This is a genomic window from Streptomyces sp. NPDC052236 (genome assembly GCF_044548015.1).
Taxonomy (GTDB): domain Bacteria; phylum Actinomycetota; class Actinomycetes; order Streptomycetales; family Streptomycetaceae; genus Streptomyces.
Genome location: NZ_JBIUBL010000012.1, coordinates 1 through 57,547, shown reverse-complemented (window position 1 = coordinate 57,547; position 57,547 = coordinate 1). Strand labels below are relative to the sequence as shown.

At 68.7% G+C, this 57,547-nt stretch carries 45 protein-coding genes and 7 pseudogenes; 37 read left to right on the top strand and 15 right to left on the bottom strand.

Going from position 1 to position 57,547, the window contains the following annotated elements; all coding sequences use genetic code 11:
- Positions 1 to 124: 124 nt before the first annotated feature.
- A complete protein-coding gene (locus tag ACIHCQ_RS20810; protein ID WP_399664077.1) occupies positions 125 to 613 on the bottom strand; it encodes a carboxymuconolactone decarboxylase family protein in 489 nt (162 codons plus the stop codon).
- Between the two features lie 124 nt (positions 614 to 737).
- Here ACIHCQ_RS20810 and ACIHCQ_RS20805 point away from each other — a divergent pair, with 124 nt between their 5' ends.
- The 4 genes from ACIHCQ_RS20805 to ACIHCQ_RS20790 all read left to right on the top strand — a co-directional run bounded on the left by ACIHCQ_RS20805 (position 738) and on the right by ACIHCQ_RS20790 (position 3,299).
- On the top strand, positions 738 to 1,718 hold the full coding sequence (locus tag ACIHCQ_RS20805) for a pirin family protein (RefSeq protein WP_399664076.1): 981 nt from the start codon (positions 738 to 740) through the stop codon (positions 1,716 to 1,718).
- A 10-nt stretch (positions 1,719 to 1,728) separates the two neighbouring features.
- The gene (locus ACIHCQ_RS20800; RefSeq protein ID WP_399664074.1) at positions 1,729 to 2,070 is read left to right on the top strand and encodes a GNAT family N-acetyltransferase; all 342 of its coding nucleotides are present in this window, start codon (positions 1,729 to 1,731) and stop codon (positions 2,068 to 2,070) included.
- 232 nt (positions 2,071 to 2,302) lie between these two features.
- Complete coding sequence (locus ACIHCQ_RS20795) at positions 2,303 to 2,491, top strand: hypothetical protein (protein ID WP_399664072.1); 189 nt, start codon at positions 2,303 to 2,305, stop codon at positions 2,489 to 2,491.
- Between the two features lie 43 nt (positions 2,492 to 2,534).
- Positions 2,535 to 3,299 carry a pirin family protein gene (locus ACIHCQ_RS20790; RefSeq protein WP_399664070.1) on the top strand — a complete coding sequence of 255 codons (765 nt, stop codon included), beginning with the start codon at positions 2,535 to 2,537 and terminating at the stop codon, positions 3,297 to 3,299.
- A 375-nt stretch (positions 3,300 to 3,674) separates the two neighbouring features.
- On the opposite strand, the gene ACIHCQ_RS20785 is transcribed toward ACIHCQ_RS20790, so the two are convergent.
- From ACIHCQ_RS20785 to ACIHCQ_RS20765, 5 genes and pseudogenes are all read right to left on the bottom strand, one after another.
- Positions 3,675 to 4,259, bottom strand: coding sequence for a hypothetical protein (locus ACIHCQ_RS20785; protein ID WP_399664068.1), 585 nt, complete (start codon positions 4,257 to 4,259; stop codon positions 3,675 to 3,677).
- Positions 4,260 to 4,579: 320 nt separating this feature from the next.
- Positions 4,580 to 4,714: pseudogene (locus ACIHCQ_RS20780) on the bottom strand (transposase); the annotation flags it as partial.
- A 237-nt stretch (positions 4,715 to 4,951) separates the two neighbouring features.
- Positions 4,952 to 5,905 (bottom strand): helix-turn-helix domain-containing protein, encoded by a 954-nt coding sequence (locus tag ACIHCQ_RS20775; protein ID WP_399664066.1) that lies wholly within the window; start codon positions 5,903 to 5,905, stop codon positions 4,952 to 4,954.
- 103 nt (positions 5,906 to 6,008) lie between these two features.
- On the bottom strand, positions 6,009 to 6,848 hold the full coding sequence (locus tag ACIHCQ_RS20770; protein WP_399664064.1) for an alpha/beta fold hydrolase: 840 nt from the start codon (positions 6,846 to 6,848) through the stop codon (positions 6,009 to 6,011).
- A 210-nt stretch (positions 6,849 to 7,058) separates the two neighbouring features.
- The gene (locus ACIHCQ_RS20765) at positions 7,059 to 8,312 is read right to left on the bottom strand and encodes a PucR family transcriptional regulator (RefSeq protein ID WP_399664062.1); all 1,254 of its coding nucleotides are present in this window, start codon (positions 8,310 to 8,312) and stop codon (positions 7,059 to 7,061) included.
- 446 nt (positions 8,313 to 8,758) lie between these two features.
- Here ACIHCQ_RS20765 and ACIHCQ_RS20760 point away from each other — a divergent pair, with 446 nt between their 5' ends.
- Complete coding sequence (locus tag ACIHCQ_RS20760; protein WP_399664060.1) at positions 8,759 to 9,817, top strand: helix-turn-helix domain-containing protein; 1,059 nt, start codon at positions 8,759 to 8,761, stop codon at positions 9,815 to 9,817.
- 873 nt (positions 9,818 to 10,690) lie between these two features.
- Here ACIHCQ_RS20760 and ACIHCQ_RS20755 read toward each other — a convergent pair.
- From ACIHCQ_RS20755 to ACIHCQ_RS20735, 5 genes are all read right to left on the bottom strand, one after another.
- On the bottom strand, positions 10,691 to 11,797 hold the full coding sequence (locus tag ACIHCQ_RS20755) for a helix-turn-helix domain-containing protein (protein ID WP_399664058.1): 1,107 nt from the start codon (positions 11,795 to 11,797) through the stop codon (positions 10,691 to 10,693).
- 94 nt (positions 11,798 to 11,891) lie between these two features.
- Entirely contained in the window at positions 11,892 to 12,860 is a 969-nt protein-coding gene (locus ACIHCQ_RS20750; protein ID WP_399664056.1) for an alpha/beta hydrolase, read from the bottom strand.
- A gap of 173 nt (positions 12,861 to 13,033) precedes the next feature.
- Positions 13,034 to 14,044, bottom strand: a complete 1,011-nt coding sequence (locus ACIHCQ_RS20745) for an alpha/beta hydrolase (protein WP_399664054.1) — start codon at positions 14,042 to 14,044, stop codon at positions 13,034 to 13,036.
- Positions 14,045 to 14,159: 115 nt separating this feature from the next.
- Positions 14,160 to 16,898 (bottom strand): AAA family ATPase, encoded by a 2,739-nt coding sequence (locus ACIHCQ_RS20740; protein ID WP_399664052.1) that lies wholly within the window; start codon positions 16,896 to 16,898, stop codon positions 14,160 to 14,162.
- Between the two features lie 1,106 nt (positions 16,899 to 18,004).
- Positions 18,005 to 18,841, bottom strand: coding sequence for an alpha/beta fold hydrolase (locus tag ACIHCQ_RS20735; protein WP_399664050.1), 837 nt, complete (start codon positions 18,839 to 18,841; stop codon positions 18,005 to 18,007).
- A 483-nt stretch (positions 18,842 to 19,324) separates the two neighbouring features.
- Between ACIHCQ_RS20735 and ACIHCQ_RS20730 the strand changes: the two genes are divergently transcribed.
- From ACIHCQ_RS20730 to ACIHCQ_RS20715, 4 genes and pseudogenes are all read left to right on the top strand, one after another.
- Positions 19,325 to 19,483 (top strand): hypothetical protein, encoded by a 159-nt coding sequence (locus ACIHCQ_RS20730; protein WP_399664048.1) that lies wholly within the window; start codon positions 19,325 to 19,327, stop codon positions 19,481 to 19,483.
- A gap of 64 nt (positions 19,484 to 19,547) precedes the next feature.
- Positions 19,548 to 20,353 (top strand): annotated as a pseudogene (locus ACIHCQ_RS20725) (LLM class flavin-dependent oxidoreductase).
- 226 nt (positions 20,354 to 20,579) lie between these two features.
- On the top strand, positions 20,580 to 21,011 hold the full coding sequence (locus ACIHCQ_RS20720) for a tetratricopeptide repeat protein (RefSeq protein WP_399664047.1): 432 nt from the start codon (positions 20,580 to 20,582) through the stop codon (positions 21,009 to 21,011).
- A gap of 197 nt (positions 21,012 to 21,208) precedes the next feature.
- Positions 21,209 to 21,316: pseudogene (locus ACIHCQ_RS20715) on the top strand (hypothetical protein); the annotation flags it as partial.
- Positions 21,317 to 21,439: 123 nt separating this feature from the next.
- On the opposite strand, the pseudogene ACIHCQ_RS20710 reads toward ACIHCQ_RS20715, so the two are convergent.
- A pseudogene (locus tag ACIHCQ_RS20710) lies at positions 21,440 to 21,736 on the bottom strand (transposase); the annotation flags it as partial.
- Between the two features lie 274 nt (positions 21,737 to 22,010).
- Here ACIHCQ_RS20710 and ACIHCQ_RS20705 point away from each other — a divergent pair.
- Both ACIHCQ_RS20705 and ACIHCQ_RS20700 read left to right on the top strand, forming a co-directional pair.
- The gene (locus ACIHCQ_RS20705; RefSeq protein ID WP_399664045.1) at positions 22,011 to 22,742 is read left to right on the top strand and encodes an Ig-like domain-containing protein; all 732 of its coding nucleotides are present in this window, start codon (positions 22,011 to 22,013) and stop codon (positions 22,740 to 22,742) included.
- Between the two features lie 85 nt (positions 22,743 to 22,827).
- The gene (locus ACIHCQ_RS20700; RefSeq protein WP_399664043.1) at positions 22,828 to 23,064 is read left to right on the top strand and encodes a 6-pyruvoyl trahydropterin synthase family protein; all 237 of its coding nucleotides are present in this window, start codon (positions 22,828 to 22,830) and stop codon (positions 23,062 to 23,064) included.
- Between the two features lie 710 nt (positions 23,065 to 23,774).
- Here the strand turns inward: ACIHCQ_RS20700 and ACIHCQ_RS20695 are convergent.
- Entirely contained in the window at positions 23,775 to 24,071 is a 297-nt protein-coding gene (locus ACIHCQ_RS20695) for a hypothetical protein (protein WP_399664041.1), read from the bottom strand.
- An 88-nt stretch (positions 24,072 to 24,159) separates the two neighbouring features.
- Here ACIHCQ_RS20695 and ACIHCQ_RS20690 point away from each other — a divergent pair, with 88 nt between their 5' ends.
- From ACIHCQ_RS20690 to folP, 10 genes and pseudogenes are all read left to right on the top strand, one after another.
- Entirely contained in the window at positions 24,160 to 24,648 is a 489-nt protein-coding gene (locus tag ACIHCQ_RS20690; protein ID WP_399664039.1) for a hypothetical protein, read from the top strand.
- The gene (locus tag ACIHCQ_RS20685; protein WP_399664037.1) at positions 24,645 to 24,971 is read left to right on the top strand and encodes a hypothetical protein; all 327 of its coding nucleotides are present in this window, start codon (positions 24,645 to 24,647) and stop codon (positions 24,969 to 24,971) included. Before ACIHCQ_RS20690 ends, ACIHCQ_RS20685 begins: the two co-directional genes overlap by 4 nt.
- 38 nt (positions 24,972 to 25,009) lie before the next feature.
- Positions 25,010 to 25,879 (top strand): SGNH/GDSL hydrolase family protein, encoded by an 870-nt coding sequence (locus ACIHCQ_RS20680; protein WP_399664035.1) that lies wholly within the window; start codon positions 25,010 to 25,012, stop codon positions 25,877 to 25,879.
- A 731-nt stretch (positions 25,880 to 26,610) separates the two neighbouring features.
- Positions 26,611 to 28,248 carry a BCCT family transporter gene (locus ACIHCQ_RS20675; protein ID WP_399664034.1) on the top strand — a complete coding sequence of 546 codons (1,638 nt, stop codon included), beginning with the start codon at positions 26,611 to 26,613 and terminating at the stop codon, positions 28,246 to 28,248.
- A 296-nt stretch (positions 28,249 to 28,544) separates the two neighbouring features.
- Positions 28,545 to 29,630, top strand: a complete 1,086-nt coding sequence (locus tag ACIHCQ_RS20670; RefSeq protein WP_399664032.1) for an S-(hydroxymethyl)mycothiol dehydrogenase — start codon at positions 28,545 to 28,547, stop codon at positions 29,628 to 29,630.
- The gene (locus tag ACIHCQ_RS20665) at positions 29,630 to 30,265 is read left to right on the top strand and encodes an MBL fold metallo-hydrolase (RefSeq protein WP_399664030.1); all 636 of its coding nucleotides are present in this window, start codon (positions 29,630 to 29,632) and stop codon (positions 30,263 to 30,265) included. The genes ACIHCQ_RS20670 and ACIHCQ_RS20665 overlap by 1 nt, the downstream gene beginning before the upstream one ends.
- Before the next feature lie 152 nt (positions 30,266 to 30,417).
- A pseudogene (locus ACIHCQ_RS20660) lies at positions 30,418 to 31,385 on the top strand (chorismate-binding protein).
- Between the two features lie 276 nt (positions 31,386 to 31,661).
- Complete coding sequence (locus ACIHCQ_RS20655) at positions 31,662 to 32,027, top strand: bifunctional 3-phenylpropionate/cinnamic acid dioxygenase ferredoxin subunit (protein ID WP_399664028.1); 366 nt, start codon at positions 31,662 to 31,664, stop codon at positions 32,025 to 32,027.
- Positions 32,024 to 33,253, top strand: coding sequence for an NAD(P)/FAD-dependent oxidoreductase (locus ACIHCQ_RS20650; RefSeq protein WP_399664026.1), 1,230 nt, complete (start codon positions 32,024 to 32,026; stop codon positions 33,251 to 33,253). Before ACIHCQ_RS20655 ends, ACIHCQ_RS20650 begins: the two co-directional genes overlap by 4 nt.
- Positions 33,250 to 34,207, top strand: a pseudogene (gene folP / locus ACIHCQ_RS20645) (dihydropteroate synthase). The gene ACIHCQ_RS20650 and the pseudogene folP overlap by 4 nt, the downstream one beginning before the upstream one ends.
- Here folP and ACIHCQ_RS20640 read toward each other — a convergent pair.
- A complete protein-coding gene (locus ACIHCQ_RS20640; RefSeq protein WP_399664025.1) occupies positions 34,189 to 34,482 on the bottom strand; it encodes an L-serine ammonia-lyase, iron-sulfur-dependent, subunit alpha in 294 nt (97 codons plus the stop codon). The pseudogene folP and the gene ACIHCQ_RS20640 overlap by 19 nt on opposite strands.
- A gap of 516 nt (positions 34,483 to 34,998) precedes the next feature.
- Here ACIHCQ_RS20640 and ACIHCQ_RS20635 point away from each other — a divergent pair.
- From ACIHCQ_RS20635 to ACIHCQ_RS20625, 3 genes are all read left to right on the top strand, one after another.
- Positions 34,999 to 35,361, top strand: a complete 363-nt coding sequence (locus ACIHCQ_RS20635; RefSeq protein ID WP_399664023.1) for a bifunctional 3-phenylpropionate/cinnamic acid dioxygenase ferredoxin subunit — start codon at positions 34,999 to 35,001, stop codon at positions 35,359 to 35,361.
- Positions 35,358 to 36,521, top strand: a complete 1,164-nt coding sequence (locus ACIHCQ_RS20630; RefSeq protein WP_399664021.1) for an NAD(P)/FAD-dependent oxidoreductase — start codon at positions 35,358 to 35,360, stop codon at positions 36,519 to 36,521. The genes ACIHCQ_RS20635 and ACIHCQ_RS20630 overlap by 4 nt, the downstream gene beginning before the upstream one ends.
- A 129-nt stretch (positions 36,522 to 36,650) precedes the next feature.
- Positions 36,651 to 37,781: an aromatic ring-hydroxylating dioxygenase subunit alpha gene (locus tag ACIHCQ_RS20625; RefSeq protein WP_399664020.1), complete on the top strand. Its 1,131-nt coding sequence runs from the start codon at positions 36,651 to 36,653 to the stop codon at positions 37,779 to 37,781.
- 64 nt (positions 37,782 to 37,845) lie between these two features.
- On the opposite strand, the gene ACIHCQ_RS20620 is transcribed toward ACIHCQ_RS20625, so the two are convergent.
- Positions 37,846 to 38,592 (bottom strand): IclR family transcriptional regulator, encoded by a 747-nt coding sequence (locus ACIHCQ_RS20620; protein ID WP_399664018.1) that lies wholly within the window; start codon positions 38,590 to 38,592, stop codon positions 37,846 to 37,848.
- 208 nt (positions 38,593 to 38,800) lie between these two features.
- Here ACIHCQ_RS20620 and betA point away from each other — a divergent pair, with 208 nt between their 5' ends.
- The 13 genes and pseudogenes from betA to ACIHCQ_RS20555 all read left to right on the top strand — a co-directional run.
- Positions 38,801 to 40,471, top strand: a complete 1,671-nt coding sequence (betA, locus tag ACIHCQ_RS20615; RefSeq protein ID WP_399664016.1) for a choline dehydrogenase — start codon at positions 38,801 to 38,803, stop codon at positions 40,469 to 40,471.
- A 27-nt stretch (positions 40,472 to 40,498) separates the two neighbouring features.
- Positions 40,499 to 41,311, top strand: coding sequence for a 5,10-methylenetetrahydrofolate reductase (locus ACIHCQ_RS20610; protein WP_399664014.1), 813 nt, complete (start codon positions 40,499 to 40,501; stop codon positions 41,309 to 41,311).
- Positions 41,312 to 41,598: 287 nt separating this feature from the next.
- Positions 41,599 to 43,032: an aldehyde dehydrogenase family protein gene (locus ACIHCQ_RS20605; protein WP_399664012.1), complete on the top strand. Its 1,434-nt coding sequence runs from the start codon at positions 41,599 to 41,601 to the stop codon at positions 43,030 to 43,032.
- Between the two features lie 20 nt (positions 43,033 to 43,052).
- Positions 43,053 to 44,141, top strand: a complete 1,089-nt coding sequence (locus ACIHCQ_RS20600) for a glycine betaine/L-proline ABC transporter ATP-binding protein (protein ID WP_399664010.1) — start codon at positions 43,053 to 43,055, stop codon at positions 44,139 to 44,141.
- Positions 44,141 to 46,159, top strand: a complete 2,019-nt coding sequence (locus tag ACIHCQ_RS20595; protein WP_399664008.1) for an ABC transporter permease — start codon at positions 44,141 to 44,143, stop codon at positions 46,157 to 46,159. Before ACIHCQ_RS20600 ends, ACIHCQ_RS20595 begins: the two co-directional genes overlap by 1 nt.
- Positions 46,160 to 46,171: 12 nt before the next feature.
- Positions 46,172 to 47,143 (top strand): ABC transporter substrate-binding protein, encoded by a 972-nt coding sequence (locus ACIHCQ_RS20590; protein ID WP_399664006.1) that lies wholly within the window; start codon positions 46,172 to 46,174, stop codon positions 47,141 to 47,143.
- A 247-nt stretch (positions 47,144 to 47,390) separates the two neighbouring features.
- Positions 47,391 to 49,829, top strand: a complete 2,439-nt coding sequence (locus ACIHCQ_RS20585; RefSeq protein ID WP_399664004.1) for an FAD-dependent oxidoreductase — start codon at positions 47,391 to 47,393, stop codon at positions 49,827 to 49,829.
- A gap of 105 nt (positions 49,830 to 49,934) precedes the next feature.
- Positions 49,935 to 50,795, top strand: a complete 861-nt coding sequence (locus ACIHCQ_RS20580; RefSeq protein ID WP_399664002.1) for a bifunctional methylenetetrahydrofolate dehydrogenase/methenyltetrahydrofolate cyclohydrolase — start codon at positions 49,935 to 49,937, stop codon at positions 50,793 to 50,795.
- A complete protein-coding gene (locus ACIHCQ_RS20575) occupies positions 50,792 to 52,051 on the top strand; it encodes a serine hydroxymethyltransferase (RefSeq protein WP_399664000.1) in 1,260 nt (419 codons plus the stop codon). Before ACIHCQ_RS20580 ends, ACIHCQ_RS20575 begins: the two co-directional genes overlap by 4 nt.
- Positions 52,048 to 53,280 (top strand): sarcosine oxidase subunit beta family protein, encoded by a 1,233-nt coding sequence (locus tag ACIHCQ_RS20570; protein ID WP_399663998.1) that lies wholly within the window; start codon positions 52,048 to 52,050, stop codon positions 53,278 to 53,280. Before ACIHCQ_RS20575 ends, ACIHCQ_RS20570 begins: the two co-directional genes overlap by 4 nt.
- Before the next feature lie 12 nt (positions 53,281 to 53,292).
- Positions 53,293 to 56,559 (top strand): sarcosine oxidase subunit delta family protein, encoded by a 3,267-nt coding sequence (locus ACIHCQ_RS20565; RefSeq protein ID WP_399663996.1) that lies wholly within the window; start codon positions 53,293 to 53,295, stop codon positions 56,557 to 56,559.
- Positions 56,552 to 57,163 (top strand): sarcosine oxidase subunit gamma, encoded by a 612-nt coding sequence (locus ACIHCQ_RS20560; protein WP_399663994.1) that lies wholly within the window; start codon positions 56,552 to 56,554, stop codon positions 57,161 to 57,163. The genes ACIHCQ_RS20565 and ACIHCQ_RS20560 overlap by 8 nt, the downstream gene beginning before the upstream one ends.
- Positions 57,164 to 57,200: 37 nt before the next feature.
- A pseudogene (locus ACIHCQ_RS20555) lies at positions 57,201 to 57,367 on the top strand (site-specific integrase); the annotation flags it as partial.
- Positions 57,368 to 57,547: the final 180 nt, after the last annotated feature.

Here is a 57,547-nt window from a genome sequence, read left to right as displayed (position 1 = left end):
GGCTCGGGCTGAAGCACAGTCGCTCTTCCTCACCTGGTGCGATGGTTCGGGACCTCAGTTATCTCGATTGGAGATGAGCGCGCGCACGACTGGTGTCTCGGCACCCGGAAGGGGTGAAACCGGATCACTGCTGAGGGATCCCGCGCACGGGATGCTTGCTCATGACGGAGACCCGGTTGAACGCGTTGATGGTGATCGCTACCCAGATCACCGCGGAGATCTCATCGTTGGTGAGGACCTGGCGGGCTGCGTCGTAGGCGCTCTCCTGCACGACGGCGTTCGCGGGGGCGGTGGTCGCCTCGGCCAAGGCGAGTGCCGCGCGCTCCCGTGCCGTGAACAGTTCGGTGTCACGCCAGGCGGCCAGCACGCCCAGACGCTGGGTGGTCTCGCCCGCGCGCAGCGCGGCCCGGGTGTGCACGTTGAGGCAGTAGGCGCAGCCGTTGATCTGTGAGACGCGGAGGTTGATCAGTTCTACGAGCGTGCGGTCCAGGCCCGCGTCGGCGGCGACCGCGCGGACCGCTTCGGCTGTCTCGACCAACGCGTGGTACGCCTTCGGGCTCTGCTTGTCGACGAAGACCCGCTTGCTCACGGGGCCTGCTGCCGTGTCACTCAACCTGGACTCCCTCACGGGCCGCACCGGCCCTCGATCGCTCTGCCGTGCGCCTGACAGGGCACACCCGCCCATCCTCAGGCATAATCGTTGAACATAAAACCACCCCGGGTGAGAGAGGTGTGCGATGAGCAACGTCGAGAAAGATCCCACCGAACTGCGCTGCGCGGCCTCGGACCATGGCGAGCAGGTAGCGCAGGTCGACGTCCTCTCCGCGCGGGACGTCCCCCTGGGCGGTCCGAGGGCGATGACGGTGCGGCGCACGCTGCCGCAGCGGGCCCGGACGCTGATCGGGGCCTGGTGTTTCGTCGACCACTACGGACCCGACGACGTCGCCGGCACGGGCGGCATGGACGTCGCGCCCCATCCGCACACCGGTCTGCAGACCGTGAGCTGGCTGTTCAGCGGGGAGATCGAGCACCGGGACAGCATGGGCAGCCATGCCCTCGTGCGGCCCGGTGAGCTGAACCTCATGACGAGCGGGTACGGCATCAGCCACTCCGAAGTCTCCACCACACGCACCACCATCCTGCACGGCGTCCAGTTGTGGGTGGCGCTTCCCGAAGAGCACCGGCACACCGGCCGAGACTTCCGGCACTACGTCCCGCGCCCGATCCGGGTCGGCGGCGCCGAGGTCAGCGTGTTCCTGGGGTCACTGGCAGGTGACACCTCTCCGGTGCGGACCTTCACGCCCTTGCTCGGCGCCGAACTCGTCCTTGAGCCGCGCTCGACGACCACGCTCGAAACAGACCCCGGCTTCGAGCACGGCCTTCTCGTCGACCACGGGGATGTCCGCATGGCCGGAACACTCCTGCACCCGGCGGAGCTGGGCTACCTCGGCACGGGAAACACCACACTGACGCTGACGAACGAGACGGACACCGCTGCTCGGGCGGTCCTCCTCGGCGGGACACCGTTCGAGGAACAGATCGTCATGTGGTGGAATTTCATCGGCCGCAGCCACGAAGACATCGTCGAGGCCCGGGAGGCGTGGCAGAACGCATCCGACCGCTTGGGCAGGGTCGATGGTTACGACGGCGACCGTCTTCCCGCGCCCGCACTTCCCAACGCCACCATCACACCGCGCAAAAACCCGACGCGCCACTGAAAGGCATACGATGACACAGCCCGCCGCCGCTCCAACTGTCCAGCAAGTGGACTCCAAGCACCGGTACGAAATCCTGGGCGACGGTAAAACCGCAGGCTTCACCGCGTACCGCGACCGCGACGGTCAGCGCGTCTTCTACCACACCGAAATCGACGACGCCTTCGCCGGGCAGGGCCTGGCCTCGCTCCTCGTGCAGCAGGCGTTGACCGACGTGCGTGCCTCCGGGAAGCGCATCGTGCCGGTGTGCCCCTACGTGGCGAAGTTCCTCAAGAAGCACGACCAGTTCGCCGACATCACCGACCCGGTGACCCCCGAAGTCCTGCAGTGGCTGCACACCGTGCTGCCGCACTGACCACCCATGCTGTCGGAATGTCTCGTCCATGCCCGCTTGGCCATCATCGCCATGGCGTCATCGGCGCCCTGACCGCCCTCGGCATGCCCCCGGCGTCCACAGCAACCGCTGACACCCCTCCCCCCGGGCACCCTTCCGGCCGACTCGTCCGCATGCCAGCCACGGTTCGGCTGGCGAGGCACAGAGGGCTCACTTAGCGTGAATCTGATGAGCCGGCAGCATGGGAGGAAAAGTGGAGGATCTCAAGTACAAGATGATCATGGCTTTGGCCGCAGCGGACCTCGGGGGGCCTCTCTGTGAGCAAGTGGCCGGGATCTGCGCCGAGATTGCCGACCAGCACTGCATTCAGCTCCATGTCCGGTCCTCCGTCGACCACGTTCCCGAGATCCCCGTTCCGAGCCTTTCGAGGGCCAAGCTGTGACCACTCACATTCCTGCTGACGGGGGCCGACGTTGACTTCAGCCATGCAGCAGACCGTCGATGTGCGGCGCGGCCGGGAACGTTTCAAAACGAACCTGTCCTGGCTCGATTCCAAACATTCCTTCTCCTTTTCCCGTCACTTCGACCCGCAAAATACCCATCACGGTCTTCTGCTGGTGAGCAACGACGACATCGTCACAGCAGGGACCGGTTTCGAGACTCATCCCCATCAGGACATGGAAATCGTCACATGGGTGTTGCAGGGGTCTTTGGTGCACCAGGATTCCACCGGACATTCCGGATTGATTTACCCCGGTCTGGCTCAGAGGATGAGTGCGGGAACGGGGATCCTGCACTCGGAGAAGAACGACTCGTGGCGTCTGGAGGGCGGGAGCACTCATAGCGACCCGGTGCACTTCGTGCAGATGTGGATCGTACCGGACGAGGCCGGGATCCCCCCGGGATACGAGCAGTTGGAGATCGACGACGAGCTCCTGCGCGGCGGTCTGACCACAGTCGCCTCCGGCATGGACAAGCACTCCGGCACCACCGCCATCCGCATCCGGAACAAGTACGCCGCACTGCATGCCGCCCGGCTCTCGGCGGGCGGCTCGGTTGCGCTGCCCGAGGCCCCGTTCCTCCATCTGTACGTGCCAAGAGGCAATGTCGTCCTGGAGGGCACAGGAGAACTCCAGGAGGGTGACGCGGTGCGCTTCACTGCGACCGGCGGCCAGCGCATCACGGCCGAACAGTCTGCGGGCGCGGAGATCCTCGTGTGGGAGATGCACGCCACCGTCCGAGGCTGGTAGCGGCGCACAGGCCACTCAGCGGGCGGCCAGAGGGTGGCGCTACTGCGTAGCGGCAGCGACGGTGACAAGTCGGGAGCCCTGCCAGGTGCGCGCGGCGCACCGCCGGAATGGGCAGCGTTGTAAGGGCAGGGTCGCCAGGTGGCAGCCCCATCGGCCAAGTGGCCACTCCCCGGCCGGCGAGAGCTGACTGCCGGGGGTCGACCGCCAGGTGGGCACGTGTCCTGCAGCGCTCCCGCCAGGTGTCGACGCCGGCGCCGAGGCGGACCGGTGCCGGTCGAGCGGCTCTCGCGCCTTTTTTCAGCAGCGCGGTGAAACACCACGGAGCCGTATCCCAGATGGAGTCTTCGCCCGCACCGGCCAACGCCTTCCCCCTTGTTATTCGGGCGGAGCGGCTCCTGTGGCAGTGGCACCCTTCCAGCGAGCACTCTGGAAACGTACGCTGGCCCAAACCATGATCAATCCGATCGCAGCTCCGGACGGAAGAGCGGCAGCGAGGGGAGCGCCGACGCCGTAGACCAAGACGCCTGCGTCCGCGCCGATGATGACACTGGTGATGACGCCGATGCTGCCGGCAACGCTGAGCATCCGCTGAAATGGCCGCAGGCGCGGTGTCAACATGACCACGGCCTGTTCTGATCCCGCGACCGCGCGGAGAGCCTCCGCCAGCTCCGGAACCAGCTCGGTGTAGATCGCGCGCAGTTGCGTGATCCGGAGGCAGAAATGCCAATCGTCAATGGAGATTTCCAGGCATCGGACGAAGGTCACGAGGCCCAGGAAGGCCAAAGATGAAAGCACCACCATCTGAAAGATGGTGGTGCCGGCGCCGCGCTCTGCATGGCCGTAGAAACCGAGGGCGATAAGGGCGGCCGACACCGCCCCCAGGAAGATGCTGGCGCGACCGTTGGCCTCACCAATTGTGCCGGCACGCGCACTCTGGAGATTGTAGTGCTCGGTGGTCAAGAGAGTGATCCAAGCTGACGCCGCCCCGCCGGCGGCGGGGAGCCGCAAAGAATCCCTGTTGGGGGGCTGTGCGCATGGCGGCTTGGGATTGGATTCATCCATAGGTCAGCAACCTAACATCGCTGCGCGTAGATACGCTCAACTACCCGGTTCGGATGTGTCATCGAATCGTGCCTTGAAGTAGACGATGACTGCGTGAAGGCACGGATCGCGGCATGCTCCTTCCACCCAACGGGGGACGAGGGCCGGCATCTCTTGCACGAGACGGATTCGGCGCCGCTCCCGGCGGGTGTCGGCGTCGGCTGAACTCGCATTCGGCCGTCGTCGAGAAGCTCCAGCAGCGCGGACTCATCGTTCAGGACCCGCCGCGACAGGAGGCGTTCGCCTTTCGCATCGATCACCACGCAGTGGTGATGTTCCTTGCCGATGTCCACCCCGGCCCAGATCTCTGACACAGTCCCCTCCGCCGGCTGGTCGTCCAACAGCAGCCCCGCAGACGACCTCGCCGACGTTGTCCTACACAGCGATCGAGTCGCGCATCCCAATGAGCGGTCGAGTCGTCGCGGGGTTCCGGGCGGCCAAGTTCTTTCAGCCATCAGACGGCGACAAGCTGACAGCCATACCCGCAACCCCTGGGCCCGACGATTCTACGAATGACCGCCTCAGACGCACGCTAGGAAGGTAGGACAAGCTTAGCCGGCAACGCTTCCGCTGAGTGTCGGCGAGCCGGCCTCCGAAGACGCCAGGGCCTGCCATTCACTGGGGGACATTCCGTAGGCGTCCCGGAAGACCCGGCTGAAGTGTGACGCGCTGCTGAAACCCCACCGGTGCGCCACAGCGGCCACGGTGAGCCTCCGGTTCGGCGAGCGGCCGAGTTCATGGCGGCATGAGTCGAGCCTCCGACGCCGTATCCAATGGCTCACCGTCGTGCCTTCGCTCTGGAAGAGCTTGTGCAAATACCGCACGGAGATGTGGTGGGCGAGAGCGATCGATTCCGGCGATAGATCTTGAACCGTCAGATGCTCTTCAATGAAATTCCGGATGCGCGAAAGCGTGGCGGTGCCGGCACTCGACCTGTCGGCTGTTTCCTCTCCGAGGATTTCCATCACGAGCACGGCGAGGAGATCTACGGCGTTGCGGGCGAGCCGCTCGCCGATGCGGGAACTGCGGAACTCGGCATCTGCGGTGAGCATGGACAGGAAGTTCGACACCAGCGCCCCCACGCCCTCACCACCCGGTACGGGCGTACCGATGACGCGGCACACATCCGACTCCGCGACCCCCAGACGGTGCCGGGGAATGCGGAAAACCGTCATCTGGAAGTGGTCGCCGAACAGCAGGAAGGGGCAATGGGCCGGATTGCCGAAGACGAGGTCGCCCGGCTCGAGGACGACTTCCGCGCCGCCATGGACCACGGTGACCGATCCACCGACGAGCAATCCCAGGTACAGGGCCTCGTCATGGTCCTCGGCCGGCAGTTGAGCAGGGACACCGGCCCGTCCGGCACCAGATCGCAGGACGGAAACCTGTAGATGTCCGAGGGCGTCCGCAGCGGGTTTCTCCGGCTTCCGGATCACGTCTCGGTAGGGGTGGTGAGGGCGCGGTGCCGTTGTTTTGGGCATGCCTGACATCACTGACTCGACCATGGGAACTCCAACCGTGCCTTGAATCGCTGTTTGTGGTGAACTCGGCCGGACCGGTTGTGCTGCTCACCGGATTAACGAAGTCGCTGCGGTCGGTTCTTGGGAATCAGGGGTTTTCAGTCAGGAACTTCTCGACCACGACATTGAAGGCGGCAGGATTCTCAAGGAAGGGGAAATGTGAGCTCGCCACGTCGGTCGGGAAGACGTGGAGTTGTGCGTCCGGGATCTTGTCGGCGACGAATTGCTGCGAACGGGGGTTGACATGGCTTCCGTCGCAGCCGAGCACCAGGGTGGGCACATCCACCCGGGGAAGTACGTCACGCCAGTCCTGCGCACAGTGGTCGAACAGCAGCGGAACAGCGGCGTAAGGGGGCGTCGCCGTGATCTGCTCGGCGACGAAGGCGAGCATTTCGGGGTCGGGGTCACCGGAGAACATGCTGCGTACGAAGTCCTGGCGCACGCGTTCGCCGTCCGGGCCGGCCAGGCCGGCACCGAGTTCGAGAAGGCCTGCCACATCGAAGAGGGCGCCGGAGTCCTGCTGTTCCTCGGGCGTCATCCACGGTACGGCCGCGACGGCCGCCGGCTGGTCGACGGCGACGAACCGTCGGATCCGGGCGGTGCCGTACTGGTCGATGAAGCTCCACCACACCGAGACGCCCATCGACCAGCCGAGGGCGTCGAAACGTTGCAGTCCCAAGTGGTCGACGAGTTCGAGGACATCGTGCGCCAGGCGGGCGATGCGGTATCCGTGGTGCGGCTTGCCGGACACGCCGTGACCGCGTTGGTCCAGCGTGATGACCCGGCGAGCGGGGGACAGGCCGTCGAGCTGGTGGTGGAACATCTCCTGCGTCTGTCCCCAGCCGTGGAGCATGACCAGCGGGAAGCCGTCTCCTCCGCTGTCGCGGTACACGAGCTCCGTACCGTCGTTCGTCGTCAGGTTTCCCATGGCGATTCTCCTGGCTCGATGTCCGGCCCGGTCAGCGGCCCGGCCTGCCGTTTCGGCGGCCGCCGTGACACGAACCCTGTCCGTCGGCAGCCGCGTAGGAACATTGTTGATCGCCGGGATGCCCCGTCACCACCGCGTGACGTAGTGATCTGCCGGTGAGCGTTCATCGCTCTGTAGAAAAGCGCAGGCAGGCAGGGGGAACCGGGATGCTCAGGCACCGCTGTCGTAGTGCTCAGAGGCGAGGAGTTCCTCGATCCGCAGGCCGAGGTGCAGTACGAGACGGTGGGCGCCATTGTCCAGGTCGAGTCCCGTGATGTCCTGAATCTGTCGCAACCGGTAGTACAACGAGGTCCGGTGGATCTGCAATGCCTCCGAGGTCCTGGGGACCGATCCGGCGAAGTCCAGGAAGCAGCGAAGCGTCTCCCGCAGCCGTGCGGCACCGCTGCTGCGGGCCAGAGCGCGCAGCGGCATCGGAATCAGCGACTCGTTCAGGGCATGCTCCGGGAGCTGCGCCAGGATGGCGAACTCGCCCAGCTCCTCCCAGTCGCCTATGCCCTTCAGAGCGGGCAGCCGGCGGGCCGCCCGTGCCGCCACGAGCGCCTGCTCGTACGAGGTCCACGCTTCGGCCAGGTTGGTCCGGCGCCCGCCGACGCCGACCGTGGGCGCCGCCGATGGGCTGAGGAACGTGGCCAGGGTGTCGAGGATGCCTGTGGACTGTTCGGTGAGTTCCGACTGGCTCGGCGGCCGGTCACGGAGCTGAAGGAGCACCGCGCGCTCCTGGTCGACCGCCATGGCTCCAATCGCTGACCGCGTGCGCCGGAACGGCTCCACCGCAGCCCGGAGCGCCACCTGGATCTGTGCGTGCGGATCCTCCTGGGACCGGGACACCTCGACGACGCTGACCACGGAATGGGGTGCGTCGCGGAGCAGACCGCTGCCGAGCATGCGCTGCCGCGCGGCGCTCCGCCCGGCAGGGCTCGTGCTGAGCAGATCGAGCAGCGTTTCCTCCGCGGCCGTCTCCTCGGCGTCGGTCGCGAGGTAGTCCGTGTACATCTGAGCCGTGATGGCGCGGGAAGCGTCCTCGATGGCGTCGATCTGCTCCGTTGTCAGCGTCTGCTGCGCGTCGATGACCATCAGCAGGCCGAGGAGATGGCCCCGCTCCCTGAGGGGCACGCAGTAGCGCGGAAGCAGGCCGATGTCGTCACGGCCCTTGATCATGCCTGGCCTGGACCACTGGGCCACTCCCTGCGCAAGGATGAACCGGATTGTCTCGCTGTCCGCATAGCCGTGGAGAAGGCCGCGGACGCGCACCTGGTCCTCGTCGCCGAAGTGCTGACTCGAGCAGATCAGCCGGACCAGAGGATCGTCGACCACGACGGACCGGCCGAGGTCCACCGCAAGCTCGTCGACCAGCGACTGCAGTGCGTCACTGCCGACGCGAGCTCGGTTGAACCGTCCAGTCATGATGAGTCCTCTCTTGAGACTCTTTTCGATGCCCGGGCCGGTACGAGAAAGAACCGGGCTCGGGGAGTCCTGCGGGCGCCTGGGCGTACTACATCAAGCCCTGGGCGTCGCGCCCTTCACGGGGACATCGCGTAGGCGGCCCGGAAAGCCCGGCTGAAATGTGAGGCACGGGCCATCGGCTCGCTGGGGTGTGGCGCGTAGGTTGCCACGGTGTCCACGAGCCCGAGGAGGAAGGGCGGCAGTAGTCCGCCCAGTGCCGTGTCGGGGCGAAGAGGGGATTGCTGTAGTTGTTGTGCGGGAGCGTGGCACGGGCACCACCGGTCGACTTTACCCTGCCTGCCGGGGCCTGTCCCCTGTGTGCCACGGCCACGGCCCCGGCCGCGCGACCCGCGCACCTGCCGCATCGCGAGCCATAGGAGACGTGTACACATGCCCGTGTTGCATACATGCATCTTTGCCCGGAAAGCTTCACACGGCGGGCACTGGCGCCCTACGACCGGGCGCTGCCCGGCATGGGAGGCATCGTGCTTGTCCTCGACACAAGCGATTTTCCAGTCGGTGACAGGATCGCAGCCTTCCAAGCGGTGGCCGCCGGCGAGGGCGGCATCTCCTCCGTCCAGGAGGAGGAGACCGAGGGCACGGTCTGGAAACGACTCGAACTCTGGCAAATCGGCCCGCTAACGCTCTTCCATACCCAGGGCACAGGGATGCGCGTCTCCCGCTCGCTCCGGCAGGCGCGGCGCGATGCGATGGACACCGTCGCGATCAATATTCTTCGCCAGGGAGTCGGCGGTTTCGCATGGACCGACCATCGGCAGCGCATCGGCCCAAACAGCGCGACCATGCAACACATGCCTGCCGGGTACGATTACTGGTGGTCCGGCCTCGGCAGCGCGCTGGCTCTGATGTTCGACACCGAACGCCTCAGCCTGCCCGTAGAGACGATCCGCACGTCCATCCCGATGCTCGAACACAGCCCCATCGGACGGCTGCTGATCAACCACGTTCACGGCGTGCACCGCATTGCCGACGAGATCAACATGGGCCCCGAAGCCGATGCCCTTGCCTCCGCCACCGTGGAACTCGTCCGAGCGTGGGTGGTGTCCGTCGCCGGCGACGACCCCACCCGCCGGGCAGTCGCAAGGGAAACCCTCCTCACCCGTGTCCTGGCCTACGCCCGCGCCCATCTGCGGGAACCCGACCTCACCCCTCAAAGGATTGCCTGGGCACACAACACGTCCATGCGGACGTTGTACCGGCTGTGCGAAGACGGCGGGCTCAGTCTTGAAAAGTGGATCATCCGCCGCCGGCTCGAGGGCGCCCGCAGCGACCTCGCAGCCCCCGGACACTCGCACCGCACGATCGACGCCATCGCCCGCAGTTGGGGCTTCGCCAACCCCGCCTTCTTCTCCCGCCGCTTCCGCCAGACCTACGGCACCGCCCCCAGTCAATGGCGGAGACTCTCCCAGCAAGGCCAACTCCTGTCCCCGCCCGACGATCTGTGACCAAACCTCCCCGGCTGACAGCCGGCAGGCACCGACGACGTGCGCCTAGTACACACAGCGGTGTCACGAATGCCTCACCTGCCAGAGACTGTCGGCTGTGAAGGCAGCATTCGATCCGCGAGCCCACCGCAGAGGCCGCCGTGCTGGAGCGCCGGGGCAGGTGTGGCCACTGGCAGGCCCGTCCCGCGTACCGCCTCGTCCTGCGCTGCTTCGGCGGCTTCGGTGACTTCGGTGCCTGCATCGGGCACCGCCGTGAGGTGACGTAGCCGGGCCCTGTCGAATGGAGTTCGATGCCCGTTGAGCGGGTGCTGGAGCTCAACGAATCGCGACTCGCGTCAGTAGGTTAGGGCTGGTAGAGGGCTGGGCGAACCGAAAATGGTCTAGACAACGAAGAAGCCCCGGGTTGCTGACCTGGGGCTTTCGTATGGAGCGGGTGACGAGAATCGAACTCGCGCTTTGAGCTTGGAATCACCCAGCTCTGGAACGGCGACATGGCGTCTCACCTGGGAATATGGGGTCCGCTATTGACCACTGTTTACCCTTCGACCAGCACGTAGTGGCACGGAGCACTCAGAAGAGTGCCGCACAGGGCGGTCTCCCGAGAGCGGAATGTCGACGGGACTGGGTCTGTGAAGCGATTCGCTCCGGCAAGGGTCCGGGATTGGATCGCGCCCAAATCAACCGCCGAAGACGACCCGGTACGCCTCCGGGGCCCTGCTGTGCCGGCAGCGTGAGACTGGATGTCGTGTTCGTGAGTCAGTGTCGTTCGCACCGTGCTCGCCCCCTCTGCCGGGTTTCCTTCTGTCCGTCCTCATCGGACATCGGGGGACGGGCCCTAAAACCCCGTGGTAGTTGCCTCTTGTCGCACCGGTTTCAGGCTCCGATGGCCCGCATGAGTGACGGGGTGTACGGCGCCGAGCCTTTGGTGTCGCGCCAGTCCCGGGGTGACATCCCGTAGGCGGCCCGGAACACCCGGCTGAAATGTGCGGCGCTGGTGAAACCCCATCGGTGCGCCACTGCGGAGATCGTGCGGCCATTCCCGTGGCGCGCCAGTTCGCGCCGGCACTCCTCCAGACGGCGCCGCTGGATCCACCGGCCGACAGTGGCGTCTTCGGTCTCGAACAGTTTGTGTAGATAGCGCAGGGATATGCGGTGGTCTCGGGCGATGGCATGCGGTGTCAGGTCGGGGTCCTCGAGATGACGGTCGATGAACGCTTGGATCCGCAGCAGCAGCGCCCGGTTCGCTCCGCGCGTGTCCTCGCTGGTCCGGCCGAGCAACTGGTCGGCCAGCACGCCAAGCAGGTCCACGACGTTATGGGCCATCAGTTCGCTGGTGCGGTGCGGGAAGGTTCCCGCACCGTCCACGAGCCCGGCCAGGAAGGGCGACAGCAGCCCGCCCAGAGGCGTGTGAGAGCCGAGCGGTGACGCCGTGGCACGTGTCATTTCGGACTCACTGAGGCCCAGAACGTCTCGCGGCAGGACGAGGGACTTGGTCCGGAAGGCCTGGGGAAAGTTCAGCCGGAGGGCGCGCGCCGTGTCGTAGACGAAGATGTCTCCCGGCCCCAGGAGAGCTTCGCGGCCGTCCTGTTCGAGTCGGGCGACTCCTCTTTCCAAAAGTTTGACGACCACGTGCGCCTCTGCATGGCTCTGCGCGACGACTCGGCGGGTGCGCAGTACGGACAGGTAGTCGCCGTCCACGGCGACGGCCTGGAGCCGGCCGAGCGGTGTCGTACGGATCGTGCCGGAGTACACCTCGTCGGGTACGGCCATGTCCACGGCGCCGAACGTCTGGGCCAGGGCTTCGCGCCAGTACGCCCGTCTGCGGTGGATGGGCAGCGCGTCCGTGGTGTAGAAGCTGCCGGGGACGCTTCCCTCCTTTCGGACCGGTGCCCCAGGCGTCAGGAGATCCGCCTCTTTTCCGCCGGCGCGGAGGGTTGCCGAGAGCGGCCCGGGCTTTGGTCTCGATGAATACAGCGACATAAGGTCCGCCCTTCGGTCGTGTGCTGTCTGAACGTTGTGCGAGGCGGACTTTCCGCTTCGGCGTCATTTCGCCGAGAGGTTTTGATGCCGGACGTCAGGCCGGACAGCAGGAGTGCAGCGCGTCGTAGAGGAAGTCGCCGCCCTGCTGGGTCGCCGCCCGGGCGGCGCAGGTGTCCCTCATCGCGTTGAGCACGACGAAGTCATGGATGACGCCCTGATAGCGCACAGCCGTTGTCGGCACGCCCGCGGCGCGCAGCTTGGCGGCATACGCTTCGCCCTCGTCGCGCAGGACGTCCGCCTCGGCCATGATGATCAGCGCCTGCGGCAGCCCGCCCAGTTCGTCCAGGCTCGCTCGCAGGGGGGAGGCCGTGATCTGCGCGCGCTCGGCCGGATCGGTCGTGTACTGGTCCCAGAACCACTTCATCCCGTCGCGGCTGAGGAAGTAGCCGCTCGCGAACCGCTCGTAGGAATCGGTGTCGAAACGTGCGTCGGTGATGGGGTAGTACAGCAGCTGCGCCGCGAGCTTGGGGCCTCCACGCTGCTTGGCCAGAAGAGTGGTGGCTGCGGCCATGTTGCCGCCAACAGAGTCGCCCACCACCGCGACGCGGTCCGGGTCGAGCCCGTGGGCGGCTCCCTCCTTCGAGATCCACAGCAGCGTGGCGTAGGTCTCTTCAAGGGCCGTGGGGTACTTCGCTTCGGGCGAGAGGCTGTAGTTGACGAAGACCGTCGCGGCCTGTGCGCGTACGGTGAGCTCGCGCACGAGCCGGTCATGGGTGTGGGCATTGCCGAAGACCCAGCCGGCGCCGTGGAGATACAGGACCACGGGCTGGGGGCCCTGGGCACCGGCCAAGCGGAAGACGCGGATCGAGACCTTGCCCGACGGGCCGCCCGCGATCGTCAGATCCTCCACCTCCGCGTCCGGCACCGGGACGTCGCCCTCCTGGACACTGTCCAGGACCTTTCGTCCTTCGACCGGGCCCAGGTCATACAGGAACGGAGGGTGCGCGGTCGCGTCGGCGAAGGCCTGCGCGGCCGCCTCAAGAACTGGGGGGACGGTGGACATGCTGCCCTCTTGCTGTGCGGGACGTGCCGCCGAAGGCGGCCTTACGTCCCTCACCCTCGCAAGCAGCCTGCTCCGCACGCATCAGTATGTTGACTGTCCGTCTCCGACGGCAGCGGGGCAGCACGGACAGGTCGCCTCATCCACCGTCCGCACGGTCCCGTTGAACTGGTCGGTCAGCGCCGGTCGGCGAGAGCATCCCTGAGGAAGTGGCCGCCCTGCCGGATCGCCGCCAGCGTCGGCGGGCTGTCCTGCAGAGAAATCAGGGATGCGAAGTCGTGCACTGTCCCCAGGTAGCGGGCGGCGATCACCGGGACTCCGGCCTGCCGCAGCCGGCGGGCGTACTGCTCGCCCTCATCCCGTACGACGTCCGCCTCCGCCGTCACGATGAGGGCGGAAGGCAGTCCCGCGAGGTCCGCCGTGGTTGCCCGCAGCGGCGAGGCCGTGGGCTCGGCGAGCTCGCCCGCGTCGTCGGTGTACTCGTGCCAGTACGAGTCCAGAGCCTCACTCGTCAGGAGGTAGCCAGAATCGAACTGGTCCCGCGAGGGGGTGGCGGAGCCCGGGTCGGTCATCGGGTAGTACAGCAGTTGTGCGCTGATACGGGGGCCGCCACGCTGCTTGGCCATCATGGTGAGCGCCGTGGCCATGGTCGCGCCGGCGCAGTCGCCGGCCAGCGCCAGCCTGCCGCCGTCCAGATCCAGGGCGTCGGCCTGCTCGACCACCGAGGTCAGGACCGCGTACGACTCCTCCAGCGCGACCGGGTAGCGGGCCTCCGGGGTGCGGGTGTACTCGGGTACCACGAAGGCGGCGGCACTCGCGGTGGCCAGCTCGCCGATCATTCGCGCGTGGGTCCGGGCGTCGCCCAGCATCCACCGGCCGCCATGCAGGTACACGACCAGGGGAAGGGGGCTCGTCGCCGCCGGGCCGGTCGGCCGGAACAACCAGAAGCCGACGAGCCCGCGCGGGCCCACCGGCGCCACCAGGAACTCGGCGTCCAGGCCCAGGTCGTCGAACGTGTGCCCTTGGATCTCCAGCAGTGCCTGACGTCCGTCGGCCGGACCGAGCTGGTGCAGGTAGGGCGGTGCCACAGAGGCGTCGACGAGCCGTTGTACGAGGGGATCGAGGACGACGGCAGGGCGTTCTGGCCCGTCGCGGCCCCTTCCGGGCTCGGAACTCAAACGGCTCACTTTTCCTCCATCGTCACGAGCGGTTGTCCGCCGGATGGTCACCGGTATCGCCGCTACCCAAAGGGGCTGCGCTGACACCGTGGGAGTGGCCCTGTGGTGCGACTCGCGATGGGGATCACAGATCGTCGAACAGATCGCGAAGCTGGTTCCGGCTGCTGACACCCAGCTTCGGATACACGTTGTAGAGGTGGGAGCTGACCGTACGCGGGGACAGCATCAGCTGCTCGGCGATCTCCCGGTTGCGAAGACCTCGTGCCGCCAGCCGTACGATCTCGCGCTGCTGTGCGGTCAACTCCGCCAGTGGATCGGCCTGGGCGGGTGAGGTGGCCACGCCGCTGGCCCGCAGCTCCACACGGGCCTCCTCGGCCAGGCCGGACGCGCCGAGCCGGGTGAACGACTCGAGCGCGGTGGCCAGAAGCGGGCGGGCGTTCAGGGGGCGCCGCCGTCTGCGCAGCCACTGCGCGTAGTGGAGCCTTGCCTGGGCCCGGGCGAGCGGCCACTGATCGCCCGTCGGGTTCACCGTGGCGAGACGGAAGTGGTGTTCGGCGTCCTTCGGGTCGCCGGTCAGCGCGGCGGCGTGGTGCATCAGCAGCGTCATCCGGGTCGTCGGCCGCGGTCCCATCGCGGCGCGCACCACCGCGAGGATGTGCGCCGCCTCCTCCTGACGGCCCGTTCGCTGGGCGGCCGCGGCGAGGTCGGCGACCGACCGGGGGGACAGGAAATAGTGCCGCGGCGTGCCGTCGTCATCGAACAGCGACCGGAACTGCCGGAACGCGCCGTCGAAGTCGCCGGCCGCCGCGGCAGCGGTACCGGCGGCCCGCAGGATGCGTGCGTGGGTGGCGCGGTTCTCCTCCAGGCCGACCGCCGTCCAGGCCGGGTCCGCCGTCATGCCGGTGGACTCGCCGCGCAGGGCCCGCAGGGTCGCCCGCAGCGCCTCGACGTCGATCTGCAGATGCCTCCACTTGTGCACCGCCGCCAGCGTCGCGGTCGTCTCCAGATGCTCGTCGGCGTCCGCCCACCGGCCGGTGTCGATCAGCGCTGCGGCCATCGCTGTGAGCGTGGGGGCGGCGGAGCCCATGGCACCGTACGCGCTGAGCATGGCGTACACCTGGCGGAAGGTCTCCACGCACAGGTCGGACTCGTCGGCGTACCAGGCCACCGAGCCGATCCCGAGGGCCCGGGTCATCTCCGCGACGCTGGTCGACGGCTCCGGCGCGCCCGGCCGTCGGCGGATGCCCCGCAGCAACTCGGTGGCGTCGGTCGGATCGGCCCCGGCCAGGGTCGAGGCCCGCACCGCGGCGGAGGCTTCGGTCGTCGTCAACTCGGCGTAGGCGGTGTCGCGGTTGTCGGCCTCGACCCCATCCAGCAGAGCGGCGATCGGGCGCCTGACCTCGGGCAGGCCCGACTGGAACGCGACTGCCCCGAGCACGGCGGCCAGAGCGACCACCGTCACGCCGTCCGTGGGCGGATCCGGCTCCAGCGCGCTCATCAGCACCTGGAACCCCTGCCGCTGGTGACCGGACAGCGACAGGGCTATGCCCGCCCCACAGGCCGCCATGCCCAGCACGTCCCGGTCCTCGGTCAGCGCGGTGACCTTGTCGTACAGCTCGCCGACCCACGAGGGGTCGCCGGCGTTCTGGGCGGATCTCAGCGCCTTCGCGTACCGGCGCGCCCGGTCGGCGGTGGCGGGGCTGCACTCGGCGGACCGTTGCAGCGCCTGGGCCGCCGCGTAGAAGCCGCCGCGCCGCTCGGCGAGTTCGGCAGTGTCTTCCAGGGCCGCCGCCACGGACTCGTCGTGGCCGACGCATGCGGCGGCCAGGTGCCAGGCGCGGGGGGCCGGATCGGCCGTGAGAACGGCCGCCAGGTCCCGGTGCGCCTGCTGCCGCAGATAGGTCGGCGCCGCCTGATAGGAACCCGCGCGTGCCAGCGGATGCCGGAAGACCACCCGCCCGTCCATGATGGTCACGAGGCTGGCCTCTTCGGCCGAGGCCCACGCCCGGAGATCCGGCCCGGCGCCCGCGGCCGCCATGATCGTGTCGAGGTCCTCGTACTGCGACGCCGCGGCGTAAAGGATCAGCCGCCGGGTCGTCTCCGGCAGGTCGCGCAGCCGGGCGGCGTACAGCTCCTGGATGCGCTCCGTCTGCGGCAGTCCGCCGCCGGGCAGTACGCCCGCGCCGCCCGCTCCGGCCGCGCGGCACAGTTCGATGATGGCCAGCGGGTTTCCCCCGGCCTGCCGCAGCAGTTCGCTCCGCGTCCGGCCGGTGGGCACCTGCAGCTGGGTGTCCACGAGTTCGGCCGCGGCCTGTTCGGTCAGCGGCCCCAACAGCACGGTGGGCAGGTCTGCCGGAACCCCGGCGGGGGTCGTCTGCCCGCGTGCGGTCAGCAGCACCGGCACGTCCTGTGCCGTGACGCGGCGCATCACGAAACCGAGCACGTCGAGGGAGTCCCGGTCGAAGTGCTGGACGTCGTCGACGGTCACCAGGACGCGCTGCCGGCGGGAGACCTCGGCCAGCAGCGTCAGGACCGCCACACGCAGCAGCATGGGGTCGGACGGCCCCTCGGCCGGAGCGATGCCGAACGCCGTCTCAAGTGCCGTGCGCAGATGGTCGGCCAGCGTGGCGACGTCGGCCAGAACGGGGAGGAGCAACTGGTGCAGGGACGCGAACGACTGCCGCGACTCGGCCTCGATGCCCTGGGACGCCAGGACGAGCGTTCCGCTGGCCCGCGCGTGGTTGCCGGCGACCGCCAGCAGCCTCGGCTTGCCCGTGCCGGCCTCGCCGAGCAGCAGCATCCGCGGTTCACCGCGGCCCTCGACGATCTCCAGGAGGCGAGCGATCTCCCCCTCCCTGCCCACCAGGGAACCATCAGGTTCGTATTGGCGCAGGGGACTGTGACTACTTTTCATGCCGGGCCTCGGCTACGACGCCCCCACGACGTATCCGGAGAACATCCTTGAGCGGTCCGGCCACGATGTTCTCCCTGCCGCATGTACACCTGCCTGCCGCAGCGCGTAAGGCAGGTTTTGCCCATCTTGCCATCCGCCGCATCCGGCCTGGCCGGTTCGTGATGTCCGCCACATGCGCTTCGGTGTGAAACCGATGACGTCGGCGACGCCAGGAGGGAAGCCGTCCCTGTCGTGCCACCACAGGTGTCCCAGGAAGGGCATCTTGGCGTGGATGAGAGGTGAGGGGCGGTCAAGTCTTGCGGAATCCGAACGAGCGGATGGTCTGAACGCGCAGTTCGGAGGGGCGGGGCGCTGTAGGGGGAACCAGGTTGGCCGTCTCGGCGACGACGCCGGCCAGGAATCCACTTCCCTGCTGGCGTACTCCTCGAGGCGTACGAACTTCTCGTTGCCTCGCTTCTTCAGCTTCAGCTTCTGCTTCGTGACGGCCACGCACGCGGACGGGAGGCGTTCGGTCGCGTCGAAGAGGGCGGGGTCGGGCCAGCCAATGCGCGCACCCGAGGACTGCGGCTCTCAAGGTATGGGGGCCAGCGGCCGTCGGGGCCGTAAGGGGTGTCTGGAAGGTCGCCGTGGGCGGCGTCGTTGCCGGTGAACCGGACTTTGTACGCGGCAACCCGGACATGCTCGCAGATCAGGTGCAAGACCGCGGAACCCTGGCCGTTCAGACACTGCCCCAACGTGTTGGTGCCGGGCCGTCGGACGGCGCGCAGCGTGTTGAGGAGTACGCAGACATCCTCCCGATACCGAAGCGCAGGTGCCCGGCTCTTCTCGTACAGCCGACGCCCATCACCGCAGCGGTGGCCGACTGCGGGCCGACCACGCGCCGTTCAGCAGGTAAGGCGCCTGCTCGAATAGGCCCGAGGCCGGACATGTGCCCAAAGCGGCGATGCCCCGGTTCCGCGGCCGCGGAACCAGGGAGCGCCGTCGTGATCCGCTTCTTTGGCGATCACGACGGCGACCTCGGTCCGCAGGCCGACGGGGAGCCCTGTGGTGTTGGGTTACTTCCCCAGGAAGGCGAGGAGCGCGGTGTTGACCTCCTCCGCGTGGGTCCACAGCAGGCCGTGCGGGGCGCCCTCGATCTCTACGTAGTCGGCGGACGGGAGCGCCTTGTGGAACGGCCGCGCGGTTCCCTCGACGGGCAGGATCCGGTCGCCCGTGCCGTGCAGGATCAGGGCCGGCACGTCGATGGCCGGGATGTCGGCACGGAAGTCGGTGTACCAGGTCGATGGTGCGGCGGAGGCGGCGAAGAAGCCGCCGCTCGCTGCGACGTTCCAGCTGTTGCGGACCGCTTCCTCGCTGATCCTGGTGCCGAGGTTCTCGTCCAGGTTGTAGAAGTTCTTGTAGAAGTCCGTGTAGTACGCGTAGCGGTCCGCCTTGACGGCCGCGACCACGCCGTCGAAGAACTCCTTCGGGGCGACCCCGTCCGGGTTGTCGTCGGTCTTGAGCAGGCAGGGTTCCAGCGAGGCCAGGAAGGCGACCTTGGAGATCCGGGCGGAGCCGTAGGCGGACACGTACCGGGCGACCTCACCCGTGCCCATCGAGAAGCCGACCAGGACGGCGTCCTGCAGGTCGAGGGTTTCCATCACGGTGTTCAGGTCGGCCGCGAAGGTGTCGTAGTCGTAGCCGGTCGTCGGCTGGCTGGACTGTCCGAAGCCGCGGCGGTCGTAGGTGATCACGCGGTAGCCCGCGTCGAGCAGCACGGCGCTCTGCCGTTCCCAGGAGTGGCCGTCGAGCGGGAAGCCATGGATGAGGACGACCGGCTGCCCGGTTCCGTGGTCCTCGTAGTAGAGGTCGATGGTGGTGGAGTTCTCCTGACCCACGGTGATGTACGGCAAGGGATCATTCCTTCGTCCGGAGTGGCTGGCGCGCGCAGGACCACGCTCCCTCTCGATGAGGGAGGGCGCGGTGCGGACGGCATCGGCCCCTCGGCCTCCGACGTCCGGGCATGCGCGGCACGGGATGACATCACCCTAGGGAGAACGTCCCGCCGCCTGTTGTCCGCGAGCGCACCGCTTCTTGCCTGGAAGTGCCATGAGGGGGACATGCCCCGGCACGCTGCTGCGCAATGCCTTCGAAGGCGCCCCTCGCCGCGCCTTCCAGCAGGCGCGGACAGGCCGCAAGTGGTGCGCCGACAGGCAAGGCGCCATCACCGGCCGCGCTTGGTGTTCCATCCATGGGGGGAGGACTGCCCGTCGGCGCGCTGCGGTTGTCGCCGTCCGGATGCGCCCTCGGGCGTATGGATGAGATGCCGCAACGCATCCCGGTGGACAGGATGCCTGGCATGGCTTCGCGCGGATGCGAGAGAGGCTCAGTGGTCGTTGTCCCGTCGTCCGCAGTCGGAGTCCCAGCTGTCCGTCGCCGACTATGCGGTGCTCTTCAACCTCACGGACGCGCCCGTCGGGTGCGGCGCGTTCGTGATCACCGCCCCGGCGGGACAGGAAGTGAGCGGCTCGGACAGGCTCGGCGCGACGGAATAGAGACGTTCCGCAGCGTGTTGCAGGATTGCAGTTGACATATCAACCAAAGGAAAGGTTGAGGACGATGCAGTTCGGCATCTTCACTGTCGGTGATGTGACCACCGATCCGACCACGGGGCGCAGGCAGACCGAGTACGAGCGGATCAAGTCGATGGTCGCCATCGCGCAGAAGGCCGAAGAGGTGGGCTGGACGTCTTCGCGACCGGCGAGCACCACAATCCGCCGTTCGTGCCGTCCTCGCCGACGACGATGCTCGGGTACGTCGCCGCGCGGACCGAGAAGCTGATCCTCTCCACCTCGACCACGCTGATCACGACGAACGACCCGGTGAAGATCGCCGAGGACTACGCGATGCTGCAGCACCTGGCCGACGGTCGCGTGGACCTGGTGATGGGGCGCGGCAACACCGGACCGGTCTATCCGTGGTTCGGCAAGGACATCCGCGAGGGCATCAACCTCGCCGGTCTGGGCGGCCATGTCTACATGCGCCACAGGTCCCAGGACGCCGTCCGGGAGTTCCGCCCGTTCTTCGACCACTCACCGGTGATGGGCGGCGGGATTTCCATGGAGGAGTACATGGAGCAGACGCCGCTGACCGTCGGCACCCCTGAGCAGGTCATCGAGAAGACGCTCACCTTCCGTGAGTACTTCGGCGACTACCAGCGCCAGCTGTTCATCGTGGACGGCGGCGGAGTCCCGCACAAGGCCGTGCTGGAGCAGATCGACATGCTCGGCGAGGAGGTCGTACCCGTCCTGCGGCGGGAGTTCGCCAGGAACCGGCCAGTCGACGTGCCCGATGCCCCCACCCACGCGACACTGCTCGCCACCCGCGACGCCGAGCACGCGCCGTCCGCGGATCCGGTGGCCTGAGACCGTGCGAAAGGACCTGGCGTTGGACCGGACCCCTGAAGCTGGTGCGGAGGGTCCGGCTTCCCGGATCAGCCGGGCAGCCGACGAACTGGCGGGACTCATGGGCGGCCGCCAGGCCGTTGTCGGGTCCGCCGGGACCGTCGTGCCGTTCGAACAGCAGTCGGCCGCACTCCGGTCTGTGTGAAGGCGCGTACCGAGCGCGCGGCAACCGGAAAAGGAGTTACTGATGAGCGACAACTTTAACGACTACCGGGCGGACGGCGAGGTCGCGCCCGACCGCTGGGCAAGCGCCCTGCACCTGTTCGACAACGGCGCAGGGGTCCCGCATGAGGAGACCACCGTCGAACGCTGGGAACGGGCCCGGATGCTCTTCGAGGCCAAGGACTACATCGGCGCCGCCAGGCCGCTCGCCGCCGTCGTCGAGGAGGTCCCGGAGCAGACCGGCCCCAGGCTGCTGCTGGCCCGCGCCTACTACCACTCGGTACAACTGCGGCGCGCCGAGGAGCAGTTGCGCGAGGTCATCGACCGTAACCCGGTGGAGCACTACGCCCACCTGATGCTGGGCCGCACGCTGGAACGTCAGGGGCGGCACGAGGAGGCGGGGTCCTGGCTGCGCATGGCTGCCGCGTTCTCGGGCGATTTTCCGGACGACGACTGAGCGGCGGGCAGTGCTTTCGCGGGCGGGGACACCGGTCAACCAGTGTCCCCGCCCGCGGTCTGTAAGCCGCTCGGCCCGAGAAGCCCCCGAAGGGAAGCGACGTCCTCGCGGCCGAAGGAACCAGCGAGGGTGATGACCGGGACGGGCAGTCCCAGGCCGCGCCGGCCGCCGAGATCCTCCTGGCGGCGGGGGCGTCCGTGGATGTGGGCGACAGGGATGGGAACACCGCTCTGTTCCATGCGGTGTTCAACTACCGAGGTGATCCGGCAATGCTCCGGGTGCTTCTGGAAGCCGGAGCAGATCCCGAGCGGCAGAACGGGAAGGGTGTGAGCCCGCGTGGTCTGGCCGACCTGATCGGCACCTACGATGTGGCGGTTCACGTGCCCGGCGAGGCCGAACCGGTAGTCGCTGGTCAGGCTTCCTGCCTCTCATGCAGGTGTTGCTGGACGAGGTTCGTAGAGGGTCCCGTCACGGAGCATGGCGAAGAGGACGTCGGCTCTGCGTCGTGCGAGGCAGAGCAGGGCTTGGGTGTGGTGTTTGCCCTGGCTGATTTTCTTGTCGTAGTAGGTCCTGGAGGTTGGGTCGGCCAGAGCCGCCAACGCGGACAGGAAGAAGGCCAGTTTGAGCTGCTTGTTGTCTCTCCGGGAGGGGGGTTGTTCGCCGCGGATCGCGGATCCTGAACTGCGGGTCGCCGGGGCGAGACCCGCATAGGCGGCCAGGCTGGCTCAGGAAGGTGCGTCGTTGCATCCGAGGACTCCTGGTGTGAGATGAGCGAATGGTTGGTTGGCTGATGTGGGGAGCCGGCGTCCAGGTCTTCGGCGCCCGGGACTACCGGAAGCCGTTCCGGCTCCGTATGCGCCGGATTGGAACGGTGAGGACTCCCTTGCCGTTGACGCAGGTGTCGGTGGGATCGCCAACGACATCCCGAACAACCAGGGCTTGGGCGTGCTGGCGTGGGAGCCGGCGAGATGGCAGTCCTTGTTCACCGCCGTACCGGGCATGACGGGCACCTGGGAGCCGAACGCGTCGATCGACATCTTCACCAAGAGCCGCGCGTCCCACGTAGTGGAGGACACCGTGTACGCGTCCGCACTGGTCAGCGACGAGGTGGTGCTGCCGGATTCGGTGCGGGTGCTGACCATGGCCGATGGTTCGACCGAGCCGGTCCCGGTGGAATGGGACTCGGTACCGGACGGCGCCACCGACACGGCTGGTCGGCTCACGGTCCACGGCGCGACCGAGTACGGTCCGGTGACGGCGATGCTCGACGTGGTCGAAACGTATGCCGGCCTCGACTGTGACCGGGTGATCACCGGCCGGCATGCCGGGCCGTTGACGGTGACCAAGGGCGTGACCTGCCTGGACGGAGCTACGGTGTCGGGCCCGGTGTCGGTGCGTGCCGGTGCCTCGCTCCAGGTGGACGGTGCGGTGATCGCCGGCCCGGTGCGGGCCGACGACGCGGCGGGGGTGGTGATCTGCGACAGCCGGATCTCCGGCCCGGTGACATTGTCCGGGACCTCGTCGGTGACGATCGGCAACCCGGTGCTGGGATGTGCTCCGAATACGATCACCGGCCCGGTGACGGTGACGCGGACGCATTGGTGGAACGTGATCGCCGGGAACACGATCAACGGCCCGCTGATGTGCGGGGGAAACGCTCAGCCACCGGTGAACAACGGATCGACCAACACGGTGAGCGGTCCGAAGTCGGCGCAATGCCGCGACCTTTAGCGGTCTGACGTCCGGCTGTTTTGAGGCGCTGCCGGGCCGGGAGGCCCGGCCCGGCAGCGCGCTCACGGAACCCGACACCAGCTCGGTGCCGCTCCCGTCCGGCACGTTCACCATTGGCAAGCAGTTCGACTTCGAGGCTGGGCACCGGCTGCCCAGCCTCCCGCCCGAGCACAAGTGCTCGCGGCAGCACGGACACAGCTACCAGGTCGAGGTCATCCTCACCGCCCCCGCCCTGGAGGACCCGGGCTTCGTGACCGATTTCGGGTCACCTGAGCAACCACTGACCAGTCGAACAAGGACTCCGCCATGCTCGGCGTTGTAGGCCGCCAGGCGGTCACCGCCGGCTCCCGTGGTTGCAACACCCCGCGCGGAGCGTCCATGACGTGCAGGATCGCCACCGCCTCGGCTACTTCGTCCACCCGTGCGACCGAGCGTGCGACGCTGCCTGACAGCAGTGCCCGCAAGGTCAGTTCGGCCGTCCGCCGGGACTCGGCCGCCTGACGCATGTTCGCCCACACCTCTCCCACCCCGATGCGTACGCCCGCACTGGCAGTCGCGGACAACTGCCCGGCAACGGATTCACCCAGTCCGCAGCGCGCTGAGAGTCCGGCGCCAGCCGCCGATCAGCACCAGCACCCCATCAGCGATCGGCACCACGACCGCCTGAGACCCGCGGCACAATGCAGGGTCACCAAGTCCGGTAGCCGGCCCCCGACCTGATGACCGCCCGGTCCAGGTACGAAGTGCACCGCGAGGACCGCGCACCTGGCCTCGACCGGCAGTCCGGCGCGCGCCGCCAGTGCCTCAGCGGAGCCCTGGCCCTCCAGTAGCGCACACGTCGCTGCCTGCACCAACTGCACCTGCCCCCGCTTGCCGGTGATGGGGCGGACGCGGTGCCGCCGCACGCGCGGCCGCCCGCAGGTCATCCGCAGCCGCCGCGAGCAACGGCCGCCCGGCAGCCGCGACCAGATAGACCCCAGAACCTCTTCGCCGGGGGTGACCGCGATGGCCGACCGCTCGGGCAGATCCCCTTCAGCCGGGCGGTGAACCACATCCCCCGAACCCCACAGCACACGGAAAGAACCCGGTCTCTCGCAGCGCAGCCACCGTCGAAGGCGGCACTCGGCGGCCGAGGATGGTCCGTCGGCGCAACTCGTCCACGTCCTCATGCGTGGACGAGGAGGCGAGCACCCGGGACTGCACGTCCTCGATCGTCACCGTGCCACCGACCATCGCCGCCACGGCATCGGCCAAGCCCTCCAGATCGACCAGAGCCACCTGCGCGATTTGCGGAGCGGCCGGGTGCCCCTCAGCGGTCAGTGCGCCCACAGCATGCTCAACAGGCGCGGGTGTCCGATACCGGGCACCCGCCTCAGGCCTGACGGCACCAGCTCCACCGCCGATGATGCTTCCGGCCATGAGAACGGCTGCCGGAGCCGTCGCCACGTACTCGTTCACGGTCAACGTGCGCCAACCGGAGGGCCAGCCGACCGGTCAGGGCGGTACCGGGAATCCCGGTCTGGACATCCGGTTCACGGGGTCCAACCCGCAGGTCTCGGCCGTCTCGGTGAAGCCGGCGACCCAGCCGCTGGTCGCCTACCTGGCCGGTGACTCGACCGTGTGCGACCAGCCGACCGCTCCGTACACCAGGTGTGGTCAAATGATCACGACTGCGGTGCATCCCGGCGCGGTCATCGCCAACTACGCCGACTCTGGAGAGAGTTCGGGCAGATTCCTGAGTAACTCTGCGCTCTTCCCGGCGCTGCTGTCGAAGGTCAGGGCGAACGACCCGGTCTTCATCCAGTTCGGACACAACGACAAGCAGACCAGCGCGTCCGCTTTCCGGGGCAACCTCACGTCCATGATCACGCGGGTCCGTGCGAAGGGGGCGTCCCGGTCCTGGTGACGCCACCGGTCCGACGGCTGTTCGACGGCAACCGGCTCACGCCTACGGCGCTGCACGTCAACGGCGTCGGCGTTAACCTGCCCGCCGAAATGCGCTCGGTCGGTGCGGCGCAGAACGTGCCGGTGATCGATCTGACCGCCAGGAGCAAGGCGCTGGTCGAGTCCCTCGGCCCGTCCGCCTCCGCACAGCTCTTCCTGCGCTCATCCGTCGACGGCGTCACGGACAACACCCACTTCTCGCAGTACGGCGCGACCCAGATCGGCGGGCTGGTGCTCCAGAGCATCCGGGAGCAGCGACTGTCCCTGGCCGCGTACCTGCGCTGACCGACGCGGGGCGGAGTCCGTCCCTGGGAGGAAACGCCATGAAAAACTTACGGATACGGATACTCATCACCACCGCACTGGTCATCGCCTTGTCGAGCCTCGGCGTTCGCGCCGCCTCGGCGGCCGACAGCACTGCGGTGAACTGCACCGACGTCTCCAGCGCCGCGGGCCCGGCCGCACGCGCGGCGGCCCAGCCGGTCACTGTGTGGCTGGCCGGTGACTCCACCATGGCCAACCCGAGCGGCCGTTGCCCGGTCGGCTGGGGCAGCCCGTTCGCCGCTGAGTTCAACACCGACGTGACCGTCAGGAACCACGCCGTGGGAGGCCGCAGCATCCAGACCTGGCTGTATGAGTCCAACGTGAGCAGCACCAAGGGCTCCAACGGCGAGTGCGTCATCACGTCCCCCACGTACTCGGCTCGCTGGCAGGCCATGCTGAACGCGAGCACCGGGATGAAGGCCGGCGACTACCGGTTCATCCAGTTCGGCATCAACGACTCCTCCTCGACCTGCCCCCGGCACGTCGGCACCGCCCGCTACCAGCAGCTGATGACCATGATGGCGCAGGCCGCCCTGGCCCGGGGCGCGCACCCGGTGCTGCTCACCCCGGTGGCCGCCATCACCTGTTCCGGCAGCACGGCGACCAAGAACCGCGGCTTCGTCAACCAGACCTTCGCCGCCGGAGCCGCCACCGGAGCGCCGGTCATCGACCTGCAGACGTTGAGCGTCTCGCTCTACGACAGCCTTCGCTTCTGCCCCAACAACGGCGACTACGGATCGGGTCCTGTAGGAGCCTTCTTCTGCAACGACCACACCCATTTCGAAACCTACGGCGCGCAGCGGGTCGCCGGGCTCGTCGCCGGTGACGTGCGCCGGCAGAACCTCGCGCTCGCCGCGTATCTCAAGTAGCGCCGGCGGGGACTCACCCCCTGATCTCGCGGCGCGACGCCGTTCGCCGCGGCCAGTGTTGTGCCGCGGCGTACGGTCCGGTGGGGTGAGAACCGGTCTCGTGGTCTCCGCCGGCACCGCGGGCGAGAGATCGCTCCACGGCTACGACAGCTTGTCGGGATCCGGGGCCGCACCGCCGCCGGAGTTTTGCCGCGCCCGGCAGGGGAGTGTCCAATCACCGGCTGATCTGCTGATCACGGAAGCGACGTGAGATGAGCGAGATCGCGGTGGAGCCAGTGGTGGCCGGCACGTTCGAGTCGCAGCTCGTCAAGTAGCGGCAGAGCTGCCTGGCCGGGGTGGACCGGACGGAAGGCGCGCAAGGGCTTGCGCACAGTTCCGGCAACCGTTGGCGCGTTTGCCGGAACCCAAGTGTGCCGTGGTGGTCAGGGACGTGCTGGGAGTGTCAGGTGAGTGGCCACTTCTGGTTGGCCTGGCCGTTGCGGTCCACAGGATCAGCTTGGTTCCGTTGGCGGTTGCCGTGTTGGGGGTCCGCCCACGGAGGCCGCCCTTCGATCAGGGTGCTCATCTCGCATACCGGCCTCCCGCGAGAACGATGGGTGTACGGGGCTTGACGTAGCGGGGCCTGGAAGGAACTGTGTTGCGCATCAAGCTTATGGTTGCGGGTTGCGCACCTCTGTGTGGCGGTCCCACAGGAAAGAGACCCCCCTACATCCTTTTTCGGAAGGCTCCGGATGAGTACCGCAACGACGAAGCAAGCGAGATCGGCCCTGGCTCGGGTGGATCCGGCAGTCCTCTACATATCCGTGACGCTGACTGCCCTCTTTGTGGCGTGGGGAGTGTTCTTCACTGACAATCTCGCTTCGGTGGCCGAAGCCACGCTGGGTCGGATCATTGAGAACTTCGGCTGGCTTTTCGTCCTGACCAGTTCCGGATTCGTGCTGTTGGCGGCCGTGCTGGCGTTCAGCCGGTTCGGCGGCATCCGGCTCGGCAAGGACAGTGACCGCCCGGATTTCAGCACGGCCTCCTGGGTGGCGATGATGTTCAGCGCCGGCATGGGCATCGGTCTGATGTTCTATGGGGCGAGTGAGCCGATTATGCACATGTCCAGCCCCCCGCCGGGCACTGCCAAGGCGGGTACCGAGGACGCGGCCCGGGTGGCGTTGGAGTACTCGTATTTCCACTGGGCGATCCATCCTTGGGCGATGTACGCAGTCGCCGGCCTGGCGCTCGCCTATTTCGGATTCCGCAAGGGGGGCAACGGTCTCATCAGCTCCGCCTTCCGTCCACTGCTCGGTGACCGAGTCGACGGACCGCTGGGCAAGTCCATCGACATTCTGGCGATCTTCGCCACCCTCTTCGGCTCCGCCGTCTCCCTCGGGCTCGGCGCGTTGCAGATCAACAGCGGCCTGAACGAGCTCTGGGGGATAGCCGACTCCACCGGACTGGCCGTATTGATCATCGCGGTCCTGACCGTCATGTTCGTGGTCTCCGCTCTCTCCGGGGTGCATCGCGGCATCCAGTGGCTGAGCAACGGCAACATGATCCTGGCCGCCATCCTGCTGCTGTTCGTCTTCGTAGTGGGCCCCACGGTGTTCATCCTGAACAGCCAGGCCGAGGCGCTGGGGGGCTACCTGGCCTCGCTCCCGAAGATGAGTTTCAAGACGGGTGCCTTCGGCGGCGGCGAATGGCTCTCCGGCTGGACGGTCTTCTACTGGGCGTGGTGGATCTCCTGGACGCCGTTCGTGGGCACGTTCATCGCGCGGATCTCTCGCGGCCGTACGATCCGGGAGTTCATCGTCGGTGTGGTCATCGCGCCGAGCGCGGTGAGCGTCGTGTGGTTCGCGATCCTCGGCGGTACCGCCCTGAACCAGGAAATGCATGGCGGTAATCTGTCCGCGGCGGTCGCCAAGGGTGAGGAAGCGGGCCTGTTCGCCACCTTGCAGAACCTTCCCTGGTTCCCCATCACCTCAGTACTGGTGATCATTCTGGTCGGCCTGTTCTTCGTCAGCGGTGCCGATGCGGCCTCCGTGGTGCTGGGCATGCTCTCCAGCCGGGGCAATATGAGCCCCAGCCGCCCCGTCGTGATTCTCTGGGGCACGCTGACCGGTCTGGTCGCGGCCGTCCTGCTGCTGGCCGGTGGCTTGGAGGCGGTCAAGCAGGTGGCCATCATCGCCGCCTTCCCGTTCCTTTTCGTGATGATCGGCATGTGTGTCTCCCTGGTGAAGGCGCTGCGCGCCGAGCCGAGGGGGGAAGGGGCAAGGGAAGGGGCCACAGTGGGTGAGGACACTGCCGGCGTCGGCGACGAACGGGAGCCGGGCGACGGTGCGCAGCTGGCCGAGGTCATGGCGGATCCGCAGGCCGCGGGCTGAGCTGTCTGATCGGGTAACGGGGCGAATTCCGGCGGAACTGGGCGCACGCGAGGAACCGCATCCCTTGGATGCCGCCCTTGCGTGCGCCCGGACTCGTTGGCCGCGGTCCGCGCCCGGGGCTGCGGTCGGGCCATGCCGCGACTGCGTTCCGCCCCCGCGGATCCGGCCGAGTCGACCTGATTCGAGGCGACCTCTTGACCCTCGGCCCTTCCTCCCCGATGCTCTGTTGCGTATCAAGGTTCGTGTATCGCATTAGGCAACGCACATGCGAGAGTTTCCCGCTCGAGGAGTAACTCATGGCTCAAGAGGTTCGTGCTGTCGTCGCCCGGAAGAAGGGCGCACCGGTCTCCGTCGAAACGATCGTCGTCCCCGACCCCGGTCCGGGCGAGGCGCTGGTCAAGGTCGAGGCGTGCGGCGTCTGCCATACCGATCTGCACTACCGGGAGGGCGGGATCAACGACGACTTCCCCTTCCTCCTGGGGCACGAGGCGGCGGGCCGCGTCGAGGCCGTCGGCGAGGGTGTCACCAGCATCGAACCGGGTGACTTCGTCATCTTGAACTGGCGTGCGGTCTGCGGTCAGTGCCGGGCCTGCAGCAAGGGCAAGCCCTGGTACTGCTTCTCCACCCACAACGCGACGCAGCCGATGACACTGCTCGACGGCACTCCGCTCTCACCCGCACTCGGCATCGGTGCCTTCGCGGAGAAGACGCTGGTTGCCGCCGGGCAGTGCACCAAGGTGGACCCGGCAGCTCCGGCGGCCGCCGCCGGCCTGCTCGGATGCGGCGTCATGGCGGGCTTCGGCGCGGCCGTGAACACCGGCGCCGTCGGCCGCGGAGACTCCGTCGCCGTCATCGGCTGCGGTGGGGTCGGAATGGCCGCGGTCGCGGGGGCGAAGCTCGCCGGCGCGACCAAGGTCATCGCCGTCGACGTCGACCAGCGCAAGCTGGAGCGGGCCATGAGCATGGGGGCCACCCATACGGTCGACGGGACGACGGCAGACGTCGTGGAAGCGGTGCGCGAGCTGACCGGGGGCTTCGGCGCGGACGTGGTCGTCGAGGCGGTCGGCCGCCCCGAGACGTACAAGCAGGCCTTCTACGCCCGCGACTTGGCCGGTACGGTCGTCCTGGTCGGCGTGCCCACCCCGGAGATGACCGTGGAGCTGCCGTTGCTCGACGTCTTCGGGCGCGGCGGCTCGCTGAAGTCCAGCTGGTATGGCGACTGCCTGCCCTCGCGCGACTTCCCGGCGCTCATCGACCTGTACCTGGCAGGGCGTTTCGACCTGGACGCATTCGTCTCCGAGACCATCGGCCTCGGCGACGTGGAGGAGGCGTTCGAGAAGATGCACCGCGGTGACGTGCTGCGCTCCGTGGTGGTGCTGTGATGGCCGGCGCACCGCGCATCGAACACCTCGTCACCAGCGGGACCTTCAGCCTCGACGGCGGCACTTGGGAAGTCGACAACAACGTCTGGCTCGTCGGTGATGACGACGAGGTCGTCGTCATCGACGCGGCACACGACGCCAGGTCCATCCTGGCCGCCGTCGGCGACCGCCGCCTGTCGGCCATCGTGTGCACCCACGCCCACGACGACCATGTGAACGCGGCGCCGGACGTCGCGGACGTCACGGGCGCGCCTATCCTCCTGCACCCCGACGACCAGGTGCTCTGGAAGATGGTGCACCCGAACCGGCGACCCGACCGCGCGCTCGCCGACGGCGACGTGCTCAAGGTGGCGGGCATCGGCCTGCACGTCCTCCATACGCCGGGACACGCTCCGGGGGCCGTGTGCCTGCACGCACCCGAACTGGGAGCGCTGTTCAGCGGCGACACGCTGTTCGCGGGAGGGCCCGGCGCGACCGGGCGCTCGTACAGCGACTTCGGCACGATCATCACCTCGATCGGTGACCGGCTGCTGACGCTCCCGGGCGAGACGGTCGTCCACACCGGACACGGCGAGACGACCAGCATCGCCGCGGAATCACCGCACCTTCAGGAGTGGGCGGCCCGCGGCTGGTGACCGCGGGCGCAGCCATGCCGCGCCGGGGCGATCGACTGCAACCGCTCCTTTTCGGGCGAGACCCGCAGACGAGAGCCTCGACCCGGTGCCCACTGTCAAGGAAACCCCTGACCCGGCTCACTGGACTCGCGACCGTGTACGACCTTGCCCCCATGGCCCGTTTCGGCGGGCTTGTTGCCACCGATCTGCGTGACGTCACCAGCGACCCCGCAGCCCTGGACTCCTCCGGCGTCTGGGCGGTCGTCGCTGACTTCGAGGGCCGCCTGGTCTGCGCCCGGTTCGGTGCCGTGCGCACCGAACCGGTGCCCGCCTGCCCGCCCCAGGGCCTGGGGCCTGGCGCGGGCCGACTGCCGGCGACTGGACTTCGTCGCTGGACCGCGCCGCCTATACCGCGGGCGTGCGCCGCATCCGCGAGCACATAGCGGCGCGCGATGTCTACCAGGCCAACCTCTGCCGGGTGCTGTCCGCGCCGTTGCCCGCCCCGGCCGCCGCCGACGCGCTGACAGCGCTGCTCGCCCGCGGCAACCCCGTGCCGTACGCCGGTACGGTCCGGCTCCCCGCGCATGGTGTCGAAGTGGCCACCGCCTCGCCCGAGCTCTTCCCGCGTCGTGCGGCCGGACCGTCGAGTCCGGGCCGATCAAGGGCACCGGGCGCACGGCGGAGGACCTGCTGGGCAAGGACCACGCCGAGAACGTGATGATCGTGGACTTGGTCCGCAACGACCTGGGGCGGGTCTGCGCCACCGGATCCGTGACCGTCCCGGCCCTGTGCGCCGTCGAGCGGCACCCGGGCCTGGTGCATCTCGTCTCCACCGTGCGTGGCGAGCTGGCGGAGGGCGTGTGGGCCCCGAACTGATTACCGGAACGTTCCCGCCAGGCTCCGTCACGGGTGCGCCCAAGTCCAGCGCGCTGCGCATCATCGACGCGCTGGAGACCGCGTCCCGCGGCCCGTACCGCGGTGGCATCGGCTGAGTCGACGCCGACCGGGGGACCGGCGAGCCGGCATCACCTGGGGATCCGACCCGGAGCAGGAGTGGGACGAGACCGAACTGAAGGCCTCTCGGCTGCCGGCTCTGGCATCGAGGCCGCGTCAGGGGGCGGAGAAGCCCCGCGCTGTGTGAACGACCGTCGGCGGCGCAGCGCCACGCATACCGCATTGACCGCCTCTCCGTGGTGCGTGCGGACCGCGATCGCCTGCTGACTGTCTTTCCCCGGCGCTCCAACCGGTGTGCGCCGCAACGGGAGGGCGAATTCCCCAGGTGATTGCCCTGGCTAGTGCGACGTGCAGTCCGGAAGTCGCCGTTTGTCGCCCTTCCTGGACCCTTGACAGGGCTCGGCGCCGCCCGGAAACTCGTTGCGTAGATTGCTAACTGTTTCTCTATGTGCAACGGGGTGTCATGATGATTCCCGCGTGTCGTCTCGCCGATCTGCCGCGAGGCGAGGCCTACCGGCTCGAGTCCGACCCGCCCGTCGCGGTGTTCCACACCGAGGACGGCGAGGTCTATGCCATCGACGACACCTGCACCCATCAGGACGCCTCGCTGTCCGACGGCTGGCTGGAGGGGTGCGAGGTCGAATGCCCGCTGCACGCCTCGAAGTTCGACCTGCGCACCGGCAGCGTGGACGCCCCTCCGGCCAGGCTCCCGGTGCGCACCCACAAGGTCCTCGTCGAGGACGGCATGATCTGCGTAGTGCTGTCCGACGCCGTGCCGAACCTGCCGGCCTCCTGCGCTGTCGCACGCTTGGCCGGAGGCCTCGCATGAAGACCGTGGCCATCGTGGGCGCCTCGCTCGCCGGACTGTCCGCTGCCCGCTCGCTGCGCGGTCAGGGCTACGACGGACGCCTCGTCATCATCGGCGAGGAGTCCCACCGACCGTACGACAGGCCGCCGTTGTCGAAGGAGTTCCTCACCGGCACGATGGACGAGGCCGAGCTCGCGCTCGAGGCGGATGGCGAGGACCTCGATGCCGAGTGGATTCTCGGTACGCGAGCCGTCGGTCTGGGAATCAGGGACCGCTCGGTACATCTCGCCGACGACAGGGCGGTGCGCGCGGACGGCGTCGTTGTCGCCACGGGAGCCTCCGCGCGGACCCTGCCCGGCAGCGATGGCCTGGCCGGTGTGCACGTGCTGCGCACACTCGACGACGCCCGGGCCCTGCGGGACGACCTGGCGCGCGGCGGCCGACTGGTGGTCGTCGGCGGCGGGTTCGTCGGCGCCGAAGTGGCCTCGACCGCTTACGGCATGGGCCTGGAAGTGACGCTCGTCGCGGCCGGGCCCACACCGCTCTCCGGTCAGCTCGGGCCGGACATGGCGGCAGCCGTCTCCGTGCTGCACGCCGATCACGGCGTTCGTCTGCTGTGCGGTACCGGCGTGCGAGGGGTGACCGGGAAACCGGGGGAACCGCTGGGCATTCCCTCGGCGGCAGCCCGGGGAGGTGGCCGGGCGAGGGTGGCAGCGGTCCTGCTCGACGACGGCCGCAGCATCCCGGCCGACACCGTCGTCGTGGGGATCGGCGCGATTCCCTGCACCGGCTGGCTTGAGGGGTCGGGCGTCGTGCTCGACAACGGCGTGCGCTGCGGGGCCGACGGCACCACGAGCGTCCCGGGCGTCGTCGCGGTCGGTGACTGCGCCGCCTGGTACGACCCGGCTCTCACCGCCCATCGCCGGGTCGAGCACTGGACCGGCGCCAAGGAGCGCCCGGCGGCAGCCGCGGCCGCCCTGCTCTCCGGCGGCGTCGCCCCGTTCGCTCCGCCTCGCCCGCCCTACTTCTGGTCCGACCAGTACGGTGTGCGGATCCAGTTCTCCGGGCACGCCGCGGAGGCCGACAGCGTGACGATCGAGGACGGCGACTTGGCCGACCGCAGTTTCCTCGCGGTCTACCGTCGCGCCGGGCATCCGGTTGCCGTACTCGGCATGGACCGGACCAAGCTCTTCACACGCTGGCGTCGGCAGCTCTCCACCGCCGTGGCCCAGGTCGGGACCGCATGAGCACCGCGATCCGGCCGGGCCAGGGGGCTCCCGCCCTGTACCCGCGAGGGCTTCCCCGGCCCGCCCGGACCCTGGTCATGGGCATTGTGAACGTCACGCCGGATTCGTTCTCCGACGGTGGGCGGTGGTTCGACCCGGAGCGGGCCGTCACGCACGGCCTCGCGCTGTTCGACGAGGGCGCGGACATCCTGGACGTGGGCGGCGAGTCGACCCTCCCCCAGACTCCGTCCGGGGGGACCCCCATCTCGCTTCGCTCGGCGCCCCGCGTCCGCCGGTCGAGGAGGAGTTGCGGCGCGTTCTGCCGGTCATCCGCGAGCTCGCTGCCGCAGGCGCGCCCGTCAGTGTCGACACCATGCGGGCCGAGGTCGCCGCTCGCGCCATCGAGGCCGGCGCAATGCTGGTCAACGATGTCTCAGGCGGCCTCGCCGACCCCGCGATGCTGCCGCTGATGGCACAAGCCGGGACGCCGTACGTCGTCATGCACTGGCGCGGGCACTCCGCCGGCATGCAGGCGAACGCCGCGAACGCCGCGTACGACGACGTCGTCGCCGACGTGGTCGACGAGTTGAGGCTGAGGGTCGAAGCGACTCTGCACGCCGGGATCTCGTCGGACTGCCTCATCCTTGACCCGGGGCTGGGTTTGCCAAGCACGCCGATCACAACTGGCAGTTGCTGGGCCGTCTCCGGGAGGTCGTGGCGCTCGGCCGGCCGGTCCTCGTGGGCGCGGCGCGGAAGTCCTTTCTGGGCCATCTGCTGGCGGACCCGGCGACGGGCCGGCCTCGCCCGGCGCGGCAGCGGGATGCGGCCACGTCCGCGGTGTCCGTCCTTGCCGCTGCGCAGGGCGCCTGGTGCGTTCGCGTCCACGACGTCGCCTCGACGGTCGACGCGGTGCGCGTGACCGCCCGCTGGGGCCTCGAAGCCACAGCTGCGGCGGTTCAGAAGCTTTCGCTCTGAAAGGCGCTCTCTTTGAACAGCGCCCCCACCGCGTCGGCGGCGAGCAGGAAGCGGACGACCCCGGTCCTCGTCGGCCCCGGGTATGAAGCGCGTGGAATGGTGCGGCACCGCGGGCACGATCCGGCCGCACCGTTGGCGGGCGCGGTGAGCACGCGCCCGCCCGAGGCGTGATCCTCGTTGACGTCCGGCGCGAACGTGAACAGCCGCGGTCCACGCACTCCCGCGGCACCGCCCAGATCCCGCAGCAGGCCGGCGCGAACCGGGCTCTCGTCCACGGCGAAGCCCCCTCCCACCGAGCAGTAAGTGCTCAACTCGCGGTCATCGCGGACCCGGGCTGTGAACAGCGAGCCGTGGGGTGGAACGGCAGCATGCGGCGACGGTGCAGCACCGGGTACTCGCCGCTCGCGGAACTCCATCTCCCGGCGGACCGGCGGACCGACAGCCCGGCGGACCGGCGGCCGCAACCGGCCGGCCACCTCGTCTGCGAGGCCGAGAAGTACCGCCACGCCGCTGCCCTGTGCAGCCCGGTGACGAAGAGGCGGGCGGCCTTCAGAGGCCCACGGTGTGGGAGCTCGACGACCCGATGCCCGCCTTGAACAGGTCGAAGACTCTGATCACCCACCCGCACTCCCTTCCCGCAATGTGTTGCCTATATCGCATTGAGTTGCGCTAAAAGCAACACCGAAGAAAGGGGCGGACTGTCCTCTGGATGCCTTGACAAGGGTTTGGGGACGCCCTCAAAATGGCGTTGCGGTCACCGCAATCCGTTTCGCTATACGCACCGAGGTGTCATGATGATTCCCGTGTGCCTTCTCGTGGATCTGCCGCGAGGCGAGGCCTACCGGCTCGACATCGATCCGCCGGTTTCGGTGTTCCACACCGATGACGGCGAGGTCTTCGCCATCGACGACACCTGCACCCACCAGGACGCCTCGCTCGCCGACGGCTGGCTGGAGGGCTGCGAGGTGGAATGCCCGCTGCATGCTTCGAAGTTCGACCTCCGGACCGGAGCTGTCGACGCTCCGCCGGCCAAGCGCCCGGTCCGCACGCACGAGGTCCTCACGGTGGACGGCATGATCTACGTCCAGCCGTCCACGGAAGCCCCCAACCTGCCGCCCTGTGTCGCGGCCCGGCTCGCCGGGGGTCCCGCGTGAGGACAGTGGCCGTGGTGGGTGCCTCGCTGGCCGGTCTGTCGGCGGCGCGTTCGTTGCGGAAACAGGGGTACGACGGGCGGCTGGTCGTCATCGGCGACGAACCGTACCGCCCGTACGACAGGCCGCCACTGTCCAAGGAGTTCCTGGCCGGCGACATCGGTGAAGCCGATCTCGCACTGGAGCCGGACGGCGAGGACTTGCAGGCGGAGTGGCTGCTCGGTGCCCGCGCCACCGGAGTCGACAGCGCGCACCGCGCCGTGCGGCTCGCCGACGGCCGAGAGGTCCGGGCCGACGGCGTCGTCATCGCGACCGGCGCGGCCGCGCGGAGGCTGCCGGGCACGGACGGTCTGGCCGGTGTGCACACCCTGCGCACGCTGGACGACGCCCGCGCCCTGCGGGACGAACTGGCCCTGGGTGGAAGGCTGGTCGTGATCGGCGGCGGATTCATCGGCGCCGAGGTCGCCTCCACCGCATACGCTCTCGGGCTCGACGTGACGGTTGTCGAGGCGGCGCCGACGCCGCTGGCCGGACCGCTCGGTGAGACCATGGGCAGTATCGTCTCCGCCCTCCATGCGGACCACGGCGTACGGCTGTTGTGCGGCGTGGGCGTCAAGGGGCTGAGCGGCGAGACCCGAGTCGACGCGGTCCTGCTCGAGGACGGACGCACTGTCCCCGCCGACACCGTCGTCGTCGGTGTCGGGGCGCGCCCGTGCGTCGAGTGGCTGGAAGGATCCGGCGTCGTGCTCGACAACGGCGTCAAGTGCGGTGCGGACGGCCGCACCAGCCTGGCCGCTGTGGTCGCGGTCGGTGACTGCGCCTCCTGGTACGACCCTCACGCGGGGGTCCACCGCCGCGTCGAGCACTGGACCGGTGCGCGGGAGCGGCCCGACGCGGCCGTGGCCGCGCTGCTGTCGGGGGGTGCGGTGGATCCGGGTGTGCCCCGGTCGCCGTACTTCTGGTCGGACCAGTACGGCGTGAAGATCCAGTTCGCCGGTCATGCGGCCGGTGCCGACAGGGTGACCGTCGAGCAAGGCGCCCCGGGTGACCGCAGTTTCGTGGCCGTCTACCGGCGTGCCGGGCATCCGGTCGCCGTTCTCGCGATGAACCAGCCACGAGTGTTCATGCGTTGGCGCAAACAGCTGATTGCCGCACCCTCTTGACACGGCTGACGCGGCATCTCATGCTCAGTTGCGTATTGCGCGCAATGTTGCTCAATACGAAACGCCGTCCGGAGTCGCTCTTCCCGGCGCGTGAATGACCGATCCACGACGTTCCCCGAGGAGTGCGCTGTGACCTCGACCAGCCTGCCGGACAGCCTGATCGCGACCCTCCCCGGCTCCTCCTACACGGATCCGGGGATCTTCGCCCAGGAGCAGGGGCGTATCTTCGAAGCGATGTGGTTCTGCGCCCTGCGCTCCTCCGATCTGGCCAGGCCCGGCGCCTTCCGGACCGTCGAGGTGGGCCGCGAGAGCATCCTGGTCACGCGCGCACGGGACAACTCCATACGCGCCTTCTTCAACGTCTGCCGGCATCGTGGGGCCAAACTCTGCACGGAGGAGACCGGCGAGGTCAAGCGCGCCTTCCAGTGCCCCTACCATGCCTGGACGTACGATCTGACGGGCAAACTTGTCGCGGCGCCCAACCTCACCAAGATGCCCGACATCGGCCGCGCGGAGTACGGCTTGGTGAGCGTGGCGACTCATGAGTGGCTCGGCTATGTGTGGGTGTGCCTCGCGGAAAACCCGCCTCCCTTCGACGAGGTCGTGCAGGACGTGGTCGCACGTCTCGGCGACACCGGGTCGATCGAGCACTATGACATCGAGAACCTCGAGGTCGGCAAGCGGATCGTCTATGACGTCAAGGCGAACTGGAAGCTCATCGTCGAGAACTTCATGGAGTGCTACCACTGTGCGACGATCCACCCCGAACTCACCGAGGTGCTCCCGGAGTTCGCCGACGGGTACGCCGCTCAGTACTACGTGGGTCACGGCGCGGGGTTCGGCGCCGAGGTCAAGGGCTTCACCATCGACGGCTCCGAGGGCCTGGACCGCATTCCGGGGGTCACCGAGGATCAGGACCGCCGCTACTACGCGATCACCGTCAGGCCGCAGGTGTTCATCAACCTCGTCCCCGACCACGTGATCTTCCACCGGATGTACCCGGTCGCCGCGGACCGCACGATCGTCGAGTGTGACTGGCTCTACCTCAAGCACGTCGTCGAAAGCGGCAAGGACGTCAGCCGGTCGGTGGAGCTCTTCGACCGCGTCAACCGGCAGGACTTCGACGCGTGCGAGCGCTGCCAGCCCGGGATGAGCTCCCGGCTGTACGCGAAGGGCGGCGTCCTGGTGCCCAGCGAGCACCACATCGGTGAGTTCCACGACTTCGTCCAGGAGCGTCTTGGGACAGGGCAGTCGCAGTAGTCGCGGTTCTCGACGGGCCGATGCCCGGCGGCCGACGCGGTCGTCGACGGCGGCGCGCGGTCGCTCAGCCCAGGTGGCCCATCCGGTGGCTGATCTCATCCGCGCCCTCGACCAGCACCGGGGCCAGCTCGTGCATGCGCTCCTCGGTGAGCCGGTACGCAGGTCCGGAGGCGCTGAGCGCCGCGATGACGTCTCCGTCCCGGCCGCGGACCGGCGCGGCGATGGCGTGGAGTCCTATCTCCAGCTCCTCCATGGTCCAGGAGTAGCCACGCTCCCGAGTCTCGGCGAGATTCTTCTCGAGCTTCGTCTTCGAGGTCAGGGTGTGCGCGGTCACCTTCTTCAGGCCGGCCTCCGACAGCAGCGCGGCGCGCTTCTGGGCGGGCATGTGGGCCAGCAGGATCTTGCCGCTGGAGGTGGCGTGCAACGGGGTCAGGTGGCCGACCCAGTTGTGCGCGCTGACGGCCCCCAGGCCGCGCACCTGGTGGAGGTTCACCGCGTACTGCTCCTGCATCACAGCGATGTTGACGGTCTCGCCGAACTCCACGGCGAGGCGCTCGCAGACCGGGCGGGCCTGCTGGGTGACGTCGATGCGTCCGGTGACCGCGCCGGCGAGGCGTACAATGCCGAAGCCGAGGCGGTACTTGCCGCGTTCGCCCGCCTGCTCCACCAGACCGCGCGCCTCCAAAGCGCCGAGCAGCCGGAATGCGGTGGACTTGTGCACATCGATCTCGGCGGCCACCTCGCTGACGCCGGCCTCGCCGCGCTGGGCCAGGATTTCCAGCACGCTGATGGCACGGTCGACGGACTGCACCCCGCCGGTCTGCGAACCTGTTGTTTCAGTATGTGAACTAAAGTTGCCCATAGAGAAACCAGTATACGGGCAGTAAACAAAACCGACGCAAAACAGCAGGCCGGAAGCGCAGGGAGTTTACAAGTTGCGCTGCTTGCAACCTAGTGCGTAATGCGCTACTCGTACTACCATGCCGCGCGTATCTACGGCGCGAGCGAGACGAGGCACCATGGCTCCCCTGCAATACGACTTCGTTATCGTCGGCGGTGGATCGGCCGGCAGCGCACTGGCCAACCGGCTCTCCGCCGACCCTGGTAACCAGGTACTGGTGCTGGAGGCCGGCAGGTCCGACTACCCGTGGGATGTCTTCATCCACATGCCCGCGGCGCTGACCTACCCGATCGGCAGCCGGTTCTACGACTGGAAGTACGAGTCCGAACCCGAGCCCCACATGGGCGGTCGGCGTGTCTACCACGCGCGCGGCAAAGTGCTGGGCGGTTCCAGCAGTATCAACGGCATGATCTTCCAGCGCGGCAACCCCATGGACTACGAGCGCTGGGCCGCCGATCCCGGCATGCAGACCTGGGACTACGCGCACTGTCTGCCGTACTTCAAGCGGCTGGAGAACTGTCTCGCGGCCGACCCGGACGACGAGTTCCGCGGCCACGACGGCCCCCTCGTCCTTGAGCGCGGCCCGGCCACCAACCCGCTCTTCACCGCTTTCCTTGAGGCCGTCCAGGAGGCCGGCTACCCCCGCACCGACGACGTCAACGGCTACCAGCAGGAGGGCTTCGCCCCCTTCGACCGCAACGTTCACCGCGGACGCCGACTGTCGGCCTCGAAGGCGTACCTCAAGCCGGTCGAGAAGCGGCCCAACCTCACCGTCACGACACGCGCCCTGGTCACCCGTGTCCTGTTCGAGGGCAAGCGCGCCGTCGGTGTCGAGTACCGGCGCGGACGCGGCGCTCCTCAGCAGGTCCGGGCCCGCGAAGTCATCCTCTGCGGCGGCGCGATCAACTCCCCGCAGCTGCTGCAGCTCTCCGGCGTCGGCAACGCCGCGGAACTGAGCGCGCTCGGCATCGACGTCGTCCACGACCTGCCGGGCGTAGGCGAGAACATGCAGGACCACCTGGAGGTGTACATCCAGTACGCCTGCAAACAGCCCGTCTCCATGCAGCCGTACATGGCCAAGTGGCGCGCCCCTTTCATCGGCCTGCAGTGGCTCTTCCGCAAGGGCCCCGCCTCGACCAACCACTTCGAGGCCGGCGGCTTCGCCCGCGGCAACGAGGACGTTGGCTACCCCAACCTGATGTTCCACTTCCTGCCCATCGCGGTCCGCTACGACGGCTCCTCGCCCTCCGGCGGGCACGGCTACCAGGTGCACGTCGGGCCCATGTACTCCGACGCCATCGGCTCGGTGAAGATCAAGAGCAAGAACCCCGGCGAGCACCCGGCGCTTCGCTTCAACTATCTCTCCACCGAGCAGGACCGCCGCGAGTGGGTCGAGGCGATCCGGGTGGCCCGCAAGCTCCTCAACCAGCCCGCCATGGCCCCGTACAACGACGGGGAGATCTCGCCCGGCCCGTCCGTGGAGTCCGACGAGGAGATCCTCGCCTGGGTCGCCAAGGAGGGTGAGACCGCCCTCCACCCCTCCTGCACCTGCAAGATGGGCACCGACGAGATGTCCGTCGTCGATCCCACCAGCATGCGCGTGCACGGGGTGGAAGGGCTGCGCGTCGTCGACGCGTCGGTGATGCCCTATGTCACCAACGGCAATATCTACGCTCCGGTGATGATGATCGCGGAAAAGGCGGCGGACCTCATCCTCGGCAAGGAGCCGCTGCCGCCCTCCAAGGCCGCGTACTACCGGCACCGCGACGCCCAGAAGCCGGTCGGGTAAACCTTGGACGGCGAACTCTTCCGCGCAATGCTGCGCAGCGTCCGTTATGAGGTGCTGCCCGCGAAGGCGACCGAGGACAAGATCCTCGCCCATGTCCCGCGCGACGTCGTCGTCACCGTGACGGCGTCGCCGGTCAAGGGCCTGAAGCCGACGCTCGACCTCGCCACCCGGCTCGCAGCGCACGGCTACCGCGTCGTCCCGCATGTGCCCGCGCGGCTGCTGCGGGACGACGTGCACCTGAAGGACGTCGTCGACCGGCTTCGCGAGGCGGGCGTCGAAGACGTCTTCGTCCCGGCGGGCGACGCTGATCCGCCGGCCGGGGCCTACGACGGGGCGCTACCGGTGCTGCGCAGGCTGAGAGAGCTGGGCAGCCCCTTCGCTCATGTCGGCATCACCGGCTATCCAGAGAGCCACCCGTTCATCCACGACGACCTCACCATCCAGGCGATGTGGGACAAGCGGGTGCACGCCACGTACATCGTCAGCAACCTGTGTTTCGATCCGCGGGTGCTGGGTGACTGGATCGGCCGGATTCGCCGCCGCGACGTCACCCTGCCCGTCCATGTGGGCGTCGCGGGGCCGGTACAGCGGGCGAAGCTGCTGTCCATGGCGGCGAAGATCGGCGTGGGGGAGTCGACCCGCTTTCTGACCAAGCACCCCTCCTGGTTCCTGCGCTTCGCGGCCCCCGGCGGCTACTCGCCCGAGCGGCTGCTCGCACGCAGTGCCGAGGCGCTCACCGCGCCCTCGGCGGGAGTGGCCGGCCTGCACCTCTTCACCTTCAATCAGATCGCCGAGACCGAGCGGTGGCGCCGCGCTGTGCTTGACCGGTTGAGCAGCTGAGCCGCGCCTCAACAGTGACCGGGGGTGCAGTGCTCTCACCGCCAGAGGCCGTATACAGAGCCGGGCGGAGCCGGGATACAGCTCCGGCCGGCGATCCCTTCACCGCACTCGCGAGCACCTGAGCCTCGGGCGCGGCTTGCGGTCAAAGGGCGGGCGGGACAGCTGTCCGCTTGGTGAAATCGTCATCCTTCAACCCCTTGACGTGGGTCCACGCATTCTCCAAAGTGTTCCATCACAAGCAATGCGGTGCGCAATGCGCAACGAAATTCCCTCGAAGGGCTCCCCGCATGGCAGAGCTGTATGTGGACGGAGAATGGCGGGATCCGGTGGCCGGCGGCTACCGGGAAATCCGCTGTCCCGCTGATGGCACGCTTGCCGCGACCGTGTCCGAAGGGATGCGTCCCGACACCGAAGCGGCCATCACCGCGGCCCGCCGGGCCTTCGACGAAGGGCCCTGGCCGCGCACCCCCGAGCGAGAGCGCGGTGCGCTGCTGCTGCGCACCGCCGAGCTCATCGAGCGCGACGCCAAGGAGTTCGCCCGCGCCGAATCGCTGGACACCGGCAAGCGGCTGGTGGAGAGCGAGTACGACATCGCCGATGTCGTCTCCTGCTTCCGCTACTACGGCGGGATCGGGGGCGCCGATGCCGGCCGGGTGATCGACACCGGTCGAGACGACGCCGTCAGCCGCGTCGTGTACGAACCGGTCGGCGTGTGCGGGCTGATCACTCCCTGGAACTATCCGCTGCTCCAGGCGTCGTGGAAGGTCGCGCCCGCCCTGCTCGCGGGCAACACGATCGTCCTGAAGCCCAGTGAGCTCACGCCTTCCACGTCGATCCTGCTGATGAGGGCACTTCAGGAGGCCGGGCTCCCGGCCGGTGCCGCCAATCTCGTCCTGGGCACCGGACCCGAGGTGGGCGCACCGCTCTCTGAAGACCCGGCCGTCGACATGGTCTCCTTCACCGGGGGCCTGGAGACCGGTAGGCGCATCATGGCCACGGCCGCCTCGACCGTGAAGAGGGTGGCGCTGGAACTTGGCGGCAAGAACCCGAACGTCGTCTTCGCCGACGCCGTCTTCCTGCACTCCGGGCAAGTCTGCTCGGCCGGAGCCCGCCTGATCGTCGAGGACTTCCTCCACGACGCTTTCGTCGACGAGGTCGTCCGCCGTGCCCGGCAGATCCGCCTCGGTGGGCCCTTTGATCCCCAGGCCGAGACCGGAGCGCTGATCTCCGCGCAGCACCTGGAGAAGGTCGGGGCGTATGTCGCGGCGGGCCTCGCCGAAGGCGCCGTACTGCGCTGCGGTGGCGAACGCCCCAGTGACCCCGCACTGGCGAACGGCCACTACTATCCGCCCACCGTGCTCGACGAGTGCCGTCAGGACATGCGTGTGGTGCACGAGGAGTCCTTCGGCCCCGTGCTCACCGTGGAGCGATTCCACGACGAGGACGACGCCGTACGCATCGCCAACGACACCGAGTACGGACTGGCCGGAGCCGTCTGGACGCAGGACGCCGGGAAGGCCCAGCGGGTCGCCCGCCGACTGCGCCACGGCACGGTGTGGATCAACGACTACCACCCCTATGTTCCGCAGGCGGAATGGGGTGGCTTCGGGCACTCCGGTGTGGGCCGGGAGCTGGGACCGACCGGCCTGGACGAGTACCGAGAGCCCAAACACATCTGGCAGAACATCCAACCCCGGCCGCAGCACTGGTTCCGCGGCTGAACGCCGAAAAGAGGCCGATCGTGACCCCAGCAACGACTGAGGTGCCGCAGCGGCGCGGCACGCCCCAGGACCCGGCACCCACCCCGGTCATATCCGTGCGCAAGTTGTGGAAGGTGTTCGGACCGAAGGCGGACCAGGTACCGGACTCCGAGGAGCTGTGCGGGCTCACCCGCCGCGAGCTGATGGACCGCACCGGATGCACCGCCGCCGTACGCGACGTGAACTTCGAGGTCTCACCCGGCGAGGTCTTCGTCGTCATGGGCCTGTCCGGTTCCGGCAAGTCCACCCTGGTGCGATGTCTGACCCGGCTGATCGAACCCACCGCGGGTGAAATCGTCTTCGAGGGCGAGGACATCCGCGACGCGGACCACAAGCGCCTGCGCGAACTGCGCCGCAGCAAGTTCTCCATGGTCTTCCAGCACTTCGGGCTGCTGCCCCACCGCCGGGTTGTCGACAATGTGTCCTTCGGCCTGGAAATCCGCGGCATGGGTAAGGCGGAGCGCACCAAGCGGGCGCTGGAGGTCGTCGAACTTGTCGGCCTCTCCGGATACGAGAACTCCTACCCCGACCAGCTCTCCGGCGGCATGCAGCAGCGCGTCGGCCTGGCCCGGGCGCTGGCCGGTGATCCGGACGTGCTCCTCTTCGACGAACCGTTCTCGGCGCTCGACCCGCTGATCCGCCGTGACATGCAGAACGAGGTCATCCGTCTGCACCACGAGGTCGGCAAGACGATGGTGTTCATCACCCACGACCTCTCCGAGGCGCTCAAGCTGGGCGACCGCATCCTCATCATGCGCGACGGCAAGATGGTCCAGTGCGGTACCGGCGACGAACTGGTCGGCGCCCCCGCCGACGACTACGTACGCGACTTCGTCAGGGACGTGCCGCGCGGCCAAGTGCTGACCCTGCGGTGGATCATGCGCCCGGCGGAGCCGGACGACGCCCTGGACGGCCCGGAGTTGGGCCCGGACGTCGTGGTGCGGGAGGCCACCCGGGCGGTGCTGGCAGCCGAGAAGCCGGTCAAGGTCGTCGAGAACGGCAAGCTGCTCGGCATCGTTGGCGATGAGGAGATCCTCGCGGTGGTCGCCGGGCAGGAAGGCGACATATGATGACCGTTGCCGTAGAGAAGTCGGAGAATGCCGACAAAGCAGACAAGATAGGCAAGTCGGAGGAGGTCGCGCCCGTCGCGGGCGCACGCAGGGTCAGCCGCCGCATGGTGGTGGCGGCGATCCTGGTCGCCTGGCTGGTCCTCTTCGCCGTGCTGCGTGGAAAGGACACCCTGACGCTGGCGGCGGCGGACCTCACCGATCTGCATCGCTGGTTCAATGACGTCAACGACTCGATCGGCGCGGACCGCGACTCCAACCCGCTCTTCCTGTACTTCTTCAACGAGATCCGCCTGGTCATCGACACCCTGGTGACCTTCGTCCAGGACCTGATCTCCCAGCCGTCCGCCGACCGGCCGGTGCCGCAGGTCGGCTGGCTCGGCGTCGTCGGTATCGCCGGATACGTCTCCTGGGCGGTGGGCAACTGGCGAGTCGCGCTCCTGGCCGTGGGCGGCTTCACCTTCCTCGGGCTGCAGGGTCTGTGGCAGGAGAGCATGGACACGCTGGCGCTGACCCTCTCCGCGGTCCTCGTGGCGCTGCTGTTCGCGATCCCCCTGGGTGTGTGGGCGGGACTGTCCGACCGGTTCAACCGGATCATGACGCCCTTCCTGGACTTCATGCAGACGATGCCGACCTTCGTCTATCTGGCCCCCCTGACCCTGTTCTTCCTCATCGGTCCTGCCTCCGCCACGATCGCCACGCTGATATACGCGGCACCGCCGGCGATCCGCATCACCGCGCACGCCATCCGTTCCGTACCGGAGACCACCGTTGAAGCGGCCGACTCGCTGGGCGCGACACAGCGGCAGACGCTGCTGAAGGTCCTGCTGCCGATGTCCAGGCGGACCGTGGTGATGGGCGTCAACCAGACCATCATGGCCGCCCTGGCCATGGTGACCATCGCGGCCCTGATCGACGCGCCCGGCCTCGGAAAGACCGTCGTCCAGGCGCTGCAGTCGCTCGACGTCGGCACGGCCTTCAACGCGGGCCTCGCCATTGTCGTGGTGGCCATCGTCCTTGACCGGGTCACGACCGCGGCGAGCTCACGCGCGGAGGCGGCCCGGCGCTCGGCGAATCGCTTTGCCAAGTGGCGGCGACCGCTGCTGGCGTCGGGCGGAGTGGTAGCGGCGGTACTGGTCTACATGTCGCACACATACCTTTGGGCGGCCGAGTTCCCCGGCGAGGGCAGCACCGGCAGCTCCATCGCCAAAGCGGCGGACAGCATGACCACATGGGCGCAGGACAATCTCTCGGGAGTCACGAACGGATTCCGCGACGTAATCACCAACGGCCTGCTCAATCCCTTCCAGACGGTGCTGACCGACTCTCCGTGGTGGCTGGTCGGCGCGGTCCTGGTTGCCCTCGGCGCGGTGCTCGGCGGATGGCGCTCCGGGGTCACCACGGTCGTGTGCGTGGGCCTGCTGGTCGGCACGGGCGTGTGGTCGGACAGCATGACGACGCTGGCGTCCACCGCCGTGGCGACCGTGCTGGTCATGGTGCTCGGTGTCATCTTCGGGGTGTGGATGGGGCGCAGTCCGCTGGTGGACCGGCTGCTGCGGCCCACCCTGGACGCCGCCCAGGTCATGCCGCCGTTCGTCTATCTCGTGCCGTTTCTCGCGCTGTTCGGCGCGACGCGGTTCACGGCGATCGTCGCCGCAGTCGTCTACGCGGTGCCGGTCACCATCAAGATCATCGCGGATGGTGTCAGGGCCGTGCCCGAAACCACCGTCGAAGCGGCCACGGCTGCCGGGTGCAACACCTGGCAGATCATCACCAAGGTTCAACTGCCGATGTCACGCAGTGCCCTGACGCTCGCGACCAACCAGGGCCTCATCTACGTGTTGTCGATGGTTGTTGTGGGCGGCCTGGTGGGAGCGGGCGCCCTCGGCTACGACGTCGTGGCCGGATTCTCGCAGGGGCAGCTGTACGGCAAGGGGCTGGCGGCGGGGCTCGCCATCGTACTGCTCGGAGTCATGTTCGACCGGATCACTCAGGCAGCGGCTCGACGTACGAGCGCATAAGGAGCACTGATCATGGCAAGGCAAGCAAGACAGTGGAGAGCCGGCGCGGCCGGTATAGCGGTCCTCAGCCTCACCCTCACGGCCTGTGGCGGCGCGAAGGTCGGTGACGACAGCTCCGCCGGCTCGGGCAGCTCCGGCAAGTGCGGCACCTTCAACCTCGCCGTCAACCCGTGGGTCGGCTACGAGGCCGACGCGGCGGTCGTCGCGTATGTGGCGGAGCACGACCTCGGCTGCAAGGTCACCAAGAAGGACCTGAAGGAAGAGATCGCCTGGCAGGGCTTCGGGACGGGCGAGGTCGACGCCGTCATCGAGAACTGGGGTCACGACGACCTGAAGAAGAAGTACATCACCGACCAGAAGACTGCCGTCGATGCGGGTCAGACCGGTAACAAGGGTCTCATCGGCTGGTATGTGCCGCCGTGGCTGGCCAAGGCGTACCCGGACATCACCGACTGGAAGAACCTGAACAAGTACGCCGACAAGTTCAAGACCTCGGAGTCGGGCGGCAAGGGTCAGCTCCTCGACGGAGACCCGTCGTTCGTCACCAACGACGAGGCGCTGGTGAAGAACCTGAAGCTGGACTTCAAGGTGGTGTACGCGGGCAGCGAGACCGCCCTCATCCAGGCGTTCCGGAAGGCCGAGAAGAACAAGGAATGGGTGATCGGCTACTTCTACGAGCCGCAGTGGTTCATGTCCGAGGTGCCGCTGGTGAAGGTCAAGCTGCCCGAATACAAGACGGGCTGTGACGCCGAGGCGGCGAAGGTCGCCTGCGACTATCCCGTGTACAACCTCGACAAGATCGTCAGCGCGAAGTTCGCCAAGTCCGGCAGTCCGGCCTATGACCTGGTGAAGAAGTTCAACTGGACGAACGACGACCAGAACACCGTGGCCAAGTACATCGCCGTGGACAAGATGTCGCCCGACGCGGCGGCGAAGAAGTGGGTCGAGGCCAATCGCGACAAGGTCGACGCCTGGATCAAGTAGGGCGCAGGGCGGCACCGTCTCCGGCCGCCGGGCCGACGACGGACCGTCGCGCACGAGTGACCCGGAAACCCTCCGGAAGGGCCCGGCAGGCTGCGCTGGCAGCCTGCCGGGCCCCGTCGCGTTCGGGCTTGTTCTCCGACGTCACGGACCCTTGACACGCACCCCCGCGACCGGCACATTGAGTTGCGCAGCCTGAATCATGTTGCGTAGAAAGCAACTGGATCGCTTTCAAATCGGAGGTGCGGCAATGGCGGGACCCCGGGTGGTCATCATCGGAGCGGGCGTGGTGGGAGCGGCCCTCGCCGACGAGATCTCCGCGCGAGGCTGGACCGAAGTGACCGTGGTCGACCAGGGCCCGCTTCCCGCCACGGGGGGATCGTCGTCACACGCACCGGGCCTGGTCTTCCAGACGAACTCCTCCAAGGCCATGACCGAGCTGGCCCGGTACACCGTCGAGAAGTTCTGCTCGCTCGACGTCGACGGTCAGCCCTGTTTCCTGCAGGTCGGTGGCCTCGAAGTGGCGACCACCCCCGAGCGCGTCACGGAACTCCACCGCCGCCACGGCTGGCTCACCGCCTGGGGCATCGAGGGCCGGCTGCTGAGCCCCGAGGAGTGCGTCGAACAGCACCCGCTCGTGAATCCGGACAAGGTCCTCGGTGGTCTGCTGGTCCCGACGGACGGCCTCGCGAAGGCCGTACTCGCCGTCGAGGCGCAGATCCGGCGGGCCACCGAGCGCGGCGTACGCTTCCTCGCCCGCCATGAAGTCCTCGACGTACAGCAGAGCGAGGGCCGCGTGACCGGCGTCCTCACCGACCAGGGCGAGATCCCCGCCGACATCGTCGTGTGCTGCGCCGGCATCTGGGGCCCGAAGATCGCCCGCATGGTCGGCATGAATCTCCCGCTCACCCCGCTCGCCCACCAACTGGCCTGGACCGGCCCGGTACCGGCCCTGGCGGGCCAGACGCAGGAGGCGGTGCACCCGATCCTGCGCCACCAGGACGCCGACCTCTACTATCGCGACCGCTTCGACGGCCTGGGTATCGGCTACTACGGCCACCGTCCGATGCCGGTCTCCGCCGACGACATCCTGTCCGTCGACGACGCCGACGAGATGCCGTCCGTCCTGAAGTTCACCGAGGACGACTTCGCGGATGCCTGGACCGAGACCCAGGCACTGCTCCCCGCCACCCGGGAGGCCAAGGTCGAGGAAGGCATCAATGGCCTGTTCTCCTTCACCACCGACGGCCTGCCCCTCCTCGGTGAATCCCCGGACGTCAAGGGCTTCTGGGTCGCGGAGGCCGTCTGGGTCACCCACTCCGCGGGCGTGGGGCGGGCCGTGGCCGAATGGCTGGTCGACGGCCACTGCTCGTCCTTCGACCTGCACGAGTGCGACCTCAACCGCTTCGAGCCGCACCAGCTCGCCCCGGAGTACGTGCTGGCCCGCGACTGCCAGAACTTTGTCGAGGTCTACGACATCCTGCACCCCCTCCAGCCGTCGGGGGACCCGCGCCCGATCCGCATGAGCCCGTTCCACGCCCGCCAGCAGGGGCTGGGCGCCTTCTTCCTGGAGGCGAACGGCTGGGAGCGCCCCCAGTGGTACGAGGCCAACGCAGGCCTGGTCGAGGGCCGTTCCATCCCCACTCCCAACGACTGGGCCGCACGCTACTGGTCGCCCATCGTCGGCGCCGAGGCGCAGACCACCCGTGAAACCGTCGCGATGTACGACATGACGGCCCTCAAGCGGCTCGAGATCAGCGGGCGCGGAGCCGCCGCCTTGCTGGAGCGGCTGTGCACCAGCAAGGTCGACAAGTCCGTCGGCTCCGTCACGTACACCCTGCTGCTGGACGAGGACGGCGGCATCCGCAGCGACATCACCGTCGCCCGGCTGGCCCCCGATCTCTTCCAGGCCGGCGCCAACGGCAACCTGGACCTCGACTGGTTCACCCGCCACCTCCCCGCCGACGGATCCGTCGCCGTACGCGACATCACCCCCGGCACCTGTTGCATCGGCCTGTGGGGACCGCTCGCCCGCGACGTCCTGCAGCCGCTCACCGACGCGGACTTCTCGGCCGGCGGTCTGAAGTATTTCCGCGCCAAGCGCGCCCACATCGGCTCCGTCCCCGTCACCGCGATGCGCCTGTCCTACGTCGGTGAGCTCGGCTGGGAGCTGTACACCACCGCCGACCTGGGCCAGAAGCTGTGGGACACCCTGTGGCAGGCGGCCCGGCCGCTGGGCGGCATCGTGGCCGGCCGAGGCGCCTTCAACAGCCTCCGCCTGGAGAAGGGGTACCGCTCCTTCGGCACCGACATGACCTACGAACACGACCCCTACGAGGCCGGGGTAGGGTTCGCCGTCAAGCTCGACAAGGACGACTTCATCGGCAAGGCCGCGCTCGAACGGCGCAAGGCCGACGTGCGGCGCAGGCTGACCTGCCTCACCATCGACGACCCGTACGCCGTCGTCATGGGCAAGGAGCCGGTGTACGACGGTGACCGCCCCGTCGGCTATGTCACCAGCGCCGCCTACGGCTACACCATCGGCAAGGGCATCGCCTACGCGTGGCTCCCGGCGGAGCTCGCCACCACCGGCCGCGCCCTGCACATCGGCTACTTCGACCAGCGCGTCGACGCGGTCGTCGCCGAGGAGCCCCTGTTCGACCCGACCATGTCCCGCCTCCGTGGCTAGGGCGTCCCGTCGGCACGCAGCCGAACGGCAAGCCCTGCTCTCCGCCGGCGCGTTCCGCGCCCGCACCGGGGGAAACCGAGGAAACCGAGGGAAGGAGTACCGCCGGTGAACGCACAGTTGCTCGACGGCAAGGCGACCGCCGCCGCGATCCGCCGCGAACTCGCCGAGCGCGTGGCCAAGTTGACCGCCACCAACGGCCACCCACCCGGGCTGGGCACCGTCCTGATCGGTGACGACCCGGGCAGCCACGCCTACGTCACGGGCAAGCACCGTGACTGCGCGCAGATCGGCGTCGCCTCCATCCGGCGTGAACTGCCCGCCGACGCCACTCAGCAGCAGGTCGAGGACGTGATCGACGAGCTCAACGCCGATCCGGCCTGTACCGGCTACATCGTCCAGCTCCCGCTCCCGCGCCACCTGGACGCCAATGCCGTCCTGGAACGCATGGACCCGGCCAAGGACGCCGACGGCCTGCACCCCGTCAGCCTCGGCCGCCTGGCCCTCGGCGTCGAGGCCCCGCTGCCCTGCACCCCGCGCGGCATCGTCGAACTGCTCCGCCGTCACGACGTGCCGCTCGCGGGAGCGCGGGTGTGCGTGATCGGTCGGGGCATCACGGTCGGACGGCCCATCGGACTGCTGCTCACCCGCAAGTCCGAGAACGCCACCGTGACCCTCTGCCACACCGGCACCAAGGGCCTGGCCTGGCACGTACGCGAGGCGGACATCGTCATCGCGGCCGCCGGCTCGCCCGGGCTGATCACCAAGGACATGCTGCGCCCCGGCGCGGCGGTCCTGGACGTCGGCATCACCCGCACCGACCACGGGCTGGTCGGCGATGTGCACCCGGACGCGGCCACGGTCGCCGGGTGGCTCGCGCCGATGCCCGGGGGCGTGGGACCCATGACGCGGGCGATGCTGCTCGCCAATGTCGTCGAGGCCGCCGAGAGGAACGCGAGCACCGTATGAACGCGCTGAACACCCCCCTGGCGGAGCTGGACCCCGAGGTCCATGCCGTGCTCCGCGCCGAGCTGCATCGCCAGCAGTCCACCCTCGAAATGATCGCCTCCGAGAACTTCGCACCCTCGGCGGTGATGGAGGCGCAGGGCTCGGTCCTCACCAACAAGTACTCCCCCAGAGCTTCGCCTGGGAGGGGCCCCCAGGGCTACCCGGGCCGCCGGTACTACGGCGGCTGCGAACACGTCGACGTCACCGAGCGGCTGGCCATCGAGCGGATCAAGTCCCTCTTCGGCGCGGGCTTCGCCAACGTCCAGCCGCACTCCGGCGCCCAGGCGAACACCGCCGTCTTCTTCGCGCTGCTCCAGCCCGGGGACACGATCCTCGGCCTCGACCTCGCGCACGGCGGGCACCTCACCCACGGCATGCGCCTCAACTACAGCGGCAAGATGCTCAATGTCGTACCCTATCACGTGGCCGAGGCGGACAACCTCGTCGACATGGACGAGGTGGAACACCTCGCCAAGGAACACCGCCCCAAGATGATCACCGCGGGCTGGTCGGCGATGCGGCGGCCGCTGGACTTCGCCCGCTTCCGCCGCCTCACCGACGAGGTCGGCGCGTATCCCGTGGCCGACATGGTGGGCTTTGCCGGTCTCGTCGCAGCCGGACTGCACCCCAACCGTTCCTTTGCAGTAAGCGGGAGTGAATCCGCGCACTGGCACGCCCCGAACGGTCTTGGACGCACTGGTCCCCGGCGTACTCGTCCCCGAGGCGGCGACACGCATCCTGTGCGTGTTCCGATCCCGGGAGGCCGGTTTCCTGCACGACCTGGCCAAGTGGGTACGGCCAGAGGCGACGGGGAGGCTCTGAACCATCTCTCTGGTGGAGCAGAGGCCCCGCACGCTGGCGCCGTTCCCGGCGTCCCAGATCGCAAACGCGACACTATCTGTGGTCGCTACTCAACCGCATCCCGGCGACCGAAACTGGTCGCTATATCGCGTAATTGCGTGGTCATGCACGTTCATGACCGAGCCGTTATGAACGCCGTGCCGCACGCGCGCATCCCGAGTGCCAGGCAGGTGCGCCCACCGGGCCTGGCCACCCGCGGCTTCACCAAGGAGGACTTCGCCGAGGTCGCCGACGTGATCGCGCTGGCCCTCCAGCCCGAGCCCGACACCGCCGCCCTGCGCGCCCGTACGGAGGCGCTGGCCGCCAAGCACCCGCTCTACTCGCACCTTTCCGGTCCTTCAGGAGACGCCCGATGAGTCCCCGAACCCCCGGCGCCGAACTCCCGGAACACCCCGACTGGCTGTGGCGCACGCCCGAGCCCAAGCGGTCGTACGACGTGGTGATCGTGGGCGGCGGCGGCCACGGCCTCGCCACCGCCCACTATCTGGCGAAGAACCACGGCATCACCAACGTCGCCGTACTGGAGAAGGGCTGGCTCGCGGGCGGCAACATGGCCCGCAACACCACCATCATCCGCTCCAACTACCTGTGGGACGAGAGCGCCGGCATCTACGAGCACTCGCTCAAGCTGTGGGAGGGACTGGCGGACGAGCTCGACTACCCGATCCTCTTCTCCCAGCGCGGCGTGCTGAACCTCGACCACAGCCTCCAGGACGTCCGCGACAGCGTGCGCCGCGTCGAGGCGAACCGGCTCAACGGCGTGGACGCCGAATGGCTCGACGCCCAGCAGGTCTCAGAGGTCTGCCCGATCGTCAACATCTCGCCGGACGTGCGCTATCCGGTCCTGGGCGGCACCTACCAGCCGCGCGCCGGCATCGCCAAGCACGACCACGTCGCGTGGGGCCTGGCCCGCTCCGCCGATGCGGCCGGGATCGACATCATCCAGAACTGCGAGGTCACCGGTCTGGACGTGGTCGGTGGCCGGGTGGTGGGAGTCCAGACCACGCTGGGCCCGATCGCGGCGGGCAAGGTGGCCCTGTGCTCAGCGGGCCACACCTCGGTCCTGGCCGCCATGGCGGGGATCGAACTCCCCCTGCAGAGCCACCCGTTGCAGGCGCTGGTCTCCGAGCTCCTTGAGCCGGTGCACCCGACAGTCGTCATGTCCAACGCGGTCCATGTGTACGTCAGCCAGGCGCACAAGGGCGAGCTGGTGATGGGCGCGGGCATCGACTCGTACAACTCCTACACCCAGCGCGGCGCCTTCCACATCATCGAAGAGCAGATGTCCGCCGCCCTGGAGCTCTTCCCGGTCTTCGCCCGCGCCCATGTGCTGCGGACCTGGGGCGGCATCGTCGACGTCAGCCCCGACGCCTCACCCATCGTCGGCCTCTCTCCGGTCGACAACCTCTACCTCAACTGTGGCTGGGGCACCGGCGGCTTCAAGGCCACCCCGGGAGTCGGCTGGGTCTACGCCCACACCATCGCCCACGACACCCCTCACCGCCTCAACGCCCCCTTCTCGCTCGACCGTTTCACCACCGGCGCGCTCGTCGACGAGCACGGCGCAGCCGCAGTGGCCCACTAGGGAGCCGAACCCATGCTTCTCATCCCATGCCCCTGGTGCGGGCCCCGTGACGAGGCCGAGTTCCACTACGGCGGCCAGGCGCACGTGCCCTATCCCCAGGACCCCGCAGCCCTGACCGACGAGGAGTGGGCGCGCTACCTCTTCTTCCGCGACAACCCCAAGGGCCCGTTCGCCGAACGCTGGAACCATGCGGCGGGCTGCCGCCGTTGGTTCAACGCGGTGCGGGACACGGCGACGAACGAGATCCTGACGGTGTACCGGGCGGGGGAGCCGCGTCCGGCCACTGCCGAGCCACGTCCGGCCACTGTCGTGCCACGTCCGGTCGCTACCGAGCCGCGTTCGGCCACCATTGAGCCACATCCAGCGACACCGGCGGAGCCCCCAGCGGGGTCCAGGGGAGAGCTCTTGCCACGTGGCGGCAGCCGCGTACCGGATGCAGCGGGAAGGGGCGGGGTGGAGGAGAACCAGCCGTTCCGCCTGCCCACCCGCGGCCGGATCCACCGCGACGAGCGGCTGAGCTTCACCTTCGACGGCACCCAGTACGAGGGTTTCCGCGGAGACACCCTCGCCTCCGCCCTCCTCGCCAACGGCGTCATCCAGGCCGGCACGAGTATCAAGCTCGGCCGCCCCCGCGGTATCTTCTCCGCCGGCGTCGAGGAGCCCAACGCGGTCGTCCAGATCGAGGCACCCTTCCCCGAGCCGATGCTGCCCGCGACGACGGTCGAGTTGTACGACGGCCTGGTGGCGAGCAGCCTGCCCGGCCAGGGGCGGCTCGCCACCGAGCCGGACCCCGCCCGCTACGACGCCGTCCACGCGCACTGCGACCTGCTCGTCGTCGGCGCCGGACCGGCCGGACTCGCCGCCGCGGCAGCCGCCGCCCTCAGCGGAGCACGCGTCATCCTCGCCGACGACCAGCCTGAGCTGGGCGGCAGTCTGCTGGGGACAGGCGAGCTCCTCGACTGGGCGAACGAGGTCGGCGCGCAGCTCGAAGCCGCGCCCGAAGTACGCGTGCTGCGCCGCACCACCGTGTTCGGGCACTACGACGACAACCACCTCCTCGCCGTCGAGCGCCGCACCAACCACCTGGGGGCCGCCGCGCCCACGCACGTCTCCCGCGAGCGGGTCTGGCGCATCCGCGCCCGTCGCGTGGTTCTCACCACCGGCGCCCACGAGCGCTCGCTGGCCTTCGCGGACAACGACCGCCCCGGTGTGATGCTGGCAGCCTCGGCCCGCGCCTACGTCAACCGCCACGGCGTCCTGCCCGGCCACCAAGCTGTCGTCTTCACCACCAACGACAGCGCCTACGCCGTTGCGCTCGATCTCGCCGCGGCGGGCGTGGAGATCGCGGCGATCGTCGACACCCGGTCCGAGCCGGGGGAGTGGGCGCGCCGTGCCCGGGAGGCCGGGATCGAGGTGCTGACCGGACATGCCGTCACCGGCACGGAAGGCGGCACGCGTCTCGCCGCGGTGACCGTCGCCCCGTACGGGGAGTCCACAGCGCGCCGGGAGTTCGCCGTCGACCTGCTGCTGGTCTCCGGCGGCTGGAACCCCGTCGCGCACCTGTTCAGCCAGGCGGGCGGAAAGCTGCGCTACGACGACAAGCTCGGCTCCTTCGTTCCCGACACCTGCGGCCAGGCCGTCGAGGTCGCCGGCAGCGCGAACGGCGTCCTCGACCTGGCCGGGGCGCTCGCACAGGGCGCCGCTGCCGGTACCCGCGCGATCGAGGCCGAGGGCTACACCTGCGAGGTGCCCCGCCTTCCCGACGTGGCCGCCGAACCGCAGTGTCCACCCATGCAGGTCTTCCTCGTCCCCGGCGCCACCGACGCACCCCGTTTCGTCGACCTCCAGCGCGACGTCACGGTCGACGACCTGGCCCGTGCGACCGGCGCCGGTATGCGCTCGGTCGAGCACACCAAGCGCTACACCACGGCCGGCACCGCCAACGACCAGGGCAAGACCTCCGGCGTCCTGGCCAGTGGCATCGTCGCCGAACTGCTCGGCGTGGACATCTCTTCCCTCGGCACGACCACGTTCCGGCCGCCCTACACCCCTGTCTCCTTCGCCACCCTCGCGGGCCGCGACCGCGGCGTGCTCCACGACCCGGTACGGGTGACCGCCCTGCACGACTGGCACGTCACGCACGGCGCCCTGTTCGAGAACGTCGGCCAGTGGAAGCGGCCCCGGTACTACCCGCACGACGGCGAGGACATGGACACCGCCGTGCTGCGCGAGTGCGCAGCCGCCCGGGAGAGCGTCGCCTTCATGGACGCCTCCACCCTCGGCAAGATCGATGTGCAGGGGCCCGACGCGGGCGTCTTCCTGGACCGGCTTTACACCAACATGATGAGGACCCTGAAGGTCGGCATGATCCGCTACGGCGTGATGTGCCGCCCGGACGGCATGGTCTTCGACGACGGCACCGTCATCCGCCTGAGCCCCGACCGCTTCCTGGTCACCACCACGACGGGCAACGCGGCCGCCGTACTGGACTGGATGGAGGAGTGGCTGCAGACCGAGTGGCCGGAGCTGCGCGTCCACTGCACCTCGGTCACCGAGCAGTGGGCCACCGTCGCCCTGGTCGGCCCCCGCTCCCGCGACGTGCTGGGTGCGCTCGCGCCGACGTTGTCGGTGGACACCGACAGCTTCCCGTTCATGGCGTGGCGGGACACGATTGTCGCGGGCATCGCGGCCAGGGTGTGCAGGATCAGCTTCTCCGGCGAACTGGCCTATGAGATCAATGTGTCGCCGTGGCAGGCCCTCGCCCTGTGGGAGGCACTGTACGAGGCAGGCGCCCCGTTCGGCATCACCCCGTACGGCACGGAGACCATGCACGTCCTGCGCGCCGAGAAGGGCTACCCGATCGTCGGCCAGGACACGGATGGCACGGTGACACCGCAGGACCTCGGCATGAGTTGGGTGGTGTCGAAGAAGAAGCCCGACTTCATCGGCAAGCGCTCTTACGCCCGTGCCGACACCGCACGCCCCGACCGCAAGCACCTGGTCGGTCTGCTCCCCGAGGACCCCGGCACCTTCCTCCCCGAGGGCACGCACCTGGTCGTCGACAGTGTGCTGCCCGCCCCGCCCGTCCCGATGCTCGGCCACGTCACCTCCAGCTACCGCAGCGCGGCGCTCGGCCGGACCTTCGCCCTCGCCCTGGTCAAGGGCGGCCGGGACCGCATCGGGGAGCGGCTGTACGCCCCCGTGGGCGACCGGCTGGTCCCGGTGACCGTCGCAAGCCCCGTCCTCTACGATCCCGAGGGAGCCCGCCGCGATGGCTGACACCGCCCTTTCCGTCCCGCTCCGCAGTCCCCTGACGGATGTTGCCGGCCGCCTGGCCGCCGCAACCCGCGCTTCCGGGGGCGCGGTCCGGCTGGCCGAACTCCCCTTCCTGACCCAGGTCGACATCCGGCTCGACGCCAAGGGAGCGGCAGCGGACGCCGTCGGGCTCGCGCTGGGTCTCCAACTGCCCCTCGAACCCAACACTCTCGTACGTGCCGGGGATCTGACCGCTCTGTGGCTCGGCCCTGACGAGTGGCTGGTGGTTGGCCCGCCGGGCAGTCAGCAGGACTTGGAGAGCCGGGTCCGGGGGGCCGTCGGCGACGAGCCCGTGTCCGTCACCGATGTCTCCGCCCAGCGGACCACCCTCCTCGTCGCGGGTCCACACGCCCGCGACCTGCTGGCACACGGCTGCCCGCTGGATCTGCACCCGCGTGCTTTCGGGGCCGGGCGCTGCGCCCAGACCACCCTGGCCCGCGCACAGATCGTGCTGGTCGCCCGGGACGAACCCAGTGCCGGATTCTGGGTGCTGGTCCGTTCGTCCTTCGCCGGCTACCTGACCGACTGGCTGCTGGACGCGGCCGCGGAATGGGGGCTGGATCAGTAAGCATTGAGCCCCCGGTCGGTCCTGGCGGGCGGCTGACTACGTGGACGTCGGCACGGCACGGTTCCTGCCCCCCGATGCACAAGGACGGCACACGCGGGCCGGTGTTCGTCACCCACCGCCGCCCTGGCCCGCCTGTCGTCCGCGCAGGCCCGTGCGCTGCTGGAAGAGCACACCGCCGGGCGCGGGCCCGGAACGGGCGGGGACTCTCAGCCATCGTGGCGTGGTCCGGTTGCAAGGGGAAACGGTCGATGCGGTCGTACGGTCGATGGGGGGGGGGGCGGGGGCCCCCCCCCCCCCGGCCCCCCCCCCCCCCCGGGGGCCGGGGGGGGGGGGGGGGGGAGCGGGGGGGCCCCCCCCCACCCCCCCCCCCCCCCCCCCCCCCCC

What these genes read in the sequence shown, in the direction of transcription:
- ACIHCQ_RS20805 (WP_399664076.1), top strand. Translation starts at nt 738, where the DNA reads ATGAGCAACGTCGAGAAAGATCCCACCGAACTGCGCTGCGCGGCCTCG.
- ACIHCQ_RS20800 (WP_399664074.1), top strand. Translation starts at nt 1,729, where the DNA reads ATGACACAGCCCGCCGCCGCTCCAACTGTCCAGCAAGTGGACTCCAAG.
- ACIHCQ_RS20790 (WP_399664070.1), top strand. Translation starts at nt 2,535, where the DNA reads ATGCAGCAGACCGTCGATGTGCGGCGCGGCCGGGAACGTTTCAAAACG.
- ACIHCQ_RS20775 (WP_399664066.1), bottom strand. Translation starts at nt 5,905, where the DNA reads ATGGTCGAGTCAGTGATGTCAGGCATGCCCAAAACAACGGCACCGCGC.
- ACIHCQ_RS20770 (WP_399664064.1), bottom strand. Translation starts at nt 6,848, where the DNA reads ATGGGAAACCTGACGACGAACGACGGTACGGAGCTCGTGTACCGCGAC.
- ACIHCQ_RS20765 (WP_399664062.1), bottom strand. Translation starts at nt 8,312, where the DNA reads ATGACTGGACGGTTCAACCGAGCTCGCGTCGGCAGTGACGCACTGCAG.
- ACIHCQ_RS20760 (WP_399664060.1), top strand. Translation starts at nt 8,759, where the DNA reads ATGCATCTTTGCCCGGAAAGCTTCACACGGCGGGCACTGGCGCCCTAC.
- ACIHCQ_RS20755 (WP_399664058.1), bottom strand. Translation starts at nt 11,797, where the DNA reads ATGTCGCTGTATTCATCGAGACCAAAGCCCGGGCCGCTCTCGGCAACC.
- ACIHCQ_RS20750 (WP_399664056.1), bottom strand. Translation starts at nt 12,860, where the DNA reads ATGTCCACCGTCCCCCCAGTTCTTGAGGCGGCCGCGCAGGCCTTCGCC.
- ACIHCQ_RS20720 (WP_399664047.1), top strand. Translation starts at nt 20,580, where the DNA reads ATGAGCGACAACTTTAACGACTACCGGGCGGACGGCGAGGTCGCGCCC.
- ACIHCQ_RS20705 (WP_399664045.1), top strand. Translation starts at nt 22,011, where the DNA reads ATGACGGGCACCTGGGAGCCGAACGCGTCGATCGACATCTTCACCAAG.
- ACIHCQ_RS20690 (WP_399664039.1), top strand. Translation starts at nt 24,160, where the DNA reads ATGAGAACGGCTGCCGGAGCCGTCGCCACGTACTCGTTCACGGTCAAC.
- ACIHCQ_RS20680 (WP_399664035.1), top strand. Translation starts at nt 25,010, where the DNA reads ATGAAAAACTTACGGATACGGATACTCATCACCACCGCACTGGTCATC.
- ACIHCQ_RS20675 (WP_399664034.1), top strand. Translation starts at nt 26,611, where the DNA reads ATGAGTACCGCAACGACGAAGCAAGCGAGATCGGCCCTGGCTCGGGTG.
- ACIHCQ_RS20670 (WP_399664032.1), top strand. Translation starts at nt 28,545, where the DNA reads ATGGCTCAAGAGGTTCGTGCTGTCGTCGCCCGGAAGAAGGGCGCACCG.
- ACIHCQ_RS20665 (WP_399664030.1), top strand. Translation starts at nt 29,630, where the DNA reads ATGGCCGGCGCACCGCGCATCGAACACCTCGTCACCAGCGGGACCTTC.
- ACIHCQ_RS20655 (WP_399664028.1), top strand. Translation starts at nt 31,662, where the DNA reads ATGATGATTCCCGCGTGTCGTCTCGCCGATCTGCCGCGAGGCGAGGCC.
- ACIHCQ_RS20650 (WP_399664026.1), top strand. Translation starts at nt 32,024, where the DNA reads ATGAAGACCGTGGCCATCGTGGGCGCCTCGCTCGCCGGACTGTCCGCT.
- ACIHCQ_RS20635 (WP_399664023.1), top strand. Translation starts at nt 34,999, where the DNA reads ATGATGATTCCCGTGTGCCTTCTCGTGGATCTGCCGCGAGGCGAGGCC.
- betA (WP_399664016.1), top strand. Translation starts at nt 38,801, where the DNA reads ATGGCTCCCCTGCAATACGACTTCGTTATCGTCGGCGGTGGATCGGCC.
- ACIHCQ_RS20610 (WP_399664014.1), top strand. Translation starts at nt 40,499, where the DNA reads ATGCTGCGCAGCGTCCGTTATGAGGTGCTGCCCGCGAAGGCGACCGAG.
- ACIHCQ_RS20605 (WP_399664012.1), top strand. Translation starts at nt 41,599, where the DNA reads ATGGCAGAGCTGTATGTGGACGGAGAATGGCGGGATCCGGTGGCCGGC.
- ACIHCQ_RS20595 (WP_399664008.1), top strand. Translation starts at nt 44,141, where the DNA reads ATGACCGTTGCCGTAGAGAAGTCGGAGAATGCCGACAAAGCAGACAAG.
- ACIHCQ_RS20590 (WP_399664006.1), top strand. Translation starts at nt 46,172, where the DNA reads ATGGCAAGGCAAGCAAGACAGTGGAGAGCCGGCGCGGCCGGTATAGCG.
- ACIHCQ_RS20585 (WP_399664004.1), top strand. Translation starts at nt 47,391, where the DNA reads ATGGCGGGACCCCGGGTGGTCATCATCGGAGCGGGCGTGGTGGGAGCG.
- ACIHCQ_RS20575 (WP_399664000.1), top strand. Translation starts at nt 50,792, where the DNA reads ATGAACGCGCTGAACACCCCCCTGGCGGAGCTGGACCCCGAGGTCCAT.
- ACIHCQ_RS20570 (WP_399663998.1), top strand. Translation starts at nt 52,048, where the DNA reads ATGAGTCCCCGAACCCCCGGCGCCGAACTCCCGGAACACCCCGACTGG.
- ACIHCQ_RS20565 (WP_399663996.1), top strand. Translation starts at nt 53,293, where the DNA reads ATGCTTCTCATCCCATGCCCCTGGTGCGGGCCCCGTGACGAGGCCGAG.
- ACIHCQ_RS20560 (WP_399663994.1), top strand. Translation starts at nt 56,552, where the DNA reads ATGGCTGACACCGCCCTTTCCGTCCCGCTCCGCAGTCCCCTGACGGAT.